This is a genomic window from Nocardia sp. NPDC024068 (genome assembly GCF_040638875.1).
GTDB lineage: Bacteria > Actinomycetota > Actinomycetes > Mycobacteriales > Mycobacteriaceae > Nocardia.
In genome coordinates, this window is the sequence record NZ_JBEZYU010000043.1 from 1 (window position 1) to 49330 (window position 49330).

46 protein-coding genes are annotated in these 49330 nt (G+C 68.0%); 28 read left to right on the forward strand and 18 right to left on the reverse strand.

Annotated elements, in window-relative coordinates; translation table 11 throughout:
• Positions 1 to 361: 361 nt before the first annotated feature.
• From AB0F41_RS24125 to AB0F41_RS24155, 7 genes are all read right to left on the reverse strand, one after another.
• Positions 362 to 820, reverse strand: coding sequence for a flavodoxin domain-containing protein (locus tag AB0F41_RS24125; RefSeq protein WP_357427437.1), 459 nt, complete (start codon positions 818 to 820; stop codon positions 362 to 364).
• A 39-nt stretch (positions 821 to 859) separates the two neighbouring features.
• Positions 860 to 2227, reverse strand: a complete 1368-nt coding sequence (locus tag AB0F41_RS24130) for an MATE family efflux transporter (RefSeq protein ID WP_357427517.1) — start codon at positions 2225 to 2227, stop codon at positions 860 to 862.
• An 80-nt stretch (positions 2228 to 2307) separates the two neighbouring features.
• Positions 2308 to 3456, reverse strand: a complete 1149-nt coding sequence (locus tag AB0F41_RS24135; RefSeq protein ID WP_357427439.1) for a cysteine synthase family protein — start codon at positions 3454 to 3456, stop codon at positions 2308 to 2310.
• 54 nt (positions 3457 to 3510) lie between these two features.
• Entirely contained in the window at positions 3511 to 4893 is a 1383-nt protein-coding gene (locus AB0F41_RS24140) for an alanine racemase (RefSeq protein ID WP_357427441.1), read from the reverse strand.
• Positions 4884 to 5894 (reverse strand): ornithine cyclodeaminase family protein, encoded by a 1011-nt coding sequence (locus tag AB0F41_RS24145; protein ID WP_357427443.1) that lies wholly within the window; start codon positions 5892 to 5894, stop codon positions 4884 to 4886. The genes AB0F41_RS24140 and AB0F41_RS24145 overlap by 10 nt, the downstream gene beginning before the upstream one ends.
• On the reverse strand, positions 5866 to 7026 hold the full coding sequence (locus AB0F41_RS24150) for a TauD/TfdA family dioxygenase (RefSeq protein WP_357427445.1): 1161 nt from the start codon (positions 7024 to 7026) through the stop codon (positions 5866 to 5868). Before AB0F41_RS24150 ends, AB0F41_RS24145 begins: the two co-directional genes overlap by 29 nt.
• Before the next feature lie 300 nt (positions 7027 to 7326).
• Complete coding sequence (locus AB0F41_RS24155; protein WP_357427447.1) at positions 7327 to 8535, reverse strand: hypothetical protein; 1209 nt, start codon at positions 8533 to 8535, stop codon at positions 7327 to 7329.
• Between the two features lie 144 nt (positions 8536 to 8679).
• Here AB0F41_RS24155 and AB0F41_RS24160 point away from each other — a divergent pair, with 144 nt between their 5' ends.
• Positions 8680 to 10446 carry an FHA domain-containing protein gene (locus tag AB0F41_RS24160; RefSeq protein ID WP_357427449.1) on the forward strand — a complete coding sequence of 589 codons (1767 nt, stop codon included), beginning with the start codon at positions 8680 to 8682 and terminating at the stop codon, positions 10444 to 10446.
• Positions 10447 to 10453: 7 nt separating this feature from the next.
• Here the strand turns inward: AB0F41_RS24160 and AB0F41_RS24165 are convergent, their stop codons facing one another.
• On the reverse strand, positions 10454 to 11887 hold the full coding sequence (locus AB0F41_RS24165; protein ID WP_357427451.1) for a metallopeptidase: 1434 nt from the start codon (positions 11885 to 11887) through the stop codon (positions 10454 to 10456).
• A 115-nt stretch (positions 11888 to 12002) separates the two neighbouring features.
• Between AB0F41_RS24165 and AB0F41_RS24170 the strand changes: the two genes are divergently transcribed.
• From AB0F41_RS24170 to AB0F41_RS24215, 10 genes are all read left to right on the forward strand, one after another.
• Positions 12003 to 14681 (forward strand): FHA domain-containing protein, encoded by a 2679-nt coding sequence (locus tag AB0F41_RS24170; RefSeq protein ID WP_357427453.1) that lies wholly within the window; start codon positions 12003 to 12005, stop codon positions 14679 to 14681.
• Positions 14682 to 14769: 88 nt separating this feature from the next.
• The gene (locus tag AB0F41_RS24175) at positions 14770 to 16668 is read left to right on the forward strand and encodes a hypothetical protein (protein WP_357427455.1); all 1899 of its coding nucleotides are present in this window, start codon (positions 14770 to 14772) and stop codon (positions 16666 to 16668) included.
• 148 nt (positions 16669 to 16816) lie between these two features.
• Complete coding sequence (gene rplM, locus AB0F41_RS24180) at positions 16817 to 17260, forward strand: 50S ribosomal protein L13 (protein WP_357427457.1); 444 nt, start codon at positions 16817 to 16819, stop codon at positions 17258 to 17260.
• A 62-nt stretch (positions 17261 to 17322) separates the two neighbouring features.
• Positions 17323 to 17769: a 30S ribosomal protein S9 gene (gene rpsI, locus AB0F41_RS24185; RefSeq protein WP_357427519.1), complete on the forward strand. Its 447-nt coding sequence runs from the start codon at positions 17323 to 17325 to the stop codon at positions 17767 to 17769.
• Between the two features lie 199 nt (positions 17770 to 17968).
• Complete coding sequence (glmM, locus tag AB0F41_RS24190) at positions 17969 to 19354, forward strand: phosphoglucosamine mutase (protein WP_357427459.1); 1386 nt, start codon at positions 17969 to 17971, stop codon at positions 19352 to 19354.
• Between the two features lie 140 nt (positions 19355 to 19494).
• The gene (locus AB0F41_RS24195; RefSeq protein ID WP_357427461.1) at positions 19495 to 19686 is read left to right on the forward strand and encodes a PspC domain-containing protein; all 192 of its coding nucleotides are present in this window, start codon (positions 19495 to 19497) and stop codon (positions 19684 to 19686) included.
• Positions 19687 to 19841: 155 nt separating this feature from the next.
• Positions 19842 to 20150 (forward strand): DUF6802 family protein, encoded by a 309-nt coding sequence (locus AB0F41_RS24200; RefSeq protein WP_357427463.1) that lies wholly within the window; start codon positions 19842 to 19844, stop codon positions 20148 to 20150.
• 131 nt (positions 20151 to 20281) lie between these two features.
• Positions 20282 to 20599 (forward strand): hypothetical protein, encoded by a 318-nt coding sequence (locus AB0F41_RS24205; protein WP_357427465.1) that lies wholly within the window; start codon positions 20282 to 20284, stop codon positions 20597 to 20599.
• A 2-nt stretch (positions 20600 to 20601) separates the two neighbouring features.
• Positions 20602 to 22383, forward strand: coding sequence for a hypothetical protein (locus AB0F41_RS24210; RefSeq protein WP_357427467.1), 1782 nt, complete (start codon positions 20602 to 20604; stop codon positions 22381 to 22383).
• A 48-nt stretch (positions 22384 to 22431) separates the two neighbouring features.
• Positions 22432 to 22986 carry a hypothetical protein gene (locus AB0F41_RS24215; protein ID WP_357427469.1) on the forward strand — a complete coding sequence of 185 codons (555 nt, stop codon included), beginning with the start codon at positions 22432 to 22434 and terminating at the stop codon, positions 22984 to 22986.
• An 81-nt stretch (positions 22987 to 23067) separates the two neighbouring features.
• Here AB0F41_RS24215 and AB0F41_RS24220 read toward each other — a convergent pair whose 3' ends face one another.
• Entirely contained in the window at positions 23068 to 23526 is a 459-nt protein-coding gene (locus AB0F41_RS24220) for a hypothetical protein (RefSeq protein WP_357427471.1), read from the reverse strand.
• A gap of 496 nt (positions 23527 to 24022) precedes the next feature.
• Between AB0F41_RS24220 and AB0F41_RS24225 the strand changes: the two genes are divergently transcribed.
• Together AB0F41_RS24225 and AB0F41_RS24230 are read left to right on the forward strand one after the other, a co-directional pair.
• Positions 24023 to 24721 (forward strand): DUF6301 family protein, encoded by a 699-nt coding sequence (locus AB0F41_RS24225; protein ID WP_357427473.1) that lies wholly within the window; start codon positions 24023 to 24025, stop codon positions 24719 to 24721.
• Between the two features lie 68 nt (positions 24722 to 24789).
• Positions 24790 to 25197 carry a hypothetical protein gene (locus AB0F41_RS24230; protein WP_357427475.1) on the forward strand — a complete coding sequence of 136 codons (408 nt, stop codon included), beginning with the start codon at positions 24790 to 24792 and terminating at the stop codon, positions 25195 to 25197.
• A 289-nt stretch (positions 25198 to 25486) separates the two neighbouring features.
• On the opposite strand, the gene AB0F41_RS24235 is transcribed toward AB0F41_RS24230, so the two are convergent.
• Genes AB0F41_RS24235 through AB0F41_RS24245 form a run of 3 tightly spaced genes read right to left on the reverse strand, consistent with a single transcriptional unit; the run spans position 25487 to position 27309 of the window.
• Entirely contained in the window at positions 25487 to 26377 is an 891-nt protein-coding gene (locus AB0F41_RS24235; protein ID WP_357427477.1) for a hypothetical protein, read from the reverse strand.
• Complete coding sequence (locus tag AB0F41_RS24240; protein ID WP_357427479.1) at positions 26374 to 26712, reverse strand: type VII secretion target; 339 nt, start codon at positions 26710 to 26712, stop codon at positions 26374 to 26376. Before AB0F41_RS24240 ends, AB0F41_RS24235 begins: the two co-directional genes overlap by 4 nt.
• 3 nt (positions 26713 to 26715) lie before the next feature.
• Positions 26716 to 27309 carry a YbaB/EbfC family nucleoid-associated protein gene (locus AB0F41_RS24245; RefSeq protein WP_357427481.1) on the reverse strand — a complete coding sequence of 198 codons (594 nt, stop codon included), beginning with the start codon at positions 27307 to 27309 and terminating at the stop codon, positions 26716 to 26718.
• Between the two features lie 182 nt (positions 27310 to 27491).
• Between AB0F41_RS24245 and AB0F41_RS24250 the strand changes: the two genes are divergently transcribed.
• Positions 27492 to 27956: a hypothetical protein gene (locus AB0F41_RS24250; protein ID WP_357427483.1), complete on the forward strand. Its 465-nt coding sequence runs from the start codon at positions 27492 to 27494 to the stop codon at positions 27954 to 27956.
• A gap of 51 nt (positions 27957 to 28007) precedes the next feature.
• Here AB0F41_RS24250 and AB0F41_RS24255 read toward each other — a convergent pair whose 3' ends face one another.
• A complete protein-coding gene (locus AB0F41_RS24255; protein WP_357427485.1) occupies positions 28008 to 28892 on the reverse strand; it encodes a hypothetical protein in 885 nt (294 codons plus the stop codon).
• Positions 28893 to 28928: 36 nt separating this feature from the next.
• On the opposite strand from AB0F41_RS24255, the gene glmS reads away from it, so the two are divergent.
• The gene (glmS, locus tag AB0F41_RS24260) at positions 28929 to 30812 is read left to right on the forward strand and encodes a glutamine--fructose-6-phosphate transaminase (isomerizing) (RefSeq protein ID WP_357427487.1); all 1884 of its coding nucleotides are present in this window, start codon (positions 28929 to 28931) and stop codon (positions 30810 to 30812) included.
• Positions 30813 to 30837: 25 nt separating this feature from the next.
• On the opposite strand, the gene AB0F41_RS24265 is transcribed toward glmS, so the two are convergent.
• Positions 30838 to 31245: a plastocyanin/azurin family copper-binding protein gene (locus tag AB0F41_RS24265; protein WP_357427489.1), complete on the reverse strand. Its 408-nt coding sequence runs from the start codon at positions 31243 to 31245 to the stop codon at positions 30838 to 30840.
• 57 nt (positions 31246 to 31302) lie between these two features.
• On the opposite strand from AB0F41_RS24265, the gene AB0F41_RS24270 reads away from it, so the two are divergent.
• The 7 genes from AB0F41_RS24270 (at position 31303) to tsaD (ending at position 37844) form a co-directional block, all read left to right on the forward strand.
• Positions 31303 to 32763: an NAD(P)H-hydrate dehydratase gene (locus tag AB0F41_RS24270; protein WP_357427491.1), complete on the forward strand. Its 1461-nt coding sequence runs from the start codon at positions 31303 to 31305 to the stop codon at positions 32761 to 32763.
• Positions 32764 to 32814: 51 nt separating this feature from the next.
• Positions 32815 to 33963, forward strand: coding sequence for an alanine racemase (gene alr, locus AB0F41_RS24275; RefSeq protein ID WP_357427493.1), 1149 nt, complete (start codon positions 32815 to 32817; stop codon positions 33961 to 33963).
• Positions 33964 to 34019: 56 nt separating this feature from the next.
• Positions 34020 to 35039, forward strand: coding sequence for an alpha/beta hydrolase (locus AB0F41_RS24280; RefSeq protein WP_357427521.1), 1020 nt, complete (start codon positions 34020 to 34022; stop codon positions 35037 to 35039).
• On the forward strand, positions 35014 to 35499 hold the full coding sequence (gene tsaE / locus AB0F41_RS24285; RefSeq protein WP_357427495.1) for a tRNA (adenosine(37)-N6)-threonylcarbamoyltransferase complex ATPase subunit type 1 TsaE: 486 nt from the start codon (positions 35014 to 35016) through the stop codon (positions 35497 to 35499). Before AB0F41_RS24280 ends, tsaE begins: the two co-directional genes overlap by 26 nt.
• A gap of 85 nt (positions 35500 to 35584) precedes the next feature.
• Positions 35585 to 36292, forward strand: coding sequence for a tRNA (adenosine(37)-N6)-threonylcarbamoyltransferase complex dimerization subunit type 1 TsaB (gene tsaB / locus AB0F41_RS24290; protein ID WP_357427497.1), 708 nt, complete (start codon positions 35585 to 35587; stop codon positions 36290 to 36292).
• A gap of 2 nt (positions 36293 to 36294) precedes the next feature.
• Entirely contained in the window at positions 36295 to 36804 is a 510-nt protein-coding gene (gene rimI, locus AB0F41_RS24295) for a ribosomal protein S18-alanine N-acetyltransferase (protein WP_357427523.1), read from the forward strand.
• The gene (gene tsaD, locus AB0F41_RS24300) at positions 36801 to 37844 is read left to right on the forward strand and encodes a tRNA (adenosine(37)-N6)-threonylcarbamoyltransferase complex transferase subunit TsaD (protein WP_357427498.1); all 1044 of its coding nucleotides are present in this window, start codon (positions 36801 to 36803) and stop codon (positions 37842 to 37844) included. Before rimI ends, tsaD begins: the two co-directional genes overlap by 4 nt.
• A gap of 72 nt (positions 37845 to 37916) precedes the next feature.
• On the opposite strand, the gene AB0F41_RS24305 is transcribed toward tsaD, so the two are convergent.
• Positions 37917 to 39485 (reverse strand): Hsp70 family protein, encoded by a 1569-nt coding sequence (locus AB0F41_RS24305; protein ID WP_357427501.1) that lies wholly within the window; start codon positions 39483 to 39485, stop codon positions 37917 to 37919.
• 502 nt (positions 39486 to 39987) lie between these two features.
• On the opposite strand from AB0F41_RS24305, the gene groES reads away from it, so the two are divergent.
• Together groES and groL are read left to right on the forward strand one after the other, a co-directional pair.
• Positions 39988 to 40290: a co-chaperone GroES gene (groES, locus tag AB0F41_RS24310; RefSeq protein ID WP_030522227.1), complete on the forward strand. Its 303-nt coding sequence runs from the start codon at positions 39988 to 39990 to the stop codon at positions 40288 to 40290.
• Positions 40291 to 40395: 105 nt separating this feature from the next.
• The gene (gene groL / locus AB0F41_RS24315; protein ID WP_357427503.1) at positions 40396 to 42003 is read left to right on the forward strand and encodes a chaperonin GroEL; all 1608 of its coding nucleotides are present in this window, start codon (positions 40396 to 40398) and stop codon (positions 42001 to 42003) included.
• A 51-nt stretch (positions 42004 to 42054) separates the two neighbouring features.
• Here groL and AB0F41_RS24320 read toward each other — a convergent pair whose 3' ends face one another.
• Positions 42055 to 42663, reverse strand: a complete 609-nt coding sequence (locus tag AB0F41_RS24320) for a sigma-70 family RNA polymerase sigma factor (RefSeq protein WP_357427505.1) — start codon at positions 42661 to 42663, stop codon at positions 42055 to 42057.
• A gap of 96 nt (positions 42664 to 42759) precedes the next feature.
• On the reverse strand, positions 42760 to 43053 hold the full coding sequence (locus AB0F41_RS24325; protein ID WP_357427507.1) for a WhiB family transcriptional regulator: 294 nt from the start codon (positions 43051 to 43053) through the stop codon (positions 42760 to 42762).
• Positions 43054 to 43699: 646 nt separating this feature from the next.
• Here AB0F41_RS24325 and AB0F41_RS24330 point away from each other — a divergent pair.
• The 3 genes from AB0F41_RS24330 (at position 43700) to AB0F41_RS24340 (ending at position 46520) form a co-directional block, all read left to right on the forward strand.
• Complete coding sequence (locus AB0F41_RS24330; protein WP_357427509.1) at positions 43700 to 44614, forward strand: hypothetical protein; 915 nt, start codon at positions 43700 to 43702, stop codon at positions 44612 to 44614.
• 126 nt (positions 44615 to 44740) lie between these two features.
• On the forward strand, positions 44741 to 45319 hold the full coding sequence (locus AB0F41_RS24335) for a sigma-70 family RNA polymerase sigma factor (protein ID WP_357427511.1): 579 nt from the start codon (positions 44741 to 44743) through the stop codon (positions 45317 to 45319).
• Positions 45312 to 46520: an anti-sigma-D factor RsdA gene (locus AB0F41_RS24340; protein ID WP_357427513.1), complete on the forward strand. Its 1209-nt coding sequence runs from the start codon at positions 45312 to 45314 to the stop codon at positions 46518 to 46520. Before AB0F41_RS24335 ends, AB0F41_RS24340 begins: the two co-directional genes overlap by 8 nt.
• Before the next feature lie 242 nt (positions 46521 to 46762).
• On the opposite strand, the gene AB0F41_RS24345 is transcribed toward AB0F41_RS24340, so the two are convergent.
• Positions 46763 to 47176, reverse strand: coding sequence for a DUF5319 domain-containing protein (locus tag AB0F41_RS24345; RefSeq protein ID WP_030522220.1), 414 nt, complete (start codon positions 47174 to 47176; stop codon positions 46763 to 46765).
• Between the two features lie 267 nt (positions 47177 to 47443).
• Here AB0F41_RS24345 and guaB point away from each other — a divergent pair, with 267 nt between their 5' ends.
• Positions 47444 to 48982, forward strand: a complete 1539-nt coding sequence (gene guaB, locus AB0F41_RS24350) for an IMP dehydrogenase (RefSeq protein WP_357427515.1) — start codon at positions 47444 to 47446, stop codon at positions 48980 to 48982.
• The last annotated feature ends 348 nt before the right edge of the window (positions 48983 to 49330 follow it).

The window sequence follows — 49330 nt, forward strand, 5'->3', positions numbered from 1 at the left end:
CGAGGCGGCGCAGCCGCGAGTCTCGAGGGCTGACAGCAGACGCTTCGGGGGCCGAACCCCGCGCGCGCCAGCGCGCCAATAAACACAGCACCTTGGCGGGTGAGGTCACCTTCTCGCCTTGGCGGGTGAGGTCACCTGCCTCAGCTTGGCGAGCGGGGTCACCTCCTCACCTTGGCTGGCAAGGTCACCTCCCCACCTTCACAAACAAGCCCGCTCCAACACCTGAGTAGGTTCCGCGACCATGTAAGTGCTCAAAGGCCGCAACCCATGGCTTGTGCGCGCACATCGCATGCCATTCCAGAACCGGGCGCGCCCCACCCAACAGATGCGACCGTCGGGAGCAGGTGGTCTGGGTGCCGGATTATGTGGGAGTGAGAATTCCGGACCCGAGGGGGAGGGCCCGGACCCATTCGCGGCCCATCGTGGCCGGTTTGATTTCTCCGGAGGCGTCGTGGCGGCCGTGCTCGCCGATCTGCACGGCGCCGCGGGCGGTGAGTTTCGCGGCGGCGATCTCCCCGCCGCGGTTGAAGGTGCTGTCGTAGACCGAATCGCCCAGCCCGAATACGGCGAACCGCAGACCGGTGAGATCGGGGCGTCCGGCGTCGAGTGCCTCGAAGAAGGGTTCGGCGCCCGTGGGGAGGTCGCCCTCCCCGTAAGTGGAGCACACCACGATATGGAAGGTCGCCGGATCCAGTTCGCCGGGATCGAATTCGGACATATCGACGACCGTGACCTCGTGGCCGGACAATTCGTCGGCCATACCCTCCGCCACCTTCTCCGCCGTGCCCATTTCCGAGCCGAACAGGACGACAACGCGCACCGTGCCTACTCCTTCCGTGCAAACTTTGGTGAGGCAATCCTAACTTACGGCTTCGCGGGGGCGGTGGGCCACGGTGGCGTCGTTCCGGTCCAGCAGGCTGAAGTATTTGCGGAGCATCAGTCCGGCGGTGGCCGCCAGGCCCGCGGTGAGCCCCCACCACACCCCGGCGGCGCCCAGCCCGGCCGGGAAGGCGAGCAGTATCGCGGTGGGCAGTCCGACCACCCAGTAGCCCACCAGGGACAAACGGAAACCGGCGCCGGTGGCCTGCAGGCCACGCAGCAGCCCGGTGCCGATGTTCTGGGCGCCGTCGAAGAACTGCAGCACGATCCCGATGAGCAGTAGCGTGCGTGCCGCCTCGACGGTCTCGGTATCGGCGAGATCGAGGAAGGGCCGCAGCACCAGGTCGGGGGCGAAGGCGTAGGCCAGGCCGGTCACCGCCGCGACCACCGCGGCGAACCGCAGCGACAACCACGCCAGCCCGCGGGCGGATGCGGTCTCGTCGCGGGCGACGCTGTGGCTGACGAGCACCGAGGCGCCGTGCGAGATACCGATGGCGACCTGGAAGACGATGTAGATCACCTGATACACCACATTGTGGGCGGCCAGCGCGGCCGGGCCCAGCGCGCCCATCACCAGTGCGAGCACCGAGAACATCCCGGCCTCGGAGCCGTAGGTGAGGGCGATGGGCGTACCCAGCCGCAGTTCGGCCAGCACCGTCCGCTTCCGCACCGGCAGTGGGCGGACGGGGAGGGTGCGCCCGAGTTCGGCGTCGCGGCGCACCATCATCCAGAACACCGCGAACATCAGCAGGAAGACCAGTGAGGTCGCGACACCGATGCCGGTGAGGCCCAGGGCCGGCAGACCGGCCCAGCCGTGCATGAGTGCCAGCGCGAGCACCAGGTTGACCGCGATGGATCCGAGGGTCACCGGGAGCAGGGCCTGCGGTCGCCGCATACCGACCGTGTACTGGCGCAGCACCTGGAACCACAGACAGGGCAGCAGTCCGGGGGCCAGTGCCACCATCAGCGGCCGGGCATCCGCCAGCACCCCGGCGTCCTGACCGAGCCATTGCAGTGACCAGCCCAGCCCGACCAGGAGCAAACCGCCCAGCAGACCCGCCGCGGTGGCGATGAGGAAACTCGACCGGACCACGTCGCGGACTTCGTGGTCGGGATCGGTACCGCGTTTCTCGGCGGCGCCCACCGCGCTCGCGATCTGGTTACCGCTGCCGGTGATCAGGCCGACGCACATGGTCCGGATCTGATTGAACAGCACCAGCGCCAGCCCCCCTGCCGCTACCGCACGCACCCCCAGGCTGCCCATCAGGGCGATATTGGTGGTCGACACCGCGACCTGGGCGAGTTGGGTGAGGGCGATGGGAGCGGACAGGGCGGCGAGCCGCCGAATATCCGAGGCGGCGGGCCGCCTGGTGCCGGGGGCGGCGGTGGGCCGCTCGCCGGGACGGTTTCGCGAGGGGGGTGTGCTGATCACCGGGCCCGCACCATAGTGTCCGAATCCTCCGTCTGTTCGTCGTGGTCGTGGCGGCCGGCGGTCCGGGCTGTCCGGACCGCGCGGGGGGTTCCGGAATCGGTATTGCCCAGAACCGCGGCGCCAACCGGATGAGTTCCGCGGCCCGCGGGAGCATAACGGTTCAGCATGGCGTGGACCTCGCGTTCGGCCGTCGTGTCGAGCAGTTCCCGCGCCGCCATCCAGTCGTCGTCGAATACGGTGTCGAGGTATTTCTCGCCGCCGTCGCAGACGATCGTGACCACCGTGGACCCGGGCGGGAACTCCTCGAGCCTGGTCAGCGCCGCGTGCACGGATCCACCGGCCGATCCGCCCAGCATCAGGCCGAGCTGGCGCGAGACCGCGCGGCAGGTCGCGAACGCATCCCGGTCGGTGACCTTCACCCCTTCGTCGAGGAGGTCGTAGTCCACCGCGGTGCCGATGGTGGCGCCCGGTGGGGTACCGGTTCCCGACTGCCAGTACGGCCCACCCGCGCCGCCGAAAGCGATCGAGCCGACCGGTTCCACTCCGACCACCCGCGGGACGCAGCCCAGCTGGCGCAGCCGGGTCGCGGTGCCGAACAGCGATCCACCGGTGCCGACCGCGGACAGCAGAATATCCACCCGGTCCACTTCGGCGAGCAATTCGTCGGCCACGGCGTAATACCCGACGGCATTGGCGTCGTTGTTGTGCTGTTCGGTGAAATACGCGTCGGGATCATCGGCCGCCATGGCCTCGGCATGGTCCTCGCGGGCGGATGTGGCGAGTGTGTCGTCGCCGTCATCGGCGACGAACACCAGTTCGGCCCCCATTGCCTGCATGGCCCGCAATTTATCCTTGCTCGCGTGATGGTCGACCACCGCGGTGAATCGATAGCCGCGTTCGGCGGCCACCACCGCCAGGCCGAGCCCGGTATTTCCGGAGGTGGATTCGATGATATGCCCACCCGCGCCGAGCAATCCCCGGCGCTCTGCGTCCAAGACCATTTCGTGAGCCATTCGTATCTTGGCGGCGCCGGTCGGATTGAATTGCTCGAGTTTCAGTAATAATCGGGTGCCGGACGCGGTGGCCGCCAATTCGAAGAGCGGGGTGCGGCCGATCAGGTCCGTGACACGGGTGACGAGGGGCATGGCGGATCTCCTGGGCATCGATGGCGGGCAGTGCATGAGGCCGGGCCGGTGGCCTCATCGACAGGGGTGATCGAGTGCCCAGCGATACCGGCCGTCCGGAGTTTCGGACAGCACCACCTTCGGTGGGAGAGGTAATTCGTGAAAGGGCGATTCGTTGGAATCCATCTGGTAACCGGCGGTATTGGGGTAGACCAGCAGATCGCCGTCGGCGGCGGGCCGCGGCAGCGGTATCCGGCGCCAGCTGAGCATGTCGGATTCGAGGCAGGTGGCGGCGCCCACCACCGTGGGCGTCGGAGTGCCTGGCCCCTCGGGCCAGAGCACGGGGTCGGGCAGGTATTCGCTGCCGAACCACTGCTCCGACAGGCTCAGGCTGGAGCCGTCGACCGTCAGGATCCGGTAGGGCCGACCGTGTTCGTGGCGGGTTTTGGCGCCCTGTACCCGGAACACCGTGCTGCCGGCCCGGTCGAGCAGGGCGCGGCCGGGCTCGATCGCCAGGGTCGTCCCGCTGCGCCGCAACCGGCCCGCCAGATCATCGCTGTGCAGGATCGCGGCCAGCATCGCCGGACCCGGTTCGGGAAAGGCGTAGGGGTAATACGACTCGAACGTGCGGCCGGAATGGAACCACCGGCGGTTGACGCGCGCGCGGAAGTCCGACCAGTCGGCCGCGGATACATAATCCACCCCGAATCCGCCGCCGATGGACACAGTCGTGGCGGGATGTCCCTGGGTGCGGGCGGCCAGGCAGCGCCGGAGCAGCTGCCCGGCCAATTCGGCCCGGGGTTCGGCATCATAGCCGGAGAGATGAAAACTGAACCCCTCCAACGATATGGAGGGAAATTCGGCCGCCGCGGCGACCGCGCGATCGAGTTCGCCGTCCGTCATTCCGAACCGGCTGGCCGACGCCGCCGGTAACGCCCGGAGCAGAATCCGCACCGGAATATCCAGCGCGGCCAGTCGTTCCAGTTCGCCGAGACTGTCCACCGCGATCAAGCAGCCGTGCCGTGCGGCCAGCCAGTGCAGTTCCCCGGATTTCTCGGGACCGGTCACCATGAGCTCCGGACCGGTGACGCCCTGGCTCAGGGCGGCGACGAGTTCGCCGGTGCTCGCGATATCGATTCCGGCGCCCGCCGTGGCGCAGGCGCGGGCGACGCAGGCGGCTTTGTTCGCTTTCTTGCCGTAGTAGACGGCACCGGTTACCCCGCTCCGGGTGAATACCTCCTGGAATTCGCGGATATTGGCCGCCACCCGTGGCGGATACATGAGATGGAAGGGGCCGCCCACCGCGAACGCGATATCGCCGAGAATCCGCGGATCGCCGAGAATCCCCTGTTCCCAGGGGTCGCGGTGGGCGGGCACCGGTGCGGCTACGGTATCGGCGTATCCCTCGGGTGGTTCGGTACCGGTACCGGCGGGGGTGTCGGCTCCGGTCAATCCCATAGCGCCACCTCGGTCCCGCGGCCCTCGGCGATGGCGCGTTCGGCCAGGGCGTGCGCGACCGCGATATCGGTGAGCACCAGGCCGCTGTTGTAGACGAAGATCCGTTCGTCCTGACGCCGGCGGGCATCGGCACGGCGACTCAGGATCTGCGGCAGTTCGGCGTCCACCCACCGCAGCCCACCGTGCTCGTCGGCCATATCGGTGCCGGTCAGCGCCATCTGCTCGGCGCTGGTGGCGACCACGCGGTCGGCGTCGCGCAGGGTCGAGGGGGCGAGACCGTACCCCACCAGCACCACCACCGAGCCGGGTTTGAGGTGTTCGGATTCGATCGCGACCTCGGTGCCCGGTCCGGCGGTCGCCAGGACGACATCGGCGCCGCGGGCCGCATCGTAGGGATCGTCCACGGTGTCGAGCAGAGCGTGCGGCGCGTACTCGGCGAGCTGCCGGTGCACCGCCTCGATACCCTCGGGATGAGTGCCGTAGAGCATCAGTTTGCGCAACTGCGGATTGGCGGCCAGCAGATGCGGCAGCGCGTTGCGGCCCTGGGTGCCGGTGCCGATGAGCAGCGCGGTATCCGCGTCACGGCACAGTGTTTCGCGGACCAGCAGCGCCGATACCGCGGGGGTGCGCAGGGCGCCCACCCGGGAGCAGTCCATCATGGCGATCGGCGCGCCCGTGGTGTCGTCGTAGAGCGTGATGGTGGTGTAGTAGCGCTTGGTGGTGCGGTCGTGACCGGGGTCGAACTTGTAGGAACTCTTCATGGCGACCACCCGGCGCCGCCCGTCCCGGCCGAGCATCGCGTAGGCGACCGACCAGCCGTCCGGGTTGGCGACGCTGAGTTTGCGCGGGTTGTCGGAATCTCCCGCCGCCAGTGCGATATAGGCCTCTTCGACCGCCCGGACCACGTCGGCCGGAGCCACCGGGACATCGGCCAGGTCGCTGCGGCTCAGGACACGCAGGGGGGTCGCTCGGTCACGTGTGCTCAACGGATCCTCGATCATCTGCTGCACCGTTCCGCTCTTCCCGCACCCGGTGCGACGCCGGTGGCGCGAAGGGTGCGACGATCTGCTGACCGTATCCATTCTCCTCGGATTCGGCTGCGCGGCGACGGCGTTCGGGTAACCGGATATTCACTCGTTTCAGCCAGCGGTCGGTGCCGTCGTAGCGGGCGGTGAACGGGACGCGGCCGTGGACCGCTACATCGTTGTCCATCAGCAGCAGCTCACCGGGCCGCAAGGTGGCCAGGACACAGACACTTTCGAGTTCGCGTTCCAGGTGCGCGTAGGCCGCTCGGAAGTCCGGACCGGCATCGTCGAGCGGGGTATATGCCGGGTCGTACCGCAGCGTGAGCGCGTCGTGCGCGGTTTCGCCGCCGGCGTTCCACAGGGTGGGTACGGGGACGGCGGTGGCGCGGTCGAAATCCGATCCGTAGGACACATCCGGCAGGATCGGCAGCGTGGGTGTGCACAGCACGTCCCGCTGGACCTGCGAGAGGCGCGCCCGGCGTACCGAGGACACGGTGGTACCCACCCGGTCGGGATTGCGCAGGCAGCCCAGCATCAGCAGATTCGCCCGCTGCGGGTGGAACGCGTCCTCGGTGTGCGGGCTGAGCAGCACGGTGCTGCTGGCCCCGGACTGTTCGAATTCGTGCCCGGCGGCCGGCACGATGTTGTTGATCAGTCGGCCGTCCTGCTGGCCGGCCCAGCCGAACGGTTCACCGGCCGCCGCGGCGAGCAGCAGCATGGCGATATCCCATTCGAACGAGCAGCCCGGCCGGTCCGGGTCCGCGCTCCAGGCGGTCGCGGTCTCCCAATCCGGTGGAGTGGGACCGATCTCGTCGTCGGTCAAAGGCAGCCTGCTCAGGACACAGGCACCGGCGGGAGTGGCCGGTGGCCGGACGGCGGTACGTATCTCGGCGGGGAGGTCGGCGGCCCGGGCCTCGATCAGGGCCGGCAGCGCCGGATCGGCGAGGCTGCGTCCGCCGGTCCGGGTGGCCGAGGTGTTCAGTGTGAGTGCGATCTCAGCGGCCAGTTCACGTACCGCGCGTCCGGCGGTCTCGGGTAACTCACGGTGCTCGATATCTTCGATGCTCGGTGGTTGAAGCGTCTTACGTTCGGAGAGAACGCTTTTCACCAATGTTTCCCTTCTCGGATTCATGTTCTGAGTACCGTGCTGACGAGTTGGAATGCGAAGTTAGTGCGTCGGCCGCGTCCAGGCAAGGGTTACCTAACTACGGCGTGTGATAGCGATTCGATATAACACACTCAAAGTACAGGTGGGCGGGCACGTGACCATCCGGCGAGTGCGCCGCGATGAGACGCAGAACACGGTAAGGCTAGCCTGTCCTAGCGGCCAAATCGGGTCGGCGCGCCGCAGGTCGAGAGTGTCCGCGCCGCAACGAATTACGACCGCGCCGAGGCGCGTCGTACCGGCCTACAGACTGTTGGCGAGCAGGGCGTACTGGGCGGAGACCTTCTGTTCGATCTCCGTTTCGTCATCACTGGAGACGACGCCCACATACCGCTTGTAGGGAACGAAGCACCGGTACCGGTACTGGCGCTGCGGATCGCCTTTCTCGTTGAGCTCCAGGCATTTCGCGCCCGGAATATCCGCAGGGGTGGGCATGGGGCCGTACACAGCGCCCGCCGATTCGATGAAACCGTCCACCAGGACCGGTGCGCCCGCCGGATCACGGACCCGGGCCACCGAGCTTCCGTCGGCGTAGGCGGTGCTCTCGAAACCGGACGCCTCCAGCAGCCGGGTCCGGGCGACCTGATCGTCGGCATCGTGGATCAGATAGTTCGGCCCGTAGACCGCGAACCGGTCCGGATCGGGTGTCTGACCCTCCCGATCGGCGACCGCCACCCGGGCCAGCAGGTTCTCCGGATCTACCGGGAGATCGGCGATATCGGCGGTGGGAGTGGGCCGGAACCGGTCCAGCCGATCCAGCTGTGCGGTGAGTGTTTTGTCCACCCACGACACCAGATCGGCGCTATCGGCCTTCGGGCGCTGGACGAACAAGGAGATCACGAATTCCTCATGGGCGAGGAAGGCGCCGATATTGGCGACACCCGGCCGCCAGTGCACCAGTGCGCCGGGAAACTTCGCCGACTTCAGCGGCCGGTTCTGCGGCGAGACCGCGATATCGGCGGCCTCCAGCTCGGTCGCGGCCCTACCCGCGCTCGCGCTATCCGGAAAACGCAACGCCACCAGTGTGATCGCGGTGGCATCGGGATTCGGGCGCGTCCCGCCCTCCGGATCGTCGCGGTCGGCGCCGCTGGCCATATAGCCGACCAGCATCTTGCGGTTCTTCAGGATCGGCTCGGAGACATTGGCCAGGAAATCGATCGCGGTGGCCGTATCCGGCAGCACCTTGGACCCCCGGCCGAATTTCAGCGACGGATCGACCTGGCTGCTGGTCGCCACGGCCTCCGACATCCGGATGCCCTCCAGCATCGGGCCGTGCTCACCCGCTTCCTGCGGATAGCTGAACCGGTCGACCGGGAAATCGCCGACCGCGAGCGTCCGCACGTCGATTTCCCCCGGCACCGGGCTACCGGCTACGGAACCACACGCGGTCAGGCCTGCCACCAGGAGGGCGATAACCGCGGTGACGGTGGTGGCGCGCGATATCCGAACCATGGGCCGGCCCCTCGTTCCGATCGAAGCTGCGCTGTCGAAGTTACCCGACGCGGTCTGATCTCGGGGAGGCCTGCTCCGGCTCGTGCCATACCCTGGTCTGGTGGCAGACAACCCCAGGCGCACCCGCGGCGAGGGCTGATCCGAATGCGGGACCAGCAGGTCGAGGTCGTGCCCGGGCCGCATGCCGCGGCGCGGGTCGCGGGCGCGGTGGTGCTGGTGGCACATAGGGGACAGGGCAGGCCCACCGAGGACGCCCCGGCGATGCGGGCCCTGGTTTCCCTCGCGGAACTGGTGCACGAGGCCACCGCACGGCAACCCGAGGAGCCCGGCGCTCTCATCGCTCGCGCGGTGACCAGATGGCTCATGGCCCAGGCCGATCGGACCGGCCGGGGCGCGCCGGTCGATTTCGGCATCCTGTCCGCGGCGGGCCCGGGCCGGGTGGCGATCTTCCTGCACGGCGGGATCACCGCGATGGTGGACGGCGACCGGACGGAGTACTTCCACGGCCGCGACGCGGTGTTCACGGTGGACCGCGCCGCGGTGCTGCCCGCGCGTGCGGTCGCGCTCTTCGTCGACGACGCCGCCCCTGGCTCCGACGACGCCGCCCCTGGCTCCGACGACGCCGCCCCTGGCTCCGACGACACCGCATCGGGGGACGCGCTGCCCGAGTTGCCGCGGACCCGTGGGATCGGCCGGCTGGTGGAAGGTATCGCCGAGGCCGCGGCGGTGATCGCCTGGTCCCCGGCCGCCCGCATCGCGCAGACCCCGGATCCGGCCGGACCGGGTGTCTCGCTCGGCAAGAAGGCGCCGCTGGACGCATCCGGTTCCGCCGCGGCGACGACCTCGGCCGGTGCCCTGGAAACCGCCGAGATTCCGCGAGCCCCGGCCACCCGGGAATTGCCACGAACCCCTGAACCGCCACGAACCCCTGAACCGCCACGAACCCCTGAACCGCCGCGGGCCTCGGAACCGCCGCGGGCCTCGGAAACGCCTCGATCGAGTCCGGCGCCGCCGATGATCCCGGACGAGATCCCGACCGCGGCCGCCGCGCCCATGCTGGACAGCGTGGAACTCTCGCAGCGCGGCGACGCCGCCGAAACGGCCGCGGCCGGGCGCGAACCCACCGGAGGATCGCGGACACCGGCACCGGTCACCGACCCGCATCACGCCGAGACCGAGATCAGCGGTCGGCAGCGGGCGGGAGATCCGGCGAGCCGGCCACCGGTGCTCGGCGAGTTCGACGAGACATCGGAATCGCGCCCGCGCCACGGCGATCCGCTCGCACGCCCGTTGCCCGCGCACCCCACACCCCGAGTGGACCTGCCGGTATCACCGGGCACCCCGCTACACGGGCCGCCGGAGCGTCACGTACCGCCGCTGGACGCGGAACTGCGCCGCCGCACCGAGGCCACCGCGAAGGGCGCCGCGCTCACGGTGAAGGTCATGGGGTTCAAATGCGCGCGGGCCCATCCCACCGATCCCCGCGCCGCCTTCTGCAGTGTCTGCGGTATGCCGGTGGACCAGACCCAGCCGCTCATCGAGGTGGTGCGGCCGCCGCTGGGCATCCTGGTTCTCGACGACGGCGCGACGTATCTGCTCGACACCGACTCCGTACTGGGTCGCGATCCGGAGGGCTCGGACCAGGCGCGGCGTGGGCTGACCCCGCTGCAGGTCGTCGACAACTCCGGCGGAATGTCACGCGCCCACGCGGAACTGCTGCTGGTCAACTGGGATGTGACGTTGGTGGACCGGGGATCCACCAACGGCACCCGCACCCGCGCCACCGGCTACCGCGACTGGGTCCGGGTGCCGCCGTATCAGCCGGTGGTCCTGGTCCCGGGCACCGAGATCCTCATCGGGCAGCGGATGTTGCGCTACGAATCCGCGGCGCCGCCGCCCTTCGGATCCTGAGCGCGGCCTATTCGTACCGGGCGCTGCACGTGTCCTCGCCGCCCAGCACCCCCGCCCGGAAGGCATCCACCCGGGAGAACCCGCTCGGCACCGTTTTACCCTCGACATCGCTGGCCGCCAGCCCGTCGGTGAGCAGACCGGACACCGCTTCGTCCAGATCGCCCGCCGCCAGGGTGATATCGCCCTGGGAACGGCCCGGTTGCGCCAGTTCACCGGTGGCCACACCGGACAGGCACGCGGCCCGCAGGCCTGTTTTCGCGCCGACCAGATCCTGGTCGCGGTTCTTCTGCACCGACAGGGTGTAGCGGGAGATGAAAACGACGTAGCCGTTGTAGTCGCCGGTGACCTTCACGGGTAAGGGGACATCGGAATCGTCGGCGGCGGTGCCGCGTTCGGCGAGCCCTTCGACATTGGTGGCGATGGTGTTGCTCGCCGGGCAGTAGGTCACCGGTTCGGTGGAGACACCGTCACGGCATTCGACTTCCGCGCCCTCGTAGGAGTACGTCGGCTCGTTCTCGGTCGGCAGGATCACCGCCAGCGCCTTGCCCAACTCCACCAGACTCTGCTGGGTGATCTCGAATTCCCCCGAGGCGCCGTCGAAACTCTGCGGCAGATCGCCGCGGCGCTGTTCGATCTCCTCCATATCGATGCCCTTGCAGCCCTTGGCGCCGTCGGTGAAACCGACCTGTACCGCGGTCACCCGCTCGAAGGCCGAACCGTGCACACTCTCCGGGTCGTCGGGATCGGAATCACGGATCGCCACGGTCGCCGCGAGTACCGAATTGAGCCCGTCGGAGGTATTGACGGTGAAGTAGTCCGACCTGCCCTCCGCCACCCAGCGCATATACGCGCCGGCGAAGCAGTCGGCCTGCTGTTCCTTGACGATCACCGGATCGTCGTCGCCGACGATATCGGCGTTGTTCTGGATCGCGTGCCCGTACTCGTGGGCGATCACCATCACCACCGCCATCTGCCCGAAGGTGTCGGCCATGGTGGGCAGCAGCAGTTCGCGGTCCCAGCCGATCGAGTTGTCGAGCCGGCAGTAGGCGGCGTTGACCATGCGGTAGGTCGATTCGGTACAGAACTCCACCGAATCCTTGCGGGAATCGCGGGCGCTCCAGGAGATGAGCTTCTGCACCGGTTCGAAGTCGCCCTCGAACTCGGCGTCGTAGTGCTCGCTCCAATACGCCTCGACATCGGTCACGGCGCTCAGCGCCAGGGTGTCGATCTCGCCGCCGTCACCGTTGCGCGCGCTCAACGCCGGTGGTGGCGCGTCCTCGCGCGGACCGCTGGGACCGCTCGTCGTGGGCAGCCCGGCGACCTGGAAGGGGTTGTCGTAGATGGAGACCGCCCGGCCGTCGACCGACCGCGTGCACCCGGTGACCAGCAACAGCGCGCATATCGCCGTCACAGCCACGGCCACGGCCCGAAATCTCGGCATGGATCCTCCCCCAATTCGGCCGATACGGTGCTGGCATTTTTCCCGCCGGAACGGGGAAAGTCGCCCCTCAGCGGGGGCACCTCCGATGCCCGGGTAATGGAATAGTATCCGCTGCATGTCTGCACCGGGGGTGCGCACCATCACGGTGCGCCATGATGGAACCGAACGTGTCTTCGATTCGAGTCAGCAGATCACCCTGGGCCGTGCGCCCGAGGTGACGCTGTTCGTCGACAGTCCGCTGGTCTCGCGGGTACACGCGACGCTCGCCTGGCAGTCGGGAGCCTGGGTGCTCACCGACAACGGCAGTACCAACGGGGTGTTCGTCGACGCGCGCCGGGTAGGACGGCCCGTGCCGATCGACCGGCCGACCCAAGTCAGGCTCGGTGACGCGATCAGCGGCCCGCTGCTCTGGCTGGTTCCATCGGGGGTCCCGCAGCCGCAGCCGCAGCACCAGCCGCAGCCGCAGCACCAGCCACAGCTGCAGCCACAGCACCAGCCGCCGCCGCAGCAGCACCAGCAGCGGCCGTCGCAGCAACTGCCGCGGAACCCGCCCCCACCGCAGCAGCGCCCACCCGCTCCACCGAATCGTCCGCCGTCCGGTGCGCAGCCGCAGGTCCCGCCCCGGGGATCCGCGTCGGGACCCATCCCGAACACTCCCCACCCCACTCCGCATCAACCGCACCCGCAGTGGACCCCGCCGCGCGGGCAGCAGCCGCCGCCCGCCGGTACCGGGCCGGCGGTCGAACAGCCGCTCCAGCCCGCCAACGTGAACATGACCGCCAAGGCGAGTGTGGCGGCGGTCCCGCCGGTGCGCCACCGCGCCACGGAAGGTCCGGTGGCGCGCGCGGACCGGCTGCCGCCGGGTGGTCTGACCATCGGCCGTACCTCCGACAACCAGATCGTCGTCAACGATCCGCTGGCCTCCCGGAGACACGCGCGGCTCATCGGCGGCGCGGAGGGACTGGTCCTCGAGGACTTCGGATCGGCCAACGGAACCTTCGTCAACGGTGTCCGTCAGCAGCGCACGGTGCTGCGGGAACGCGACATCATCACCATCGGCAACATCGACTTCGAAGTGCAGCAGGGCACACTGGTGCACCGGCAGCGGCCCGTCGCCGAACAGGGCCTGGGCGTGCACGGGATCGGCTTCACGGTCGAGGGCAACAAACAACTGCTGGTCGATGTCAACATGCAGGCCGCCCGCGGCACCCTGACGGCGCTGATCGGCCCGTCCGGCGCCGGTAAATCCACGCTGTCCAGGCTGATCGCGGGTAGTACCCAGCCCTCCAGCGGTGTGGTGACCTTCGAAGGCCACGATCTGCACGCCGAATACCAGGCGCTGCGTTCCCGGATCGGCATGGTCCCGCAGGACGATGTGCTGCATCGTCAGCTCACGGTCCGGCAGGCACTCGGATTCGCGGCCGAGCTGCGGCTGCCGCCCGACTCGTCCAAGGCCGATCGCCAGCAGGTCATCGACGGTGTGCTGCGCGAACTCTCACTGACCGAGCACGCCGACACCCGGGTGGACCGGCTGTCGGGCGGGCAGCGCAAACGCGCGTCGGTGGCGCTGGAACTACTGACCGGTCCGTCGCTGCTGATCCTCGACGAACCGACGTCCGGTCTGGATCCCGCACTGGACCGGCAGGTCATGATGATGCTGCGCGAGCTCGCCGACGCCGGCCGTGTGGTGATCGTGGTGACCCATTCGGTCGCCTGCCTCGATATGTGCGACCAGGTGGTACTGCTGGCACCCGGTGGTAAAACCGCGTACGCCGGCAACCCGGCCGGGGTGGAATCCGCGCTGGGCACCAGTGATTGGGCCAGGATCTTCGCCGATGTGGCGGCCAACCCCGACGCCGCGTTCGCGCACTTCCGATCCCGGCAGGCCGCGCTGCCACCGCCACCGCCGCCCGCGGCGCAGCAGGGCGGAACCGGCTCGCCGCCGCAATCGGGTGCCTGGAAGCAGTTCTCGACGCTGGCCCGGCGCCAGATCCGGCTGATCCTGGCCGACCGCGGCTACCTCTCCTTCCTCGTCCTGCTGCCGTTCGTGCTCGGCGGGCTGTCGCTCGTGGTGCCGGGACAATACGGATTCTCGAAACCACCGCTGACCCAGGCCGACGACGGCAGCTTCATTCGCGCCGGCAGCTCCGAGCCGCAGCAGCTGCTGGTGGTGCTCATCCTCGGCGCCTGCTTCATGGGCGCCACTCTCTCGGTGCGCGATCTGGTCGGGGAACGCACGATCTTCCAGCGGGAACGGGCGGTCGGGTTGCGGCCCGGGGCCTACCTCACCGCCAAGGTCGTGATCTTCGGGCTGGCCGTATTACTGCAGTCGGCGGTCATGATCGGTTTCGTGCTGCTGGGCAAGAAACGGCCGGAGGAGGGTTCGGTGCTGGCCGTGGGCGGCGCCGAGCTCTATCTCGATATCGCGGCCACCGCGGTCGCCTGCGTGGTGTTCGGGCTGCTGCTGTCGAGCCTGGCCAAATCGAGCGAACAGGTGATGCCGCTGCTGGTGGTGGCGATCATGGGCCTGCTCGTCATGGCCGGCGGTCTGATCCCGGTCACCGACCGCGTAGTGCTGGAACAGGTTTCCTGGCTGTTCCCCTCGCGCTGGGGCTATGCCGCGGCGGCATCGACGGTGGATGTTCGCGCACTGTTCGTCCAATCGCAACAAGACGGGTTCTGGGAGCACGCCCGCGGCGCATGGTTCCTGGATATCGGCATGGTGGTGGCCATCACGGTGGTCCTCGCGTTGCTCACCTGGAGCCGTTTGCGGCTGAAGAAGTCCGCCAGATGAGACCGGTGACCGGCCCCGCGGACCTGCCGCTCCACCCGTGGGTGGGGGCGGCGAGCGCAACGACCACACACCAGGCACACTGATGCCTGTGATGGTGCGAGTTGGGGCGGTACATCTCGGGTGGGATGTGGTGTCCGTGGCCGCGGGCGGATCCGGCGTGCCCATCCGCCCAGTACAGGTCGAGGGCAGCTACAACCCGCCCGCCTATCTGCTGGCCGACGCCTCCGGCCGGCTCTACACCGCGGGCGTGGACAAACAGCGGCCGGATCTGGGCATGGCGATCCCGGATGTGCGCGATATTCTCGGGCACCCGCAGATCGTCATCGCCGGTGCGACCTGGCCGGCCGAACTCGTATTCCGTGCCCGGCTCTACAACCCGCTGGCCGCCGTCGGGAGCTATCTGCGGGGCAAACCGGATGTGGTCGCGCTGCCGTACCCGGACGATTGGCCCGACGCGAAGATCGACGCCTACGCCCAGCTGGTGGAACAGCTCGACGTCGAGGTGGAACCGATCCCGGAATCCATCGCGCTGTCCGGTTATGTGCGCGCCCTGGGCCTGGTCCGTCCGCCCGATCACGCCCTGCCCGACGGTCTCGGCGCGACCGCGGTGCATTTCGACGGTCAGGTGGTGGACGGCCGCGCCAATGTCCTGGTCGTCGCGGTGCACGGTGACGAGGAGCGGCCCACCGAATCGGTGTATGTGCCGATCGACCCCGAATCCACCCACGACCCGCGGGTCGCCGACGATACGGTGATCGAGGTCATGGCCGCGGCGCGGGCGATGGGCGCGGACAATTCGACGGTGCTGCTGGCCGGGCAGGTGGTGTTCAACGAGACCCTGCGCTTCGCCTTCCGCAATCATCTGGGGCAACGCCTGAAGAAGGCCGAGCATCCCATGCACGCACTCGTTCTCGGCGCGACCCATCTGCTGGTCACCGAGAGTGAGGACGACGAGGAACCCGAGCCGTATCCGAACCCCGGCCCGCCCCCGGAACGCCCCGCCCCGGGGGCGGGTTACGCGGTGCCCGGCCCGGGACAGCCCGCACCGGGCGGCCTGTACCCACCGGTCGCGCAGCAGAACCCACCGGGTTCCGGCGGTGGCGCCGGGTATCCCGGCGGGGGCGCCCGGGATACGGGCGCACCCGGACGGCCCGGTGGGAATCCGCAGGGTCCGGCGCAGTATCCGCTCCGGCCCGGACCGGAGCAGTCCGGCGCCGATCGGGCGGCCGGGGGGTCCGATCGACCCCCGACCGGACCGGATCCCCGGGGCGCCGAACCGCGGGCCGGGGGCCCGGTACCGTACGGTCCGCCGAATCAGCAGCCCGCCCCGCCGGAGATGGGTTCGGGGCAGGAACCGACCGTCAAGGTCGACCGCGGTGACCTGCCGCCGCCGATATCCGGACCGGCCAGCCGCTTCACCCGGCCGCCCGACCCCGATACCGGAACCCAGCCGGCGGCGCCGCCGGCCGGGTATCCGAGTGGCGGACCCGGGCGTCCGGACCGCCAGCCGGGCGCGGCGGTGCCACCGGAGCACGAGGGCGACAAGCCCAAGGGCAAGCTCTGGAACAAGATGAAGGACAACATCTTCGGCGCCCACGCCGTGATCGGCGCGGCCGCGCTTGCGGTGTCGGTGTGGGGTGCCGACGGCACCGGGGTCGCGCAGGCCCAGGCCACTACGCCGGAACCCGGTGTGGTCCGGGCGTCCGATCCGGTTCCGGGAACGATTCCCGCCTCGACGAGTGCGGCCGGTTGCGTCCCGATGCCGCGGGTGATGATCGAACCGCCCGGTGCGGCCGAACCCGGGGAAACGGGCCCCGCCCGGTCGCTCTATGCCCGCGTCCCCTCCGCGCCCTCTGCCGGGGAGCGGACCCCCGAACCCGCCGAAGCGGACGCGGGCGGATGTGAGCGGCCGGATATCGACACCCTGCGATACCTGGTACCCGGCCGTCCCGGGGTCGCCGATCCCGGCCCGCCGTTCGACGTCTGACCCGCTCCGGGTCGATTTCCGGGCTCGATACGTGACTGGTATCGTGGTCCGCTGGTGTGCGGAACACCGAGTCCCGGGTCTCAACCGGCCGCCGGGAACCACTCGACCGCACATGGCCGGCAGCACCGACGACAGACAGGGAAGCACTGTGCCTACGTACAGCCCGAAGGCGGGTGACGTGACCCGGCAGTGGTACGTCATCGACGCCACTGACGTAGTGCTCGGCCGTCTTGCCGTTCAGGCAGCGAATCTGCTGCGTGGCAAGCACAAGCCGACCTACGCTCCGCATATGGACGGTGGCGATTTCGTCATCATCATCAACGCCGACAAGGTTGCCGTCAGCGGCAACAAGCGCGACGGCAAGCGCATCTACCACCACTCCGGGCATCCCGGCGGCCTCAAGTCCCGCACTGTCGGTGAGGTGCTGGACACCCGCCCCGACCGTCTGGTGGAGAAGGCCGTCAAGGGCATGATCCCCAAGAACAAGCTGGGCAACGCCATCGCCGGCAAGCTGAAGGTGTACGCGGGCCCGACTCATCCGCACGCCGCTCAGCAGCCCGTTCCGTTCGAGATCAAGCAGGTGGCCCAGTGACCGCTCCCGAGGAATTCACCGAATACGACGAAGCGGTCGTCGAAGACGCCGCCGCCGAGGTCCTGGACGAGGGCGTTGTCTACGACGAGGAAGCCGAGTTCGTCGAGTACGCGGCCCCGCTGGACCGTCCCGTGCAGACCGTCGGCCGCCGCAAGGAGGCCGTGGTCCGGGTGCGCCTGGTCCCGGGTACCGGCAACTTCGTGCTGAACGGCCGTTCGATCGAGGACTACTTCCCGAACAAGGTGCACCAGCAGCTGGTGAAGTCCCCGCTGGTCACCGTCGAGCGCGTCGAATCCTTCGACGTGTACGCCCGCCTGCACGGCGGCGGCCCCTCCGGCCAGGCCGGCGCGCTGCGCCTCGCCATCGCCCGGGCGCTGACCGTGGTCAACGCGGACGACCGGCCCGCGCTCAAGCGTGCCGGGTTCCTCACCCGTGACCCGCGTGCCACCGAGCGCAAGAAGTACGGCCTCAAGAAGGCCCGTAAAGCGCCGCAGTACTCGAAGCGCTGATATCACCGGTACCGGCCGTCCGCTCGCCCTACGCGGGCGGACGGGCCGGTGTCGACTACGAGAGCAGGCAGCCAGCCGGTCTGGTCGCCTGCTCTCGTGCTATATGTACCGCGGTGTTCGCCGGGCCTGCCGTCGGAAGGGCAGTTCGGCAGTGGTCGTCGCGCGCCGTGGACTCACTGACGAGGGACAAGGCCAAAGTATGGGACATTTGTTCGGCACCGACGGCGTACGCGGGCTCGCCAACGATTCGTTGAGCCCGGAGCTGGCGCTGCGGGTCGCCGGGGCGGCGGCGCAGGTACTGGGTGCGGATGTCAGGTCCGGTCGCCGCAAGGTGGCCGTGGTCGGGCGCGACCCGCGGGCCAGCGGGGAGATGCTGGAGGCCGCGGTGACCGCGGGCCTCACCGCCGCCGGAATGGACGTATTACCGGTCGGGGTGCTGCCGACCCCGGCCGTCGCCTATCTGACCGGTCTGTACGAGGCCAGTCTGGGCGTGATGATCTCCGCGTCGCACAACCCGATGCCGGATAACGGGATCAAGATCTTCGCGGCGGGTGGCCACAAACTCGAGGACGCGGTCGAGGAGCAGATCGAAGCCCGGGTGAACAGCGGTGACGTCGCCCGCCCGACCGGCGCGGCCATCGGCCGGGTGCTCAACGCCTCCGGGGCGCGGCATCCCGGAGCGGATCTGCCCGACCAGGTCGGTGTCGGCGGCACCCATGAACGCTATGTCGAGCATCTGGTCGAGGTCACCGGCCGGAACCTGCACGGACTGACCGTCGTCGTGGACTGCGCCCACGGCGCCGCCTCGGAGGTCGGGCCCGCCGCCTACCGGGAAGCCGGGGCGAACGTGGTGGCCATCAACGCCGAACCCGACGGTCTCAATATCAACGATCGCTGCGGGTCGACCCATATCGAACAGGTACAGCGCGCCGTGCTGGAACACGGTGCCGATCTGGGTCTGGCCCACGACGGCGACGCCGACCGCTGCCTCGCGGTGGACGCCCGCGGTGAGCTGGTGGACGGCGACGCCATCATGGCGGTCCTCGCCCTCGGTATGCACGAGGCCGGAACCCTGGTCCAGGACACCCTGGTCGCCACCGTGATGAGCAATCTCGGCCTGCATCTGGCCATGCGCGCGGCCGGGATCACCGTGCGCACCACCGGTGTAGGTGACCGCTACGTTCTCGAGGAACTGCGCGCCGGCGGTTTCACGCTCGGCGGCGAGCAGTCGGGTCACGTGGTGTTCCCGGAATACGGCACCACCGGCGACGGTGTCCTCACCGGCCTGCAGTTGATGGCCCGGATGTCGGCGACCGGGAAACCGCTGGCGGAACTGGCCGGCGTGGTCCAGAAGGTGCCCCAGGTGCTGGTGAACGTCCCGGTGACCGATAAATCCGCGGTTACCGCCGACCCCGGCATCCTGGAAGCCGTGCGCGCCGCCGAGGAGCTGCTCGGCGATACCGGCCGGATCCTGCTGCGTCCCAGCGGAACCGAACAGCTGGTCCGGGTGATGGTGGAGGCCACCGATCACGACCGCGCCGAGCAGCTGGCCGATGACCTGGCCAAACGGGTGGCGTCGGTCTGACCGCCCCCGCCCGGCTCAGGGTCCGACCCTGAGCCGGGCGCCCCGGAATATCAGGGCCGCATCGGTATCGCTGCCGATGCGCGCCCAGACCCCCGGTCCGGATAGTGGAGGTTGTAGTACCCGCTACCGAAAGGACCGCCATGACCGCCCCCGCGCGCCGCTTCACCCGCTCCACCACCGATAAGTGGATCGGCGGTGTCTGCGGCGGTATCGCCGAGTACTTCGGCTGGAGCTCCGGTATCGTCCGGCTGCTGTTCGTCCTGTCCTGCGTACTGCCCGGACCACAGTTCATCATCTACCTGGTGCTGTGGCTGATGATGCCGAAGCGATGACATCCGGCCGGGTCTGCTCCGACCACGGCTTCCTGGATCCCGCAGCCCCGCAGCCCCGTTCCCATACCGGGAGCGGGGCTGCATTATGCCGGTGGGGATGGAAAGATGGGCACAACGCATAACCCGTAGTCGACCAACGGAACCGAGGAGGACCCATGCCCCTATCCGGAGAGTTCCCCGGACTCGGTATGCCGAATTTCGACACCTCCTCGTCCCTGGACGGCCTCGGTCCGGTGGAGATGGAGTCCCCTACCCAAGACCTCAACGGTGACGGCGTTCTCGACACCTTCACCACCACCGGCCCCGATTCGATGAGTGTGTGGACCGACTCCGATCTCGACGGCCTCGCCGATCAGCTGAGCATCGTGGAGAACGACGGTGATTACTCCGCGTGGGAGTACCACCGCAACCCGGATGGGACGGGGGACTGGCGGCAGACCGACAAGGGGAGAGTCGGGGAGTGACCGGTAGGGCGCGGCGGCCCGGGATGGAACCGAAGTCCCGGCCGTCGCGTCGAACCAGGTAGCAGCAGAGCGCCCCGCAGGGCCGATCGGGGGAGTACCCGGGAGGGGCGGGCAATACGGAGGGGAGATCCGTGAGTACCGGTGAACAAACGGTCGGCATGCAGTCCGACGCGGTGGTGAGCTTGGCCAACAAAATGCGAACCAGCGCCGGTGAAGTGAAGAACCAGGTGGGGCAGGTCGCCGGCAATATGATTGCGCCCGGCGATACCGGGTTCGCTTACAAAGCGCAGGGGGATGCTATTCACGCCGGGCTCGACGCCGTGCAGCAGTGGCTGAACGACTGGTCCGAGGCGACACAACTCACCGGTGACGCGATGGGGCAGACCGTGATCGAGATGTCGACGGTTGACAAGGAAAACTCCGACAAGACCCAGCAGGCTGCGAGCTGATCATGGAAACTCGTTCCTGCACCGAACTGCTCAGAATCGGATCCGGAGCACTCCGGTATTTCGAGGTTCTGGAAGTCCGCTACCTGCGTTGGGTGGGTGACGCGAAGTCGGCCGACTTCAAGCCGTATGCGGCTCTGCACGAACTCTGCTATCAGCACAACGGTCTGAACGAGGATGCCTTCCGCCGATCTGCGGATGTTTTGAAGACCGTGCTCGACCGGGTCGCCACCGAGCGTAATCAGCAGGCGACATTCGCGCAGACCTTGTCCACGGTGTGGTGGGGTGACGCTGCGACCGCGGCCTCGAACATGATGGCGAGGCAACTCCAGCTGTCGGAGATCGATATCAATATCGTGCGCAATGTGTATGCAGAAATGGACGCCGCGCCGCAAGCTTTACGTGATGCGGTGGCAATAAAAGCCAAGGCTGCTGTCGACGGGATTCTGGTAGGTGAAGAAATCAAGGTCGATGGCAAAACCCCCGAAGATATCGACAGTATTATCACCTTCGCTACAGGCTTTGGAACGACCACCACCGACTGGTTCGGCGACTCCCTGCTCGATAAAGTCAACAGAATATTTCCTGATTGTTCGTTTTCGGCGACTCGGCTCGACTGGTCCGACGTCACGGGAGAGGGGGTGAACTCGTCCGGGGGTGTGGGAAAAGGTAGTGACACCGCGATCGCCAGTGACGCACAACTTCACCAGAAAGCCGCTGCGATGAGGGATCGTTGTATCAATTGGCTCAATGATCCCTTCAAGACCGAATACGAGTCGAATATCAGGGAGTTCGTGGCAGCCTGCAATCAAACGAATCAGGGAATAGCAGCTGTCTTCGATGAACTGGTGAGGGCCTTCCAAGGCTTGAACGAGACCAAGTACCCCTGCCCCAAGGTTTCGCAGACACCACAGACGACGAACCCGTCCGGAAACCCGTCGGGACAGCCCAGTTCCACCGGAACCCCGTCGACCACAGGTACGCCCTCGACGACTACGCCCTCCACGACAACCACCCCTTCCACGACCACCACACCGTCGACGACCACGACACCGTCCACAACCCCCAGCAGCACCGACAATCCGCTGTCCACCCTTGCGTCACTGGGCACACAGCTCGCGTCGTCCGGTATCGGTACCCAGCTGTCCGAGGGGCTGAACAGCCTGGTCGGCTCCGCGACCCAGCAGATCTCCAGCACGCTCGAGGCGCTGCGGGAACAGGCGGAGCAGGCGATCGATACGGACGGTGACGGCGAGCCGGACGTAGACCTGGATGGCGACGGCAAACCGGATCAGGACGCCGATGGCGACGGGGTGCCCGACAAGGACCTCGATGGTGACGGTGAGCCGGATAAGGATGCGGACGGTGACGGTCAGCCGGATGCCGAGGGCGACAAGGGTGTCGAGTTCGACGGTAAGAACTACAAGCTGGAAGTCGGCCCTGAAGGGCAGCTGAATCTCGTGGTCGACAGCGCCGACGGCGAGCCGGTGAACTACAAGGTCGAGATCGGCGAGGACGGTAGGCCGACGATCGTCACCGAGGGCGAACAGGGCGCCACGGCGCCTCCGGAGACCGAAAATCCGCAGCCCGCCGGTCAACCGGCCGGTGTGCCGGCTGCCCCGGTCGCGCCGAAGGGAGAAGACGGCGAGCACCAGCCGCAGGACTATCCGGTGCAGCCCCCCGAGGGAACGGCCGAAGAGGAAACGCCCCAACAGGTGGAAACAGCTCCGCCGCCCGTTCCTCCGGTCGATACCGGTGCGCAGCTTGCCGAGGCGGGTCCCCTGTGAGCATCACGAATTCGGTGACAGCTCCCGGGCAGGGGCGGTGAGGAAGGTATGGCGAGCGAGATAGAACGGATCGGCGAGGAGTGCCGCCGGTACGCCGACCGCATGGTGGAACGGATGGCGGAGTCGCGGGCGCAGCGGGAAGCCCGGAGTCGTCAGATGGCCGAACAGTCCGCGGCCGAAATGCGGAAGCTCCGGCAGGGGATGGCAGAGGCCCCGGCCGAACAGACAGGTCGGGCGGAAGAGCGGCGGCTCGGCGGCGATCGGCAAGAGCAGCAGGCCGCCGTGCGGCCGCAACCGAATGGAAATCAGCCGCCACCGGACCTGTTTCGACTACGGCAGGACGAAATCGAGCGCCTGCGGAACCTGGAGTTGCGCCGGCAGCAAGAGATGATGGCCCCGTCGAGCGGGGACGGTGGGGTACCCGGGCAACATGCTCACGAGGGCGGGCCCACGGAGTCCGCGGAGCAGCTCGGCGACCTCGACCCACGTGAAGCAATCGCGCGTGCCGCCGCGGCGCGGCGCAGAAACAGTGTCGTCGCACCGATAGACGATGACGGTGACTACGAAGCGGACTACTACCGGCGCAACAACTGGCTGGTCTGAGGGCGAAGGCGCCGGATACCGCTACGGCATCCGCTGTGGTCGTCCGGACTCCCCGGATATCGCTTGACCGTCCGTAGTAGGTCAGAAATTTTGCTTGTTCGGGTGGAATGTGATCCCAAGCAGCGGAAATTCCAGCCGAGAGTTGCCGGAATTTTCGTCCCACGCGTCGTACTCCAGGGCGTCCGGACCCGGGATTCCATAAGCGTCGCGGAGTGCTGTCACCACCATCGATGCGAGGTTCCTATAGCTGTCAGTGGTTGCGGGCCACGGGAGTCGGGTCCACCAATTCTCGCCGTCCCAGGGTGGTCTGGGCTCCTGCCACCCTGCCGCCGTGATGATTCGAACCCCGTCTGCGTCGGTCATGTTCAGCCGGCGGCCGCCGGGTATCTCGGCTTGGATCCCCTTGTCGTACCAGCAGAACTGGGCGAACCGTATGCGTTCAGACCGCGGAACGCGCTCGGATACGACCACCAATGCTCCGGCGGGAAGCGTTGCCAATGTTTCGGTCAACCCTTCTGCGAATTCCGGCCAGTCCGTCATACTGCATCTCCTTCGCGCGTTCTTTGAACCACTTTCCGGGATTTCGGCGCGCGTTGTCACGGTCTTTTTCCGACACCGGAGGCAAGGGTGACCGGCCTAGATAGTGGAATAGGTGTACATCATTCATTCGTGCACCTCGGCCTGGTGCTGATTTGATACTCTCAATGTTCGGATGGGTGCGGATCGGGGGCGGAGGAAGTTTCCGGGGATTTCCGCATGAATTCCCATATCGACCTGCAGAAATGGGCGATCCGCCGACGGTCCCACAGCGGTCCCGGTGCGGAGATTACGGCCACTGTGCCGGAGGGAAGCGCCGCGAGGATTCCGGTCGGCCTCGCGGTGAAGTTCGCCCACGCAGTCATGCCGCCCCCTTCGTCTACTCCCCGTTCATGTCACAAGCAACCGTATCGTATACGCGTAACCCGTGCGATACAGCGCTGTGGAAGTAAGTAATGTCGGCTGGTGAGTCTCGTGCCCGGCCGGATATGATGATGCTATGACCGAATGGCGGGTAATCGGGGATGCCGAGGTTGCGGAGTTGGCGGAGCGGCTGCGGTCGCTGCGCTGGTCCTGGCAATTGGCGGATTTTGCTGATCTGGCGGAGATATTCGGCTGGCGAATCGAGATGAGCGATTCGTCGTCGTGGGTCATGTTCGACTCGGGATTGGGTATGACCAGCGGAAAGGCTCTGGGCCACGACGGTATCGTGGACGATATAAGAGTGATGCTTACCGACTTCGCCGACGCGGATGCTTCACGACGCGACCGAATACGTGACCTCTTCGCCCGTTATGCCGGTGTAGTAACGGAAGCGTTGGGCGAGCCGAGTTATCGTTTGCCGGGAAATGCGCCCGAAGTACGGTGGGCAGGGCCTTCCTCTACGCTGTCTTTGCGAGCACTTTCGACCACGGTGTCGTTGCATTTGTCCACGAACAGCTCCCTTGCTCTTCAAGATATGGCTACCGAAGCGCAGGGCGAAGATTCTATTGACCAGGAACAACAACCTGCCGGCGCGCCCGCAGGTGTGCCCGGCGCTCCGGTCGGCAGGAAAGAGGAAGCCGGCGAGCACGTGCCCCAGGAGTATCCGGCCGAGACGGAGGAAGAGCCCGAGGTGGCGCAGGAGCCTCCGGTCCGGCCACCTGCCGCGCCGCCCGTCGATACCGGTGCTCAGCTCGCCGAAGCCAGGCCGCTCTGAGCGGGTTCCTCGGCGGCTATCGATAGACGGAACGGGAAGGGGAGGTCGTAGTAGACCATGTTCGCGAGATGGAGCGAATTGCCGAGGAAGCGCGCTGGCGCTCGACTCGGCTGGTCGAGGAGATGCACGAGAGCAGACAGCGATCGCGAAATGCCGAACAAACGCTGATCGTGCAAACGGTCGGCCGGATAACGGAACTCGGCCGGCAGGACAAGAAGCAATCGCCGGAGCCGTCGATCGAACCGGCGGCTTCGCCGCGTCCCGATACCGGGTGGGATGCCGCGGCTGGTCGTGATCAGCGTGAGGAGTTCGCATCGCCGGTGAGCGGACTGCCCGAGAATCGGAGCCCTCTCCACGAAGTACCAGTACCGACGGGTGAGTTCGACCAGCGGGACGCGATTGCGCGCGCTGGCGCCGCGCGCCGCCGCCGGGCGCCGCAGAAACAATGTCGTCGCACCAAGCGGCGACGACGGTGACGACGAAGGCGAGTACTACCGGCGCAAGAGTTGGCTGGTCTGAAACGGTTCGGACGGAATCGGCTTCAGGTCTGACTCGGCTCATCATCGCGGCGTCGATCTTTCGAGCACCAGGATTTTGGGTGCTGAGGCGTAGGCCGCCCATATCCTCAACAGCGATATCGGGGGTTCGGATCAACTCGATAGTCGGGTTCGTCGGGGGCAGATCGGCTACGACGGACTGCCCGTGGAATCGGTGAGGACGTGTGCAGGCGGCTGAGCTGGGTCACGTGAAGCGATTGCGCCGCTACTAGGTTGCCGCGGCAGGCTGCTCGCCCTCGTCGCCGCCGAAGTCGATGAGGGAGTTCAACCAGGGTGTCCCGTTTTGGAGAGCCTTGGCAAGCGGCTCGCGATACGTGCCGAAGCTCCAAATCACGTCATTGAGCTTCTTCAGATAGGTCATCGTATCCAAGCTGCTCTTCGCGAGCTTCGCCAGGAACGAGGCGATGACATGTCCCGCGGCGGCTCCTGCGGTGACCGCCAGCTCGACAGTATATCCGATGGCCGCACCGAGCAGGGCTGCGATGATATCGCGCACCAGATCTCGAACGATGGCAACGAACTTCGACACCTTATCCATCAGCTGGCCGAGGGTAGCGGCTGCGGCCGCGGCCGTATCGATAGCGGTGAGAACATCTTTGGCATGGTTGCGGTACCCATCACCCGCAGTGCCGGACCAGGTGCCGATGTCCTTCTCGATGCTGCTCAGCCAGTTGTTCTTGGTCGTGGTCAGCTCCTCCGAAATCGCTTGCCACGACTTCGAATACGCCTCTACTATCGTCGGATTGCCGGATAGTTCCTCGTATGCCTGCCTGAGCGGCTCGATATGCTCCAACATCCATTTGGCAATTTGGGTTCCCACGAATCCGAACGGGTCTTTGATCGCGTCGGCAACGCTCATCCCGACACCGGCTACACCGAAGAGCGCCTCGCCATAGTTGTCTTTTCGCAGGTTTCCGTAGATATCCCACGCGTCTCCCGCGACGGTGCCTTTGAGTACGCCCAGGCCGCCTGTCTTTTCGTCGCCTTCGAGCCCGACATTGGAAAGCCAGGAGACGTCCTCCTGGAAATAGGTATTGCTGTAGTGGGATCCCTTGTCGATGAGTTTGTTGTCGGGCGGGGCGGTGTCGTCGAAGCTCATCGGGATTCCCCGATCGCGGCCTGAAGATCTTGTAGTGCCTTGCCGAGCGATCCGTCCGCGTCTTCGAAGGAAGTCGCAGTGGCCTTCAGCTTCTCCGGTACCTGGGCGGTACGCTCACCTGCCGCGCGGATCACCTCGACGGTGGATTGATGGTTATCGTCGAAGAGCCATGTGAAAACAGGCCGTAGCCAGTCGCCGTACCCGTCGTCCGCCGAGGCGAGGTAGTTCGCGGCCTCGAGACATTGGTCCAGACTGCCCATCAGCGCCTTGACGTTGTTCGCGTGGTTCCGTACTTCATCGGGGTCGACCGATACGGCATCAGGGTTGGTCGTCATCGATTACACCAGCCACGATTTCCGGCGGTAGTACTCGTCTTCCTCGTCGGGTTCGTCAGGGGTGACGATTCGATCGCGGTCGGGCTTGCGTGTCTGCGGCTCCGGGGGTGCCGCGGAACTCCCCGAAAGTGGCGCAGAATGCTGTGGGGAGAAAGGCGGGGCGGCTGCCGGTGGAGGCGGGTCGGCCTGCGATGGAACGAAACTCCGTGGTTCCGCCGCACGTGTCTCCGCTTCCGGGAAGCGCCGGTTGAATCCGTCGACGATAACCGCTCCGGCCGGGTCTGCGCCGACGACATCCTGCACCAACTCGGCGATCCCCGGCCGGAGCTTCGCCTGTGCTCGCCGCATACACGAAAGGATCTCGGCGGACAGTGCCCGTGAATCCATATCCCGTACACCCGGTGTCAGATCGATCGCCACGGGAACCCCGCTGCTGTCCACGGTGACACCGACCCGTCCGCCCGCTCCCGATTCGGTGGCCGTCAGAGCTGTCATCCGCTGCTGTAACTCTGTGAACCGCTGAGTCTTTCGCTCCGCGTCCGCGGCCATCTGCGCGAACCCCTCTATCGCGCGGCCCAGGTCCATCTCGGCGGCCATCGACATTTCCCCCTTACAGACATCCCAGCGCGCTCGATTCACCGACGAATGAACCTGAGCACGAACCGCTTCGGCACCCTACGTGGGGTGGCGGGGCCGGTCAACCCTGGAAAGACCGGCCGGTTGCGGCCGAGCCGCGATGGCGATGTGTCCGGCCGGGCGGGGCATGTCATGCTTACCCAATGAAATTGGGGGATGCCTTCGGGCTGACGGATACGCCTGACTTCCTGCCGAGATACCATGGGGCCGAAGGGGATACGCGCTATCCGTCGCCACGCGACCTGCGTCGGATGGCCTCTGTAGTGATCGATATCGGGCTGGTACTCGGCTCGTTGCTGGTCCCGATCCTCGCGTTACTGGTGCTGCAGGCGAAGACGACGGTGGAGCTACCGCGTGGCGCGGGCTCTTCGGTGATCCTGATGCCGGTTCTCGTCATCGTCGTCAATCGGTATCTGCTGCGTAAGTGGGTGCACGCGAGCCTTGGAGAATTGATCTTCGGGCTGGTGGAGATACGCGGCCGCGACGGTGCGTGGCCCGGTTGGCGCGATCTGTTGTGGGGCCAGGTGGCGGCCAGAGGCAACGTGCCCGGCATCGTGTGTGTCCGCCGCTGCGATGTTCGGAATCGAATTCGCGAATCGGGCAGCTGAGGCCCACTGCGGACACGACGGCGTGCTTTCCGGCACGTAGGCCGCGTGATGTTATTTGCGGATCGTGCGGACCAGTTTGCCGATGGTCGCGGGATCCGGATGCGCGGCTTCCTGGCGGTTCGTCTCCTGCTCGAGCAGGGCGGCGGCCGGGTCGATGACGTGGGTGTGCTTGATCGAGGTGTCCGGGTCGGCGAAGGCGGCGTAGGTCTTGTCCCGGAGGAGGGTGTGTAGCAGGTAGCCCGTGAGCAAGGCACGGGTGGCGCGGGCGGTTTTCGGTTCGTGTTTGCCCCCGCCGACCGCGGCGAGCAGGCGGCGGCCCTCGGCGAGTCCGTTGCGGCCGGCGCCCTCGAGGGTGCGCAGGATGGACGGCCCGCCCCATTCGACGGCCAGCGGGACCGCGTTGGAACTCATCGAGTCGAGGTCGCTCACGCCGGCCAGGATGAGGGCGGGCGTGTCGATACCGGGCGCCACCGATTCGGCGGCGGGGGAGGTGGGTGCCGGGAACAGCGGGGCCACCGCCGCGACCCTGCGCTGGGACGCGGCGAGTACCGCCGCGCCCGCGCCCATGCCGTGGCCGGCCAGCGCCAGGCGTTCGGGGTGCACGGTGAGGGCGCCGTCACCCAGGCGGACCCCGGCGCAGATATCGAGGGTTGTGAGCAGATCGGTGGCCAGGTTCAGATGTGACGGAACCGGGCCGCGCTCGGTGTCCGGCGCGGCTGCCACGATCCCCCATGAGGCGAGGTGTTCCAGCAGCGTGCGGTAGTTTTCGGCACGGTTGAGCCAGCCGTGACCGAAGGCGACGGCGGGTAGGTCCTTACCGCTCTCCGGGGTGTACACCACCCCGGGCTGGCCCGCGATGGCCAGGTTCCCGCGGAGGACCCGGTGTGGGCCGCGGCTGGTCAGAGTGCTCATTAGCGATTTCACAGACGCCGACACGACGAGAACGTTAGCGGATAAGTACTCTGAGTAGCCATGTGCGGAATCGTGGGGTACGTCGGGTACCGGGACGCGTTGGGCGTCGTCGTCGCTGCCTTGCGCCGCATGGAGTACCGAGGTTATGACTCCGCGGGCGTGGCGATTCTCGACGGCGCCGGGGGTAGCGCGATCGAACGGCGCGCCGGTCGGCTGAGCAATCTGGAAGAGGCGCTGGGCGCCGCGGGCGCCGGTGCGTTCGCGGGCAGCACCGGGATGGGACACACCCGGTGGGCCACGCACGGCGCGCCCAACGACCGCAACGCGCATCCGCACCGGGATGTGAGCGGCAAGCTCGCGGTCGTGCACAACGGCATCATCGAGAACTTCGCGCAGTTGCGCGGGGAATTGGAGACCGCCGGGGTCGAACTGCTCAGCGAGACCGATACCGAGGTCGCCGTGCACCTGGTGGCGCGGGCCTATGCCGACGGGCCGACCGCCGGCGATTTCGAGGCCAGCACGCTCTCGGTGCTGCGACGGCTCGAGGGTGCGTTCACGCTGGTGTTCACCCACGCCGACCATCCCGGCACGATTATCGCGGCGCGGCATTCGACGCCGCTGGTGGTGGGTGTCGGCGAGAACGAAATGTTCATCGCCTCCGACGTCACCGCGTTCATCGAACACACCCGGGAGGCCGTGGAGCTGGGCGAGGGCCAGGCCGTGGTGATCACCGCGGACGGCTACCGGGTCACCGACTTCCACGGTGATACCGACGGGGTGCAGTCCCGCCCGTTCACCATCGACTGGGATCTGGCCGCCGCAGAGAAGGGCGGTCACGACTACTTCATGCTGAAAGAGATCGACGAGCAGCCCGTCGCGGTCGGCGATACGCTCATCGGTCATTTCGATCAGACTCCCAGCCGGGCCGGCCGGATCGTCCTCGACGAGCAGCGCCTCTCCGACCAGGAACTCCGCGATGTGGAGAAGGTGTTCGTGGTGGCGTGCGGTAGCGCCTACCACTCCGGGCTGGTCGCCAAGTACGCCATCGAGCACTGGACCCGGCTGCCGGTGGAAGTGGAGCTCGCCAGCGAGTTCCGTTACCGCGATCCGGTGCTGGACCGTTCCACGCTGGTGGTCGCGGTATCGCAGTCGGGTGAGACGGCCGACACCCTCGAGGCCGTGCGACACGCCAAGAGCCAGAAGGCACGGGTGCTGGCGGTCTGCAATACCAACGGCGCGCAGATCCCCCGCGAATCCGACGCCGTGCTCTACACCCGGGCCGGGCCGGAGATCGGGGTGGCCTCCACCAAGGCGTTCCTCGCTCAGGTGACGGCGAACCTTTTGGTCGGGCTGGCGCTGGCGCAGGCGCGCGGCACCAAATATCCCGACGAGGTGGCCCGCGAATTCGCCGAACTCGAGGCCATGCCGAAGCTGGTGGAGCAGGTGCTGGAGACGGCGCCGCAGGTGCGGTCCATCGCCCGCGAGCTGGCCCGGGAGCGGACGATCCTGTTCCTGGGCCGCCACGTCGGTTACCCGGTGGCGCTGGAGGGTGCGCTCAAACTCAAGGAACTCGCCTATATGCACGCGGAGGGTTTCGCGGCGGGTGAGCTCAAACACGGGCCGATCGCGCTGATCGAGGACGGGCTGCCGGTGATCGTGGTCATGCCGTCGCCGAAGGGGCGCGGGGTGCTGCACTCCAAATTGCTCAGCAATATCCGGGAGATCCAGGCCCGGGGCGCGCGCACGATCGTGATAGCCGAAGAGGGCGACGATCTGGTGCGGCCGTTCGCCGACGACCTGATCGAGATTCCCTCGGCGCCGACCCTGTACCAGCCGCTGCTGTCGACCGTGCCGCTGCAGATCTTCGCCGCCGAGGTGGCGCAGGCCCGCGGCTACGATGTGGACAAACCGCGCAACCTGGCCAAATCCGTCACCGTGGAATAGCTCGGGAGTGACCGGCGGCCGCCGGTCACTCCTCTTCCACGATGATCGTCCCCCGCATACCGGGGTGGATCGGGCACAGGTATCGGTATTCGCCGGGCTGGGTGAACGTGTGACTCCAGTCGCCGGCTTCGAGCAGCGGGCTGTTGATGCTCATGGCCTTGTCGCCGATGCCCTGTACGCCGTGCGGGAGATCCCCGTCGAAATGCCAGGTTACGGTTTCGCCCCGGGAAATGGTGACCTCGTCCGGCGAGAACCGGTCCTCCTCGACGCGAATGGTGACCGCCGCCTCCGGACTGTGATGGTCGTGATCCCCGGACGCGGCGGTCCCCCCGGCGGGTGAATCATCCGGCCCGCCGCCGCAACCCGACAGCAGGGCCGCGAGCAGGAGGAACCCGGCGGCCGGGGCGAGTACGGATAGGTGCGATCTGGGCATGAAAGTCAAGCGTAGTCTGCTGAAGTCGCTGTCCGTCCGAGTGTGGAGGTGTGTTCGGTGACCGGCTATTACACCGCCGACGAGGTGCGGTCGGCCGAGGCCGACCTGTTCACCCGGGTCCCCGCCGGGGAGCCGATGCGACGCGCCGCCTATGGGCTGGCGGGGGTGGTCGCGGCCGAACTGCGAGCCCGCTGCGGCGGCGTCGCCGGCCGGACGGTCGGCCTGCTGGTGGGGTCCGGGGACAACGGCGGCGACGCCTTGTGGGCCGGGACGATGCTGCGCAGACGCGGTGTGGTGGTCGTCGCGGTACTGCTGAATCCGGATCGGGCGCATACCGCGGGCCTGGCCGCGCTCCGGAGGTCCGGGGGCCGCGTCTGCGCCGATACGGCCCGGGCCACCACGGAATTGGCGGGCGCGGATCTGGTGATCGACGGGATCGTGGGGATCTCCGGCCGCGGGCCGCTGCGCCCGGAGGCGGCGAGGATCGTTGCGGGGCTGGATGTTCCGATCGTGGCCGCGGATCTGCCGAGCGGGGTCGACCCGGATACCGGCGCGGTCACCGGGCCGGCCGTCCGCGCCGATATCACGGTGGCTTTCGGCGCCCGGAAACCGGTCCATGCCCTGGCGGCCGCACGCTGCGGCCGAATCGAGCTGGTGCCCATCGGATTACAGCTGCCCGAACCCGGTCTCGCCGCGCTGGATCCGGCGGCGGTGGGGGCGGGCTGGCCGGTGCCGGGGCCGGACGACGACAAGTACAGCCAGGGGGTCACCGGGGTCTGCGCGGGGAGCGAGACCTATCCGGGCGCGGCGGTGCTCTGTACGGGCGCGGCGGTGGCGGCGACCTCCGGGATGGTGCGCTACGCCGGTACCGCGCATTCGGCGGTGCTCGCGCACCGGCCGGAGGTCGTCGCGGTGCCCCGGCTCGCGGACGCCGGACGGGTACAGGCGTGGGTCTTCGGACCCGGTTCCGGTACCGATACCGCCGCCCGCGACCGGCTTGCCGAGATCCTGGGCGCCGAGGTGCCGGTCGTGGTCGACGCCGACGGGCTCACTCTGCTCGCCGATGAACCGGGGCTGGTCCGGGGTCGGCGGGCGCCCACTGTGCTCACCCCGCATGCCGGTGAGTTCGCCCGGCTCGCCGGTCACGAACCGGGCGCCGATCGGGTCGCCGCGGTCCGCGAACTGGCCGCGGCGTGGCAGGTGACCGTGCTGCTGAAAGGGCGTGCCACCCTGGTCACCGAACCGGGTCGCCCGGTGCTGGTCAACGAAGCGGGTGGCTCCTGGGCGGCGACGGCGGGCGCGGGCGATGTGCTGTCGGGTGTGATCGGTGCGCTGCTGGCCGCCGGTCGTGACCCGGCCTGGGCGGCGGCCGCGGCCGCCCGGGTACATGCCCTGGCCGCCGGCCTGGCCGCGCATGCCGCGGTCCCCGGGGGCGAGGGTGCGGCGCCGATATCGGCCACGCCTCTGTTGCGCCGCATCCCGGAGGCTGTTGCCACACTGCGGGCCCTGCGCACCTGAGATCCGGCCCGGGCCGGGGCGGGTGGCCGTGGTCCGGGCGGCTCGCCGGAGATGGCAGTATCGGCAACTGTGAATGGGCAAGTGGAGACCGTTGTCGATCTGGACGCCATCGCGCACAACGTGGGTGTGCTGCGCGCGCACGCCGGTGCTGCCGCGGTGATGACGGTGGTCAAAGCCGACGGCTACAACCACGGGGCCGTCGAGGTCGCGCGGGCGGCGCTGGCCGCGGGGGCCGCCGAACTCGGGGTCACCACGGTGGAAGAGGCGGTGGCCCTGCGTGAGGCCGGTATCCGGGCGCCGATCCTGTGCTGGCTCAATGCGTATGACGCGGATTACGCCGCCGCGATCGCGGCCGATATCGAGATCGGGGTCTCCTCGCCGGAACAGCTGGACGCGGTCGCTGTCGCGGCCCGCGAGCTGGGCCGGTCCGCTACCGTCACGCTCAAGGTCGATACCGGGCTCAACCGCAACGGTGTCGATCCGCATATCTATCCCGTGGTGCTCGCCACCCTGCGCAAACTCGTCGACGAGGAAGCCGTGCGTTTCCGGGCGATCTTCTCCCACCTCGCGCACGCCGACGAGCCCTATCACCCCGTGATCGATCTGCAGCGCGACCGGTTCCTGGAAGCCGTCGCCGCCGCCAAGGACCACGGACTCGAGCCCGAACTGGTGCACCTCGCCAATTCCGCGGCCACGTTGACCAGGCCGGATCTGGCCTTCGACATGGTTCGTCCCGGTATCGCCGTCTACGGCCTGACCCCGGTGCCCGATATCGGGGACTTCGGCCTGCGCCCGGCCATGACCTTCCAGGCGGAGGTGGCCCTGGTCAAACATGTCGCCGCGGGCGAGGGCGTGTCCTACGGGCACGAGTGGACCGCTCCCGCCGATACCACCGTGGCGCTGATTCCGGCCGGCTACGCCGACGGCGTCTTCCGCCCGCTGGGTGGGCGGATGGAGGTCTGGGTCGGCGGGCGCCGCCGGCCCAACCGGGGCCGGGTGTGCATGGACCAGTTGGTGGTCGATCTGGGGGACAACGCCGACGGTGTCGCCGAGGGCGATCCCGCGATCCTGTTCGGACCCGGCGATCACGGGGAACCCCATGCCCAGGATTGGGCCGACATACTGGGCACGATCCACTACGAAGTGGTGTGCTCGCCCCGCGGACGGGTACACCGCCGGTACCGGGGAGGAGCGCGGTGAAATCACGGACGACACTTTTGCGGGGCGGACTGGCCACGGCCGGGATCGTCGGCGCCATGGCGGGGGTGCATGCGCTGCGCCGAGCCGGTGCGAAGGTGTTGTGGCCACCGGTCCGCGACGAGTACCGGGACGAGAACTTCGCGCTGATCGACCTCGACCGTGCGGGGGAGGTGATCGCCGACGACGGGGTGTGCCTGGCCACCCGGGAGTGGGGTTCGGCCGATGCCGATGCCACCGTGGTTTTCGTGCACGGCTTCTGCAACAGTATGGAGTCCTTCCACTTCCAGCGTCGTCACCTGGCCGAACGCTGGGGGTCCCGGTTGCGGATGCTGATGTTCGACCTGCGCGGACACGGGCGTTCGGGAACACCGCAGGCCGAAAGTTGCACCGTCGATCAACTGGGCCGCGACCTGCTGACGGTGATCGACGCCCGCGCGCCGCGCGGACCGCTGATCCTGGTCGGGCATTCGCTGGGCGGGATGGCCGTGCTGGCCGCGGCCGCTCATGCCCGCGGACTGTTCGCCCAGCGGGTGCGCGCGGTCGCGCTGTTGTCGACCTCGGCCGCGGAGGTCGGTTCCGCGGGTATCGGCCAGTTGCTGCGCAACCCGGCGATCGACGGTTTCCGGCTGGCCGTGCACACCGCACCCGCGCTGGTGCAAGCGGGCCGGGTGACGGCCCGGCATCTCATCACGCCGATCCTGCACGTGAGTTCGTTCCACGGGCCGGTGAGCCCGACACTCTCCCGTTTCGCCACCATGATGATCGATCGCACTCCGGTGGAATCGGTGGTGAAGTTCCTGAAGGCGATCGAACTGCACGACGAGGCCGCGGCGCTGCCGGTACTGCGCGATATTCCGACCCTGGTCCTCGGTGGTACCAGAGATCTGGTGATCCCGTTCCGCAATTCCCTTGCGCTGGAACGTGAACTGGGTGATTGCGAACTCGTGCGGATCACCGAATGCGCGCATATGCCGCAACTGCAGTACCCGGAGCAGACCAACGCCGCCCTGGACCGCTTACTGGTGCGTGCGGGAGTCGTCGGCGAGGACGATGTCTCGGAGGCGACCGGTGGCTGAGCGCGGCGAACGCGAACTGCCCACCGTCGGCGATACCGAGGCGCTCGGGCGTGAACTGGCCGCCACCCTGGCCGCGGGTGATCTGGTGGTGCTCGACGGGCCGCTGGGCGCGGGTAAGACGGCACTCACGCGGGGTATCGCCGCGGGGCTGGGCGTCGGCGGCCGCGTCAGCTCACCGACCTTCGTGATCGCGCGCCGGCACCCTCCGGGGGCGCGCGCGGGCGGTCCGCCGGTACCGCTGGTACACGTGGACGCCTACCGGCTCGGGGGAAGTCTGGACGAACTCGACGCGCTCGATCTGGATACCGAACTCGACGACGCGGTCGTGGTGGTGGAGTGGGGCAGTGGCGTGGTGGAGCGATTGGCGGGCCGGCATCTGCTGGTGCGGATGTCGCGCGAACCGGAATCCGAAGTGCGCAGGGCAGCTTGGGAGTGGGTGCATACCGGCCACGCCGATTAGCGGCCGCCGGTCTCCGGTGACCGCCGGCCGGGCGCCGTGCGCCACCACCGTGTGGGGCAGGTCACCCGGTATCGTTGACCAGATCATGCTTGCACTTGCTGTCGACACCGCGACGCCTGCCGTCACGGCGGGGCTGGTCGAACTGGAGCAGGTGGCCGTCGGTGCGCCCGCGCCGGACGCCGCTCATCCGCGCACGCTCGCCGCCCGGGTACTCGTCGATGCCCGCGCCCATGCCGAGGCGCTCACCCCGCTGATCCTGGAATGCCTGGCCGAGGCCGGGGCCGCCCGGGCCGATATCGCGGCGGTGGTGGCCGGTATCGGTCCCGGACCTTTCACCGGCCTGCGGGTCGGGATGGCGACCGCGGCCGCGTTCGGTGACGCGCTGGGAATCCCGGTGTACGGCGTGTGCAGCCTGGATGCCGTCGCGGCCGAATGTGCGGCCGGTCTCGGCGCCGACGACGAACTGCTGGTCGTCACCGACGCGCGGCGCCGCGAGGTGTACTCCGCGCGGTATCGCGAACGCGGTGCGCTCCGCATCGCCGGGCCCGAGGTGAGCAAACCGGCCGATCTGGATCCCGCCGGCGCGACCGTGATCGCCGGATCGCCGGATCACACTCCGCTGTTCGACCTGCCGGCGCTGGGCGTGCGGACACCCTCACCCGCCGGACTGGTACACGTTGCCGCGCCCGCGCTGTTGTCCGGCGCGGCGCCCGAACCACTGGTTCCGCTGTACCTGCGCCGGCCCGACGCGGTCGAGCGCAGCTACCGCACCCTCGACCGGATGGGAGCATGACGTTGGGCATTCGCATCGAACCCATGGTGCCGACCGATATCGACGGGTGTGTGGAACTGGAGCAGCTCCTGTTCCCGGAGGACGATCCGTGGCACGCCGTGGCGTTCCGCTCCGAACTGGCGGCCCGTTACAACCGCTACATCACCGCCCGCGACGACGCCGGGAACATGGTGGGCTACGCGGGGATCGCGCTGCTCGGTGATGCCGAACATCCCGAGGCCGAGGTGCACACCATCGGTGTCGATCCGACGTGTCATCGCGCCGGTATCGGCACCGTATTGCTGGAAGCGCTGCTCGCCGAAGCGGGACGGCGCGGCGGTCCGGTGTTCCTGGAGGTGCGCACCGATAACGCCGCGGCGATCGCGCTGTACGCCAAACACGGATTCCACATCATCGGACTGCGCAAGAACTACTACCACCCCAGCGGCGCCGACGCCTATACGATGCGCCGGCCCGCGCTCGCCGATACGGCCACCGGGTTCGCCCGTACCCCCGACGAGGTGCTGTCGTGATCGTCATGGGGATCGAGAGTTCCTGTGACGAGACCGGCGTCGGAATCGTCCGCCGCCACCCCGACGGGACCTGTGAACTCCTGGCCGACGAGGTCGCCTCCAGCGTTGCCGAGCACGCCCGATTCGGCGGTGTGGTGCCCGAGATCGCCTCGCGCGCCCACCTCGAGGCGATTGTGCCCGCCATGCGCCGCGCGCTGGCCACCGCGGGCATCACCGCCCCGGACGCGCTGGCAGTCACGATCGGTCCAGGGCTCGCCGGTGCGCTGCTGGTCGGTGTCGCGGCCGCGAAAGCCTACGCGGCGGCCTGGGATATCCCCTTCTACGCCCTGAACCATCTGGGCGGGCATGTCGCGGTGGACACGCTCGAACACGGCCCGATGCCGCCCTGTGTGGCACTGCTGGTCTCGGGCGGGCACACCCATCTGCTGCAGGTGCGGGACCTGTCGGAGCCGCTGGTCGAACTCGGCAGCACCGTCGACGACGCGGCCGGCGAAGCGTTCGACAAGGTGGCCCGGCTGCTGGACCTCGGGTATCCCGGCGGTCCCGCTCTCGACGCGGCCGCGACCACCGGCGATCCGGCGGCGATCGCCTTCCCGCGCGGTATGACCGGCCCGCGCGATCCGCGCTACGACTTCTCCTTCTCCGGACTGAAAACCGCGGTGGCCCGGTATGTGGAGGGACAGCACCGCCAAGGAGTGGCGACCGAGCAGCTGCCGCTCTCCGATATCGCGGCCTCGTTCCAGGAGGCGGTCGCCGATGTGCTCACGATGAAAGCGGTTCGCGCCGCCCACGATGTCGGCGTCGACACCCTCGTGCTCGGTGGCGGGGCCACCGCCAACAGCCGGATCCGATCGCTCGCCCAAGAGCGCTGCGCCGCGGCCGGTCTGACGTTGCGTATCCCGAAACCGCGGTTGTGCACCGATAACGGGGTGATGATCGCGGCTCTGGGCGCGCATGTGATCGGCGGCGGCGCGGCGCCGTCGCCGCTGTCGGTGGCGTCGGATCCTGGGCTGCCGGTCTCCGTCAGCCAGGTGGGCTGAACCACAGGCCTCCGCGGTACCGGTTTCGGTCCGGTCCGGGCGGGTTTCGGCGGCCGCCGAAGAAGACGCGGGCTATCCGGCGGAACCCGATCCCGGCAACCGCGGTGGCGGAGGAACCGGGGGCGTGATCTGGATGGTGGTCTCGGTGCTCTGTGAACCACCGGGCGACGGTGCGTCCGAAGTGGAGGGAGCATCCGGAGCGGGCGATTCCTCGGAGGGCTGCGGCGCCAGGATGCCGGGACCCAGCCCCTCCGGGAAGGGGATGGGCGGCAGATTCGGATCCGGTCGCAGGGTCGGTTGCGACGGCTCCGGCCCGGCCTGGGCGGACCCGGTGGTGGTCGTGGCCGGCGGCACGGTGGTGGTCGTCGACTCGCCGTGCGTATAGGGCATTTCCGTGGTGGGCTCCGCCGTCACCGGGGGCTCGCCGGTCGGCTCGGCGGCGTCGGTGGTCGCGTCGACCGGTTGCTGCGGAACCTCTTCCACCGTGGTCGGCGTCACGGTGGTGGTGGGAGCGGCCGAGGTCGTCGGGGGTGGCACCTGCGCACTGCTGGTGGTGCCGGCGGGGGAGACCTCTTCGTCGGAGCTGGGGGCGATGGTGTTCACCCCGTAGCCGACGATCAGGCCCACGACCACAATGGCTCCGGCCACCGTGCCGAATGCCTTGAGGAGCGTGTTGCCGGACTTCTCCGGAGTGAGTGCGCCGATCGGCCCGTTCGACCGTGCGGTATCGGCGAGCAGCGCGGCGCCCTTGGCGATCACCGCGTCGGGATCCGGCACGGTCAGCACGGGCAGGTCGAGTTCGGTGCGCAGCGTCTCGAGGACCACCGGGATATTCGCGCCGCCGCCGATCACCACGACGGCCTCCGGAGCGCGGTCGGCCATACCGAAGGTCATGGAGGCGAAACGGGTCAGTTCCCGCATCAGCCGGGCGGTGAGCAGGTCGAAATCCGGACGCGTGAGCTTCAGCGGGCGGCCGGCGATATGGTCGACCGTTACGGCCTGGGCGACCGACAGATGTTCCTTGGCGGTTCGCGCCCGATTGACCAGCACGCTGCGGTTGGGCCGGGTGCCGCGCTTGGCGTAGTGCTGGTCGACCAGATGCCGGTACAGCAGATCATCGATCGCGCGGCCGCTGACGCCGGTGGAGCGCGCGGTGTGCAGCACCGTGCCGTCGGCCGGTTCCGCGACGGAGACGGTGCAGCCGGAGGCGCCCAGGTCGATCACGGCCACCGTGGCGTAGCGGTCGAGCAGACCGGTATCGCGCAGGAAGGTGAGGGCGGCGGTGGTTTCCGGAACCAGTTGCGGCTGCCGGTGCTTGCCGGTGGCCAGCCGGATCGCATGCGCCTGTTCTTTGCTGCGGTAGGCCACCGCGACCCCGGTGGGCGGGCGGTCGGCGACCACATCGAGACCGGAGGTGCGCGCGGGGGGAACCTGCGCGCCGAAGATCGCCTCGTGTTGATGGGAGGCGGGCAGCTGAGTGGTCATCAGCTCGATCGAGGAGGCGACCAGATCGCCCAGATCGGAATGCGCCTCGGCCGAGACGACCCGGTAGTCGAAACGCCGCGCACCATTGGCCGCGGTGGTCACCAGCGCGGAGCAGACCACTTCGTCGCCGGCGGAGATGCCGAGCGATGTGCGCATATTCCCTTCACCTCCCTTCGAGCGGAACCTGGTTCGCTGCACGGGCTACCCCGGACATGCCGAAAGTTGTTCGCGAAGCCACCGCCGTCTGCGGTGAGCGGGGGCTTCACGAACAACCATCACACATGGTGTCACGATCTGTTATCCGAACGTTACAGAGTTCGAGAATTATTGGGAAGCCCTCTTTCCTCAGGTCTACCCGGGGATCCGTGATCTCAACCCGCCGACCAGCGCGCACGGTTCGTGGCGTGTTCGTGACAACACAGTCGACTCGCGATGAATCTTCGCGGTATTGGCACCGCCCGGCCTTGAGCGCTGGCACTCGGATGTATAGAGTGCTAGCTGGCACCGATTGTTGCCCGGTGCCAGGCTTGACTACTGAGCAGGCGGTCCCGGCACCCGCGACGACGGGGCTTTGCGCAGGGTCAGCATCGTGACCGAATCGATGGTCCGGGACAACAGTTCCGGACGACCGTAATCCCCTGAAAGTGGAGGGCTCAACGTGGCGAGCGTGAACATCAAGCCGCTCGAGGACAAGATCCTCGTCCAGGCCAACGAGGCCGAGACGACGACCGCCTCCGGCCTGGTCATCCCCGATACGGCCAAGGAGAAGCCGCAGGAAGGCACCGTTGTCGCCGTCGGCCCCGGCCGGTGGGACGACGAAGGTGAGAAGCGCATCCCGCTGGATGTCCAGGAGGGCGACACCGTCATCTACAGCAAGTACGGCGGTACCGAGATCAAGTACCAGGGTGAGGAATACCTGATCCTGTCCGCGCGCGACGTGCTGGCTGTCGTCGGCAAGTAATTCGACTGCCGCGCATGCGTTCCGCCCCGGTGTCGAACTCTGGCCCGGGGCGGAGTGCGTTGTGCCACACAACTCGAAGCGCACCAGATACAGGAGCGAAGACATATGGCAAAGCAGATCCAGTTCGACGAGCAGGCTCGCCGGGCGCTGGAGCGCGGTGTCGACAAACTCGCCGACGCGGTCAAGGTCACCCTGGGGCCGCGCGGCCGGCATGTGGTGCTGGCCAAATCGTTCGGCGGGCCGACCGTCACCAACGACGGTGTCACCATCGCGCGTGATATCGATCTCGAGGATCCTTTCGAGAACCTCGGCGCCCAGCTCGTCAAGAGCGTCGCCACCAAGACCAACGACGTCGCCGGCGACGGAACCACCACTGCCACCGTGCTGGCGCAGGCCATGGTGCGTGGAGGTCTGAAGAACATCGCCGCGGGCGCCAACCCGATCGCGATCGGTGCGGGCCTGGCCGTCGCGGCCGACGCGGTATCCGAGGCGCTGCTGGCTGCGGCCACCCCGGTCAGCGGCGAGCAGGCCATCGCCCAGGTCGCCACCGTGTCCTCGCGTGACGAGGTGATCGGCGAAATGGTCGCCAAGGCACTGACCACCGTCGGCGAGGACGGCGTGGTCACCGTGGAGGAGTCCTCCACCCTGGAGACCGAACTGGTCGTCACCGAGGGCGTCCAGTTCGACAAGGGTTACCTGTCGCCGTATTTCATCACCGACGGTGACAGCCAGGAAGCCGTCTACGAGGATGTGCAGATCCTGCTGCACCGCGAGAAGATCAGCTCCCTGCCGGACCTGCTGCCGCTGCTGGAGAAGATCGCCGAATCCGGTAAGCCGGTCCTGATCATCGCCGAGGACGTCGAGGGCGAGGCGCTGTCCACCCTGGTCGTGAACTCGATCCGCAAGACCCTCAAGGCCGTCGCGGTGAAGGCGCCGTTCTTCGGTGACCGCCGCAAGGCGTTCCTCGACGATCTGGCCGTCGTCACCGCCGGTACGGTCGTCAACCCGGATCTCGGCATCAACCTCCGGGAAGCCGGTCTCGAGGTGTTGGGTTCGGCCCGTCGCGTCGTGGTCACCAAGGACGCCACCACCATCATCGACGGTGGGGGCACCAAGGACGATATCGCCGCCCGCAGCGCCCAGCTGCGCCGCGAGATCGAGGCCACCGATTCCGATTGGGACCGGGAGAAGCTGGAAGAGCGGCTGGCCAAGCTGGCCGGCGGTGTCGCGGTGATCCGTGTCGGCGCGGCCACCGAAACCGCGCTCAAGGAACGCAAGTACCGGGTCGAGGACGCGGTCAGCGCGGCCAAGGCCGCGATCGAGGAAGGCATCGTCGCGGGCGGCGGCTCCGCGCTGGTCCAGGCGGGCGCCAAGCTCGACGGGCTGATCGCCGGACTGTCGGGCGACGAGGCCGTCGGGGCGGAGGTGCTGCGCGGCGCGCTGCGGGCTCCGCTGTTCTGGATCGCCACCAACGCCGGCGTCGACGGCTCCGTGGTGGTCAGCAAGGTCACCGAGGGTGAAGCGGGCTTCAACGCCGCGACCCTGAGCTACGGCGATCTGCTGGCCGCCGGTGTCGTGGATCCGGTCAAGGTGACCCGCTCCGCGGTGATCAACGCCGCGTCGGTGGCGCGGATGGTGCTCACCACCGAGAGCGCCGTGGTGGACAAGCCCGCCGAGGACGAGGCCGACCACGGGCACGGCCACGCCCACTGATCTCGGGCCTTGATCCCGGTTTCCGGGACGAAGAGAACGGGCCGTTCACATTCAACCCGGAATGTGAACGGCCCGTTCTCTCATCGGCCGCCGGTCGGTGATCGACGGCGGCGCGCCCATACTGTTCTTCAACCGGGTCAGACCGTCTCTGATACGCGATTTCACGGTCGGCAGCCCGATATCGAGCTGGCGGGCCACCTCGGCGTAGGTGCGGCCGTCGTAATAGGCCAGCGAAATCGCCTCCCGCTGCGTCTCGGTGAGCGTGCGCAGCCCGACCACCACCGCCTGGTGGTCCAGAATGCGCTCGACCTCCTCGATGACCTCGTCGTATTCGTGGCCGAGTATCCGGGCCCCGTACGCGATCTCACGCTGGGTATGCGCCTGTTCGGCGCGCACCCGGTCGACCGCGCGCCGGTGGGCCAGGGTCATCAACCAGGTCACCGCCGATCCCCTGCCGGGATCGAAGTTCGCCGCGGTCCGCCATGTCTGCAGGTAGACCTCCTGAGTGGTCTCCTCCGCGAACCCGGGATCCTGTAGCACGCGCAGCACCAGACCGAAGACCCTGCTGCGGGTCCGGTCGTAGAACTCTGCGAAAGCTTCGGCATCCGAGTGGCCGCAGCGCTGCAACAGCGCTGAGAGCTCGATACTCTCCTGTGTCATCGGTCATAACAATAACTCCATGCTATGACCGAGAGTGCATGCGGCCCCGGGTGAATTGTGGTGTCGCGCTCGCGGGCCGGGAGTGGGCCGGGGAGGCTACACCGCCATCCGGCGGCGGTTGCGGCGGGCGTGCATCTCACGCTCGGTTTCCGACATGCCGCCCCAGATGCCGTAGGGCTCACTGACCTTCAGCGCATGCGACCGGCACTGCATCAGCACCGGGCAGGTCCGGCAGATTTCCTTCGCGCGCATCTCGCGAGCGGCCCGGGCTCTGCCTCGTTCGCCATCGGGATGGAAGAACACCGCCGAGTCCACACCCCGGCAGGAACCGCGCATCTGCCAGTCCCAGACATCGGCGTTCGGTCCGGGAAGGTGGGTGGGCATGGGCATGGGTTGAACTCCTCGTAGACGCGAGCTCGTCGGCATTGTCGAGCGAGTGATGGGTCAACTTTTTCCGTGGTACCCGGCATTCGCGCGAACGTCGGGGCCACGTGCGTCGGCCATGGTGCACCGTTGCTTCGGGTGCCGGTGTGATTTCATCCGGCGCCTTGCGTGGCGATGAGTTACGTTAGGGGCCCGATGGAAATTCCGTCAATAGTTCGACGCTCTGATTTATCGTACATTTCGCGCTGAGAATTTAACCTCGCGGACTGTTTACTTCCGCTAATCGCGCGGCGATACTGTGTGGTTGCCCCCGAGCGGTTCCTCCGCATCGCCGGTGCTAGTCGGCATTTTCGCAGGTAGCCGCGATGACTCCGGCGGCGGGATCGGTCCGGACCGAATTTCGTCCGGAGAACGCGGGACGCGGTGCCGATCTCGATACGATCACAGATGGCCTGCGGGCGGCGTACAGGTTAATTAACCGAAACGGCGACGAATTCGATGCGTATGTGCTCATGGATTGATCGGATGAGTTTAACCTGATAGAAACACTCTCGATTCGAAAAATGCTGGAAGATAGCTGGCCGTGTACGTGGTCGGCGGACGCGGTGGATATTCCCCGGAGTCACGGTTCGCCCGCCGGTACAGTGCACCGGTGTCCGCCGCTGTTTCCTGCCCTGAAACCTCCGCCACCGCCCTCGCCGACGCCGCGTTCGGTGCGTACCCCGGTGGGTCCGCTGCCGAGTTGCCGGAGCCTGCCGACGGCCTCGAACTCTGGTGGCGCGCTGTCGCCCTGGGCGGCACGGGGCATTACGCCGCGGCGCGCGGAGCGCTGCGCAGGCTGCGCAACGCGACCACCGATCCGGCACTGCGCTCCCTGGCTGCCTCCACTGCGGGATCGCTGCGGCGCCAGCTCGGCCGGCACGCGGACGCCGCCCACGACGACGGTGCGGCGGCCGCCCTCGTACTTCCCGGGTTGTCCGTCATCCGCGACGACCTGTCCGGCGCGGCGGCGCGCCGAACCTGTCCGGCGGCCGGTGACGGATATCGCGATGTTCCCGATCGTCTCGACGCCGCTGCCGACGCGCTGACCGGTCTGGCGGCCGATGCGCTCGGTACCGGCCGCACCGTGCTGGCGGGCCGGTTGCTCGACCGCTGTGCCGTATTGCTCGACACCGCCCCGGCCGACCGGCCCCGTGCGCGGGTCCGGCTGCACTGGGTGCGGGCCGAGACGGCGCTCGCCGAGGGGCGCGCCGCGGCGGCGCTGCCCGAGGCCGAGGCCGCGCTAGAACTGTCGGTACGGGGGCCTTCGGTCCGGCATCAGGTGAAATCGCGGCTGTTGGTCGCCGCGGCGGCCGGCGCGACCGGGGATCTCGCCCGGGCCGCCGCCCTGGCCGGGACGGTCGACGCCCAGTGCGCGCAGTTCGGTCTCCTGCCGCTGCGCTGGGCATGCGCGATGTTGCGGACCGGTCTCCCCGGTAACGACCGCGACACGGCGGCCGGTGACGCTGCTGCGTGTCATGCCCTGATCGCGCAGCGTGGCGGTCGATTTGGTGATGCCGGACGGTAACCCAGGTTCCACCGTCTCGACCCCCGCCGGGGGCGGTGTCCTATTGTTGATCCCGTTCCGCTGGACCGGCGGAAGCATCGGTCAACACCGACCGTGCCACTTGTAACGCCAGGAATACCGCTGACGATGACGCACACGGGCGAAGAGTTGGACCGCGCCGTCGCTGCCGCTGCGCAGGGCGACAGGTCCGCTTTAGCTCAGGTACTGGAATTGGTCCGCCCGCTGGTGATGCGCTATTGCCGCGCGCGGATCGGTGCCGCGGAGCGTGGACAACTCTCCGCGGACGATGTCGCGCAGGAGGTCTGTCTAGCGGTCATGACCGCGCTACCCAGGTATCAGGACCAGGGCAGACCGTTCATGGCATTCGTATACGGAATCGCTTCGCACAAGGTCGCCGACGCCCATCGCAACGCCTCCCGTAACAAGGCGGAAGCGATGGCCGAAGTACCAGATGTCATATCCACCGACCACGGGCCGGAGCAGAGAGCTCTCGAATCGGAAACCAGCCGGCAGATGAACACTCTGCTGGCGACGTTGCCGGAGAAACATCGGGAGATCCTGATCCTGCGCTTGGTCATGGGTCTGTCGGCAGAAGAAACCGCGACCGCCGTGGGCAGTACGGCGGGAGCGATACGGGTTGCCCAGCACAGGGCGCTCGCAAAATTGAAGGCACAAGTGGCGAGGGCAGGTGAAATGTATGGCTAGGGATGGCGGGCGCGGTCGGGGCGACAAGTGGGCGCGGCGTGCATCGCGGAACACCGATCCCTATGCCGAGGGCTCCGGTGCCGGTTCCGAACCGGTCGATATCGTCGCGGTCCGTCGTGATGACGAACTGATCAACGCTATCGCCCGTGGCGGGCCCATCCCCACCGAGAGCACCGAGGAACTCCAGCTGGCGACACTGCTGGCGGATTGGCGGGCCGAGATCGTGGCTCCGCCGTTACCGGACGCGCCCGATCTCGATACCGTGGTTGCGGCGGTCAACCAGGAGATCGGCGCCCGGCAGGCTCGGATCGGCGCGCAATCCGGCGGACGGCTGCGCTTGCTGCGTCCGATCGCCACCACCGCGGCGGCGCTGGCGCTGGTGTTCGGAGGCCTTTCGGCATTCTCGTATCAGGCAGAACCCGGTGACGCGCTGTGGCGCGTCAAAGAGGTGGTTTTCAGCGAGCAGGCGCAGAGCACCGTGGTGCAGTACGCGGACGACAATCTGGCCGCGGCGCAGACCCTGCTCGAACAGGGCAAGCCCGAGCAGGCGCGGGCCCGGCTGGAACAGGCTTCGGCGAACGCCACCCAGATCAACGACCCGGTCAAGCGTAATGAGCTGGTCGACCGGTGGAATCAGCTGTTCGAGGTGGTCCGCAAGGTCGCACCCGATATCGCGGCGCAGCTCGAGCAGTCGGTCCCGGCTCCGGATCCGGCCGCGCCGATCGAACCGTCGATACCCGGCGGTACCGCACCCGGCGGTAGCACCGAGCGGCCCGGCAGCACGGTGACCACGACTCCCGGCGGCGGCAGCCAGCTCCCGATGGAACTCCCGGGCTCGCCCGGCGGCTCCCCGGGCGGTGACCGTCCGGTCGCACCCGATACCGGCGCACCCGAGCGTCCGGGCCCGGCCCCCGACGCCGGCAAGCCGGACGTTTCCGCTCCGGATACTCCCGCTCCCGAGACTTCGGTGCCCGGTGGTGACGGCTCCGCCGACACCACCGCTCCGAACGTCCCGGGCCCGACCACGCCGGACGGGCCCGGTGCGGACACCGTGGATCCGCCCACGATGGCTCCGTCCACGGTCAGTTCACCCGGGCCGGTCGAACCGCCTGCCCCGCAGCTACCGCAGACCGGGGTGCCTTCGATCCCGCAGGCCCCGCAGATCCTGCCGAGTACGGTTCCGGGAGTCACACCCAACTGAGCCGGGTCGGTTGGGCGGCCGCCGTCAACAGCAGAACGAAAAAACCGATCGCGGTCGCGATCGGCTTTTCAGGAGTGGCCATCCATCCGTGGATGGCCACTCCTCGTTCGTATACGGGATTCGGTGCAGTGTGCGGATGACGTGTGCTCGGTGGTTGCGCCCCTGGGTGCGATCGGGGCACGCGAAATTGATCGGCCGTCTCATGTCGGCCGATCGAGCCGGACGGCGCCGGCCGCCTGGACTCAGCTGTCGAAAGCGTCGAACCCGTCGCCGTGGAATGCCTCGTTCATCGAAGCATCGGCGTAACCACGGCAATAATCCCAGGTGACGTAGGCTTCCGGAGTCGGGTCGTAGGCGGGCTCATGCGGGCGAACCGTGCCGTCGACCAGGAGCTGTAGGAGATTGGCGCGCAGCATATCCCAGTCGTGATAGTGATCCTGCCGACAGTCCTCGCAGCTCACCACCAACCCGCGGATACCGCGGTGGGCCAGTAGCGCCTCGTAGACTGCGAGATCGGCGAGATCCTCTTCGACCGCAAGGCGCTCATGAGGATCCAGCGGCTCCCCCGGCTCGATGGCATCGAGCGCGGCGGACGGGTCGGCGGGGTCTCCGGCGAACGGATCCGGCGGCAAGCCAGGTGGTAGGTGGTCACGCACATCCCCACGGTACGCAGAACAGGGTGGTCTGCGCCAGCCGTCCGCGCCGTCAGTTTCCGGTGCCGCCCGTCGATCGATCGGCACGGCCCTCAGTTGATCCGTGGTCCAAGGGGACCGATACCATGGTGTCAGGCGCCGACGAGCTCCCGATCACCCGGCTACCCGCCGGAGAATCGAGCCGGCGTCGTGAACCAATCCCAGTAACAGTTCGCTATCGGATCGCCATACCCCGATAGCGCCGCCGACGTCCAGGAGGGGTCGATCCGAATGAGTAATCCCGTACCGGGCGAGCGCACCGTCCGCCCTCATACGGGTGGTGACGATCCGAACAAGATCGCCATGCTCGGCCTCACCTTCGACGATGTCCTGCTGCTGCCCGCCGCCTCGGATCTCATTCCCAGCGCGGTCGAGACCTCCAGCCAGCTGACACGCGAGGTACGGCTGCGCACGCCACTGGTCAGCTCCGCCATGGATACCGTCACCGAAGCGCGAATGGCGATCGCCATGGCGCGCGCGGGCGGGATGGGCGTGCTGCACCGTAATCTCTCCGTGGCCGATCAAGCGGGTCAGGTGGAGACCGTCAAACGGTCCGAGGCCGGTATGGTCACCGACCCGGTGACCTGCCGTCCCACCGATACGCTCGCCGAGGTCGACGCCATGTGCGCGCGCTTCCGGATCTCCGGCCTGCCGGTGGTGGACGAGAAGGGCGCGCTGGTCGGCATCATCACCAACCGCGATATGCGCTTCGAGGTGGATCAGGACCGGCGCGTCGCCGATGTGATGACCAAGGCGCCGCTCATCACGGCCCAGGAGGGCGTGACGGCGGAGGCCGCGCTGGGTCTGCTGCGCCGCCACAAGGTCGAGAAGCTGCCGATCGTCGACGGTGAGGGCAGGCTGCGCGGGCTGATCACGGTAAAGGACTTCGTGAAAACCGATCAGTTCCCCGACGCCACCAAGGACCGGGACGGCCGGCTGCTGGTGGGCGCCGCGGTCGGCGTCGGCGACGACGCGTGGTCGCGCGCCATGACCCTGGCCGACGCCGGGGCCGATGTGCTGGTGGTGGACACCGCGCACGGACATCAGCGTCAGGTGCTCAGCATGGTGAGCAAGGTCAAGGCGGAGGTCGGTGACCGGATCCAGGTCATCGGCGGCAATATCGCCACCCGCGCCGGAGCCGCCGCCCTGGTCGAGGCGGGCGCCGACGCGGTGAAGGTCGGGGTCGGCCCCGGTTCCATCTGCACCACCCGGGTGGTCGCCGGGGTCGGCGCCCCGCAGATCACCGCCATCCTGGAAGCCGTCGCCGCCTGCGCGCCCGCCGGAGTCCCGGTGATCGCCGACGGCGGTATCCAGTTCTCCGGCGATATCGCCAAGGCCGTCGCCGCGGGCGCCTCCACCGTGATGCTCGGCTCCCTGCTGGCCGGTACCGCGGAATCGCCCGGCGAACTGATCCTGGTGGGTGGCAAACAGTTCAAGAGCTACCGCGGAATGGGCTCCCTCGGCGCGATGCAGGGCCGCGGCCAGGTGAAATCCTTCTCCAAGGACCGCTATTTCCAGGACGATGTGCTGGCCGAGGACAAACTGGTGCCCGAGGGCATCGAGGGCCGGGTCCCGTTCCGTGGACCGGTGAACCTGGTGATCCATCAACTGGTCGGTGGTCTGCGGGCGGCCATGGGTTATACGGGCGCGCACACCATCGCGGGCCTGCAGGAAGCCCAGTTCGTCCAGATCACCGCGGCGGGTCTGAAGGAGAGCCATCCCCACGACATCACCATGACCGTGGAGGCCCCCAACTACACCGGCCGGTAGGGCGCGGAGGGCGCCCTCGGGCGCCTTTCCCGGCCCACGTGTGGGGGCAATTCCGCCCTGGGTCCCGGCGCCGGACACTCCAGAGCTGTCCTGCATTGCCGCGCCAACCCGGATTGCGACAGCAATTCCGTACGCGCCCGGGAATGGAACACTCCGACGCCCCTCGGCCATCCGAATCGCCCGCTGGCCCAGTGTGTAGAGTTTACTGGCGAAATGCGGTTCACCAGCTGAAACGCCAGAGCCACCGGTGCCGAGTTCAGCGAGGCCCACAAAGGGTTCGGCCCGCGTCTGCTGTCAGCCCTCGAAGCCAAGCGGCGCAGCCGCCAGTCTCGAGGGCTGACAGATCAG

What these genes read in the sequence shown, in the direction of transcription:
- AB0F41_RS24165 (WP_357427451.1), bottom strand. Translation starts at nt 11,887, where the DNA reads ATGCCGAGATTTCGGGCCGTGGCCGTGGCTGTGACGGCGATATGCGCG.
- AB0F41_RS24230 (WP_357427475.1), top strand. Translation starts at nt 24,790, where the DNA reads ATGGAGCGAATTGCCGAGGAAGCGCGCTGGCGCTCGACTCGGCTGGTC.
- AB0F41_RS24245 (WP_357427481.1), bottom strand. Translation starts at nt 27,309, where the DNA reads ATGGCCGCCGAGATGGACCTGGGCCGCGCGATAGAGGGGTTCGCGCAG.
- AB0F41_RS24235 (WP_357427477.1), bottom strand. Translation starts at nt 26,377, where the DNA reads ATGAGCTTCGACGACACCGCCCCGCCCGACAACAAACTCATCGACAAG.
- glmS (WP_357427487.1), top strand. Translation starts at nt 28,929, where the DNA reads ATGTGCGGAATCGTGGGGTACGTCGGGTACCGGGACGCGTTGGGCGTC.
- AB0F41_RS24225 (WP_357427473.1), top strand. Translation starts at nt 24,023, where the DNA reads ATGACCGAATGGCGGGTAATCGGGGATGCCGAGGTTGCGGAGTTGGCG.
- AB0F41_RS24140 (WP_357427441.1), bottom strand. Translation starts at nt 4,893, where the DNA reads ATGGGATTGACCGGAGCCGACACCCCCGCCGGTACCGGTACCGAACCA.
- alr (WP_357427493.1), top strand. Translation starts at nt 32,815, where the DNA reads ATGGCAGTATCGGCAACTGTGAATGGGCAAGTGGAGACCGTTGTCGAT.
- AB0F41_RS24200 (WP_357427463.1), top strand. Translation starts at nt 19,842, where the DNA reads ATGCCCCTATCCGGAGAGTTCCCCGGACTCGGTATGCCGAATTTCGAC.
- groL (WP_357427503.1), top strand. Translation starts at nt 40,396, where the DNA reads ATGGCAAAGCAGATCCAGTTCGACGAGCAGGCTCGCCGGGCGCTGGAG.
- AB0F41_RS24160 (WP_357427449.1), top strand. Translation starts at nt 8,680, where the DNA reads ATGCGGGACCAGCAGGTCGAGGTCGTGCCCGGGCCGCATGCCGCGGCG.
- AB0F41_RS24320 (WP_357427505.1), bottom strand. Translation starts at nt 42,663, where the DNA reads ATGACACAGGAGAGTATCGAGCTCTCAGCGCTGTTGCAGCGCTGCGGC.
- AB0F41_RS24210 (WP_357427467.1), top strand. Translation starts at nt 20,602, where the DNA reads ATGGAAACTCGTTCCTGCACCGAACTGCTCAGAATCGGATCCGGAGCA.
- AB0F41_RS24240 (WP_357427479.1), bottom strand. Translation starts at nt 26,712, where the DNA reads ATGACGACCAACCCTGATGCCGTATCGGTCGACCCCGATGAAGTACGG.
- AB0F41_RS24220 (WP_357427471.1), bottom strand. Translation starts at nt 23,526, where the DNA reads ATGACGGACTGGCCGGAATTCGCAGAAGGGTTGACCGAAACATTGGCA.
- AB0F41_RS24170 (WP_357427453.1), top strand. Translation starts at nt 12,003, where the DNA reads ATGTCTGCACCGGGGGTGCGCACCATCACGGTGCGCCATGATGGAACC.
- AB0F41_RS24135 (WP_357427439.1), bottom strand. Translation starts at nt 3,456, where the DNA reads ATGCCCCTCGTCACCCGTGTCACGGACCTGATCGGCCGCACCCCGCTC.
- AB0F41_RS24250 (WP_357427483.1), top strand. Translation starts at nt 27,492, where the DNA reads ATGAAATTGGGGGATGCCTTCGGGCTGACGGATACGCCTGACTTCCTG.
- AB0F41_RS24155 (WP_357427447.1), bottom strand. Translation starts at nt 8,535, where the DNA reads ATGGTTCGGATATCGCGCGCCACCACCGTCACCGCGGTTATCGCCCTC.
- AB0F41_RS24145 (WP_357427443.1), bottom strand. Translation starts at nt 5,894, where the DNA reads ATGATCGAGGATCCGTTGAGCACACGTGACCGAGCGACCCCCCTGCGT.
- AB0F41_RS24325 (WP_357427507.1), bottom strand. Translation starts at nt 43,053, where the DNA reads ATGCCCATGCCCACCCACCTTCCCGGACCGAACGCCGATGTCTGGGAC.
- AB0F41_RS24195 (WP_357427461.1), top strand. Translation starts at nt 19,495, where the DNA reads ATGACCGCCCCCGCGCGCCGCTTCACCCGCTCCACCACCGATAAGTGG.
- glmM (WP_357427459.1), top strand. Translation starts at nt 17,969, where the DNA reads ATGGGACATTTGTTCGGCACCGACGGCGTACGCGGGCTCGCCAACGAT.
- AB0F41_RS24280 (WP_357427521.1), top strand. Translation starts at nt 34,020, where the DNA reads ATGGCGGGGGTGCATGCGCTGCGCCGAGCCGGTGCGAAGGTGTTGTGG.
- AB0F41_RS24340 (WP_357427513.1), top strand. Translation starts at nt 45,312, where the DNA reads ATGGCTAGGGATGGCGGGCGCGGTCGGGGCGACAAGTGGGCGCGGCGT.
- tsaB (WP_357427497.1), top strand. Translation starts at nt 35,585, where the DNA reads ATGCTTGCACTTGCTGTCGACACCGCGACGCCTGCCGTCACGGCGGGG.
- tsaE (WP_357427495.1), top strand. Translation starts at nt 35,014, where the DNA reads ATGTCTCGGAGGCGACCGGTGGCTGAGCGCGGCGAACGCGAACTGCCC.
- AB0F41_RS24215 (WP_357427469.1), top strand. Translation starts at nt 22,432, where the DNA reads ATGGCGAGCGAGATAGAACGGATCGGCGAGGAGTGCCGCCGGTACGCC.
- AB0F41_RS24305 (WP_357427501.1), bottom strand. Translation starts at nt 39,485, where the DNA reads ATGCGCACATCGCTCGGCATCTCCGCCGGCGACGAAGTGGTCTGCTCC.
- guaB (WP_357427515.1), top strand. Translation starts at nt 47,444, where the DNA reads ATGAGTAATCCCGTACCGGGCGAGCGCACCGTCCGCCCTCATACGGGT.
- AB0F41_RS24265 (WP_357427489.1), bottom strand. Translation starts at nt 31,245, where the DNA reads ATGCCCAGATCGCACCTATCCGTACTCGCCCCGGCCGCCGGGTTCCTC.
- AB0F41_RS24335 (WP_357427511.1), top strand. Translation starts at nt 44,741, where the DNA reads ATGACGCACACGGGCGAAGAGTTGGACCGCGCCGTCGCTGCCGCTGCG.